Origin of the sequence: Ferrimonas pelagia, from assembly GCF_039543565.1 — a bacterium.
Classification (GTDB): Bacteria; Pseudomonadota; Gammaproteobacteria; order Enterobacterales; family Shewanellaceae; genus Ferrimonas; species Ferrimonas pelagia.
The window spans coordinates 1-57,671 of record NZ_BAABJZ010000097.1 but is presented as its reverse complement, the minus strand read 5'-3'; the positions used below and the strand labels follow the sequence as shown (position 1 = coordinate 57,671).

50 protein-coding genes (1 of these 50 running past the window's edge) are annotated in these 57,671 nt (G+C 56.6%); 25 read left to right on the top strand and 25 right to left on the bottom strand.

The annotated features are described in order from the left end of the window. The 5 genes from ABEA08_RS16685 to ABEA08_RS16665 form a co-directional block, all read left to right on the top strand. A protein-coding gene (locus tag ABEA08_RS16685) for a LytS/YhcK type 5TM receptor domain-containing protein (protein WP_345336509.1) crosses the window boundary here: on the top strand, window positions 1–1,597 show its 3' portion. The gene continues 101 nt to the left of window position 1, outside the view; 1,597 of the gene's 1,698 nt are visible here — the last part of the coding sequence; its start codon lies off the left edge, out of view; it ends in the stop codon at window positions 1,595–1,597. After that, window positions 1,594–2,310, top strand: coding sequence for a two-component system response regulator BtsR (btsR, locus tag ABEA08_RS16680; RefSeq protein ID WP_345336508.1), 717 nt, complete (start codon window positions 1,594–1,596; stop codon window positions 2,308–2,310). Before ABEA08_RS16685 ends, btsR begins: the two co-directional genes overlap by 4 nt. Before the next feature lie 93 nt (window positions 2,311–2,403). Next, a complete protein-coding gene (locus ABEA08_RS16675) occupies window positions 2,404–2,694 on the top strand; it encodes an integration host factor subunit alpha (RefSeq protein WP_345336506.1) in 291 nt (96 codons plus the stop codon). A 244-nt stretch (window positions 2,695–2,938) separates the two neighbouring features. Further along, the gene (locus tag ABEA08_RS16670) at window positions 2,939–4,393 is read left to right on the top strand and encodes a carbon starvation CstA family protein (RefSeq protein ID WP_345336505.1); all 1,455 of its coding nucleotides are present in this window, start codon (window positions 2,939–2,941) and stop codon (window positions 4,391–4,393) included. Between the two features lie 808 nt (window positions 4,394–5,201). Beyond that, on the top strand, window positions 5,202–8,027 hold the full coding sequence (locus ABEA08_RS16665; RefSeq protein WP_345336504.1) for a TonB-dependent receptor: 2,826 nt from the start codon (window positions 5,202–5,204) through the stop codon (window positions 8,025–8,027). 84 nt (window positions 8,028–8,111) lie between these two features. On the opposite strand, the gene ABEA08_RS16660 is transcribed toward ABEA08_RS16665, so the two are convergent. The 8 genes from ABEA08_RS16660 to ABEA08_RS16625 all read right to left on the bottom strand — a co-directional run bounded on the left by ABEA08_RS16660 (window position 8,112) and on the right by ABEA08_RS16625 (window position 15,367). Next, window positions 8,112–9,038 carry a precorrin-2 dehydrogenase/sirohydrochlorin ferrochelatase family protein gene (locus ABEA08_RS16660; protein WP_345336503.1) on the bottom strand — a complete coding sequence of 309 codons (927 nt, stop codon included), beginning with the start codon at window positions 9,036–9,038 and terminating at the stop codon, window positions 8,112–8,114. After that, window positions 9,038–9,346 carry a putative signal transducing protein gene (locus ABEA08_RS16655; protein ID WP_345336502.1) on the bottom strand — a complete coding sequence of 103 codons (309 nt, stop codon included), beginning with the start codon at window positions 9,344–9,346 and terminating at the stop codon, window positions 9,038–9,040. The genes ABEA08_RS16660 and ABEA08_RS16655 overlap by 1 nt, the downstream gene beginning before the upstream one ends. 180 nt (window positions 9,347–9,526) lie before the next feature. After that, on the bottom strand, window positions 9,527–10,471 hold the full coding sequence (gene secF, locus ABEA08_RS16650; protein WP_345336501.1) for a protein translocase subunit SecF: 945 nt from the start codon (window positions 10,469–10,471) through the stop codon (window positions 9,527–9,529). 12 nt (window positions 10,472–10,483) lie between these two features. Continuing rightward, window positions 10,484–12,328, bottom strand: a complete 1,845-nt coding sequence (secD, locus tag ABEA08_RS16645; protein ID WP_345336500.1) for a protein translocase subunit SecD — start codon at window positions 12,326–12,328, stop codon at window positions 10,484–10,486. A gap of 62 nt (window positions 12,329–12,390) precedes the next feature. Further along, the gene (gene yajC / locus ABEA08_RS16640; RefSeq protein WP_345336499.1) at window positions 12,391–12,717 is read right to left on the bottom strand and encodes a preprotein translocase subunit YajC; all 327 of its coding nucleotides are present in this window, start codon (window positions 12,715–12,717) and stop codon (window positions 12,391–12,393) included. Window positions 12,718–12,744: 27 nt separating this feature from the next. After that, on the bottom strand, window positions 12,745–13,869 hold the full coding sequence (tgt, locus tag ABEA08_RS16635; protein ID WP_345336498.1) for a tRNA guanosine(34) transglycosylase Tgt: 1,125 nt from the start codon (window positions 13,867–13,869) through the stop codon (window positions 12,745–12,747). Window positions 13,870–14,023: 154 nt separating this feature from the next. Next, window positions 14,024–15,091: a tRNA preQ1(34) S-adenosylmethionine ribosyltransferase-isomerase QueA gene (gene queA / locus ABEA08_RS16630; protein WP_345336497.1), complete on the bottom strand. Its 1,068-nt coding sequence runs from the start codon at window positions 15,089–15,091 to the stop codon at window positions 14,024–14,026. Between the two features lie 102 nt (window positions 15,092–15,193). After that, window positions 15,194–15,367 carry a hypothetical protein gene (locus ABEA08_RS16625; RefSeq protein ID WP_345336496.1) on the bottom strand — a complete coding sequence of 58 codons (174 nt, stop codon included), beginning with the start codon at window positions 15,365–15,367 and terminating at the stop codon, window positions 15,194–15,196. Between the two features lie 101 nt (window positions 15,368–15,468). Between ABEA08_RS16625 and ABEA08_RS16620 the strand changes: the two genes are divergently transcribed. Beyond that, window positions 15,469–16,059: an acyl carrier protein phosphodiesterase gene (locus ABEA08_RS16620; protein ID WP_345336495.1), complete on the top strand. Its 591-nt coding sequence runs from the start codon at window positions 15,469–15,471 to the stop codon at window positions 16,057–16,059. Window positions 16,060–16,144: 85 nt separating this feature from the next. On the opposite strand, the gene ABEA08_RS16615 is transcribed toward ABEA08_RS16620, so the two are convergent. The 6 genes from ABEA08_RS16615 to ABEA08_RS16590 all read right to left on the bottom strand — a co-directional run bounded on the left by ABEA08_RS16615 (window position 16,145) and on the right by ABEA08_RS16590 (window position 29,133). After that, window positions 16,145–19,285 carry an efflux RND transporter permease subunit gene (locus tag ABEA08_RS16615; protein ID WP_345336494.1) on the bottom strand — a complete coding sequence of 1,047 codons (3,141 nt, stop codon included), beginning with the start codon at window positions 19,283–19,285 and terminating at the stop codon, window positions 16,145–16,147. Between the two features lie 2 nt (window positions 19,286–19,287). Then, a complete protein-coding gene (locus ABEA08_RS16610) occupies window positions 19,288–20,388 on the bottom strand; it encodes an efflux RND transporter periplasmic adaptor subunit (RefSeq protein WP_345336493.1) in 1,101 nt (366 codons plus the stop codon). Between the two features lie 633 nt (window positions 20,389–21,021). Continuing rightward, entirely contained in the window at window positions 21,022–22,611 is a 1,590-nt protein-coding gene (locus tag ABEA08_RS16605) for an isocitrate lyase (protein ID WP_345336492.1), read from the bottom strand. Window positions 22,612–22,623: 12 nt separating this feature from the next. Next, the gene (aceB, locus tag ABEA08_RS16600) at window positions 22,624–24,258 is read right to left on the bottom strand and encodes a malate synthase A (RefSeq protein WP_345336491.1); all 1,635 of its coding nucleotides are present in this window, start codon (window positions 24,256–24,258) and stop codon (window positions 22,624–22,626) included. 603 nt (window positions 24,259–24,861) lie between these two features. Further along, complete coding sequence (locus ABEA08_RS16595) at window positions 24,862–27,990, bottom strand: efflux RND transporter permease subunit (protein ID WP_345336490.1); 3,129 nt, start codon at window positions 27,988–27,990, stop codon at window positions 24,862–24,864. A gap of 9 nt (window positions 27,991–27,999) precedes the next feature. Further along, complete coding sequence (locus tag ABEA08_RS16590; protein WP_345336489.1) at window positions 28,000–29,133, bottom strand: efflux RND transporter periplasmic adaptor subunit; 1,134 nt, start codon at window positions 29,131–29,133, stop codon at window positions 28,000–28,002. Window positions 29,134–29,283: 150 nt separating this feature from the next. On the opposite strand from ABEA08_RS16590, the gene ppk2 reads away from it, so the two are divergent. Then, window positions 29,284–30,057 carry a polyphosphate kinase 2 gene (gene ppk2 / locus ABEA08_RS16585; RefSeq protein WP_345336488.1) on the top strand — a complete coding sequence of 258 codons (774 nt, stop codon included), beginning with the start codon at window positions 29,284–29,286 and terminating at the stop codon, window positions 30,055–30,057. 102 nt (window positions 30,058–30,159) lie between these two features. Then, window positions 30,160–30,771, top strand: a complete 612-nt coding sequence (locus tag ABEA08_RS16580; protein ID WP_345336542.1) for a pseudouridine synthase — start codon at window positions 30,160–30,162, stop codon at window positions 30,769–30,771. A gap of 145 nt (window positions 30,772–30,916) precedes the next feature. On the opposite strand, the gene ABEA08_RS16575 is transcribed toward ABEA08_RS16580, so the two are convergent. Continuing rightward, on the bottom strand, window positions 30,917–31,363 hold the full coding sequence (locus ABEA08_RS16575; RefSeq protein ID WP_345336487.1) for a GNAT family N-acetyltransferase: 447 nt from the start codon (window positions 31,361–31,363) through the stop codon (window positions 30,917–30,919). Window positions 31,364–31,523: 160 nt separating this feature from the next. Between ABEA08_RS16575 and ABEA08_RS16570 the strand changes: the two genes are divergently transcribed. From ABEA08_RS16570 to ABEA08_RS16555, 4 genes are all read left to right on the top strand, one after another. Then, window positions 31,524–32,243, top strand: a complete 720-nt coding sequence (locus tag ABEA08_RS16570) for a spondin domain-containing protein (protein ID WP_345336486.1) — start codon at window positions 31,524–31,526, stop codon at window positions 32,241–32,243. Between the two features lie 10 nt (window positions 32,244–32,253). Then, window positions 32,254–32,967, top strand: a complete 714-nt coding sequence (locus ABEA08_RS16565) for a spondin domain-containing protein (protein WP_345336485.1) — start codon at window positions 32,254–32,256, stop codon at window positions 32,965–32,967. 92 nt (window positions 32,968–33,059) lie between these two features. After that, window positions 33,060–33,752: a response regulator transcription factor gene (locus ABEA08_RS16560; protein WP_345336484.1), complete on the top strand. Its 693-nt coding sequence runs from the start codon at window positions 33,060–33,062 to the stop codon at window positions 33,750–33,752. Window positions 33,753–33,776: 24 nt separating this feature from the next. Continuing rightward, a complete protein-coding gene (locus tag ABEA08_RS16555; RefSeq protein WP_345336483.1) occupies window positions 33,777–35,261 on the top strand; it encodes a sensor histidine kinase in 1,485 nt (494 codons plus the stop codon). 33 nt (window positions 35,262–35,294) lie between these two features. Here the strand turns inward: ABEA08_RS16555 and ABEA08_RS16550 are convergent, their stop codons facing one another. Beyond that, complete coding sequence (locus ABEA08_RS16550; protein ID WP_345336482.1) at window positions 35,295–35,948, bottom strand: 2OG-Fe(II) oxygenase; 654 nt, start codon at window positions 35,946–35,948, stop codon at window positions 35,295–35,297. A gap of 139 nt (window positions 35,949–36,087) precedes the next feature. On the opposite strand from ABEA08_RS16550, the gene ABEA08_RS16545 reads away from it, so the two are divergent. The 4 genes from ABEA08_RS16545 to ABEA08_RS16530 all read left to right on the top strand — a co-directional run bounded on the left by ABEA08_RS16545 (window position 36,088) and on the right by ABEA08_RS16530 (window position 41,044). Next, window positions 36,088–37,029 (top strand): LysR family transcriptional regulator, encoded by a 942-nt coding sequence (locus tag ABEA08_RS16545; RefSeq protein WP_345336481.1) that lies wholly within the window; start codon window positions 36,088–36,090, stop codon window positions 37,027–37,029. Between the two features lie 509 nt (window positions 37,030–37,538). Further along, window positions 37,539–39,287 (top strand): aryl-sulfate sulfotransferase, encoded by a 1,749-nt coding sequence (locus ABEA08_RS16540; protein ID WP_345336480.1) that lies wholly within the window; start codon window positions 37,539–37,541, stop codon window positions 39,285–39,287. 179 nt (window positions 39,288–39,466) lie between these two features. Further along, window positions 39,467–40,135, top strand: a complete 669-nt coding sequence (locus tag ABEA08_RS16535; protein WP_345336479.1) for a TetR/AcrR family transcriptional regulator — start codon at window positions 39,467–39,469, stop codon at window positions 40,133–40,135. 540 nt (window positions 40,136–40,675) lie between these two features. Further along, a complete protein-coding gene (locus ABEA08_RS16530) occupies window positions 40,676–41,044 on the top strand; it encodes a hypothetical protein (protein WP_345336478.1) in 369 nt (122 codons plus the stop codon). Here the strand turns inward: ABEA08_RS16530 and ABEA08_RS16525 are convergent. Continuing rightward, the gene (locus tag ABEA08_RS16525; RefSeq protein ID WP_345336477.1) at window positions 41,007–41,264 is read right to left on the bottom strand and encodes a DUF3081 family protein; all 258 of its coding nucleotides are present in this window, start codon (window positions 41,262–41,264) and stop codon (window positions 41,007–41,009) included. The genes ABEA08_RS16530 and ABEA08_RS16525 overlap by 38 nt on opposite strands. Before the next feature lie 259 nt (window positions 41,265–41,523). Between ABEA08_RS16525 and ABEA08_RS16520 the strand changes: the two genes are divergently transcribed. Genes ABEA08_RS16520 through ABEA08_RS16510 form a run of 3 tightly spaced genes read left to right on the top strand, consistent with a single transcriptional unit; the run spans window position 41,524 to window position 44,500 of the window. Beyond that, on the top strand, window positions 41,524–42,381 hold the full coding sequence (locus ABEA08_RS16520) for a putative selenate ABC transporter substrate-binding protein (RefSeq protein ID WP_345336476.1): 858 nt from the start codon (window positions 41,524–41,526) through the stop codon (window positions 42,379–42,381). Between the two features lie 5 nt (window positions 42,382–42,386). After that, complete coding sequence (locus tag ABEA08_RS16515; protein ID WP_345336475.1) at window positions 42,387–43,073, top strand: ATP-binding cassette domain-containing protein; 687 nt, start codon at window positions 42,387–42,389, stop codon at window positions 43,071–43,073. Then, a complete protein-coding gene (locus ABEA08_RS16510) occupies window positions 43,067–44,500 on the top strand; it encodes a PhnE/PtxC family ABC transporter permease (protein ID WP_345336474.1) in 1,434 nt (477 codons plus the stop codon). Before ABEA08_RS16515 ends, ABEA08_RS16510 begins: the two co-directional genes overlap by 7 nt. A gap of 102 nt (window positions 44,501–44,602) precedes the next feature. Here ABEA08_RS16510 and ABEA08_RS16505 read toward each other — a convergent pair whose 3' ends face one another. Both ABEA08_RS16505 and acuI read right to left on the bottom strand, forming a co-directional pair. Next, window positions 44,603–45,085 carry a CBS domain-containing protein gene (locus ABEA08_RS16505; RefSeq protein ID WP_345336473.1) on the bottom strand — a complete coding sequence of 161 codons (483 nt, stop codon included), beginning with the start codon at window positions 45,083–45,085 and terminating at the stop codon, window positions 44,603–44,605. Window positions 45,086–45,253: 168 nt separating this feature from the next. After that, window positions 45,254–46,234, bottom strand: a complete 981-nt coding sequence (gene acuI, locus ABEA08_RS16500) for an acrylyl-CoA reductase (NADPH) (RefSeq protein WP_345336472.1) — start codon at window positions 46,232–46,234, stop codon at window positions 45,254–45,256. A 219-nt stretch (window positions 46,235–46,453) separates the two neighbouring features. Between acuI and ABEA08_RS16495 the strand changes: the two genes are divergently transcribed. The 4 genes from ABEA08_RS16495 to rimI all read left to right on the top strand — a co-directional run bounded on the left by ABEA08_RS16495 (window position 46,454) and on the right by rimI (window position 48,971). Further along, window positions 46,454–46,672, top strand: coding sequence for a hypothetical protein (locus ABEA08_RS16495; protein ID WP_345336471.1), 219 nt, complete (start codon window positions 46,454–46,456; stop codon window positions 46,670–46,672). Then, a complete protein-coding gene (locus ABEA08_RS16490) occupies window positions 46,669–47,880 on the top strand; it encodes an MFS transporter (RefSeq protein ID WP_345336470.1) in 1,212 nt (403 codons plus the stop codon). The genes ABEA08_RS16495 and ABEA08_RS16490 overlap by 4 nt, the downstream gene beginning before the upstream one ends. A 94-nt stretch (window positions 47,881–47,974) precedes the next feature. Then, a complete protein-coding gene (locus tag ABEA08_RS16485; RefSeq protein ID WP_345336469.1) occupies window positions 47,975–48,385 on the top strand; it encodes a DUF3429 domain-containing protein in 411 nt (136 codons plus the stop codon). 106 nt (window positions 48,386–48,491) lie between these two features. Continuing rightward, the gene (rimI, locus tag ABEA08_RS16480; RefSeq protein WP_345336468.1) at window positions 48,492–48,971 is read left to right on the top strand and encodes a ribosomal protein S18-alanine N-acetyltransferase; all 480 of its coding nucleotides are present in this window, start codon (window positions 48,492–48,494) and stop codon (window positions 48,969–48,971) included. 78 nt (window positions 48,972–49,049) lie between these two features. Here the strand turns inward: rimI and kdsB are convergent, their stop codons facing one another. From kdsB to ABEA08_RS16455, 5 genes are all read right to left on the bottom strand, one after another. Further along, on the bottom strand, window positions 49,050–49,793 hold the full coding sequence (kdsB, locus tag ABEA08_RS16475) for a 3-deoxy-manno-octulosonate cytidylyltransferase (protein ID WP_345336467.1): 744 nt from the start codon (window positions 49,791–49,793) through the stop codon (window positions 49,050–49,052). Next, complete coding sequence (locus tag ABEA08_RS16470) at window positions 49,793–49,972, bottom strand: Trm112 family protein (protein ID WP_345336466.1); 180 nt, start codon at window positions 49,970–49,972, stop codon at window positions 49,793–49,795. The genes kdsB and ABEA08_RS16470 overlap by 1 nt, the downstream gene beginning before the upstream one ends. Continuing rightward, entirely contained in the window at window positions 49,956–50,948 is a 993-nt protein-coding gene (gene lpxK / locus ABEA08_RS16465) for a tetraacyldisaccharide 4'-kinase (protein ID WP_345336541.1), read from the bottom strand. The genes ABEA08_RS16470 and lpxK overlap by 17 nt, the downstream gene beginning before the upstream one ends. Before the next feature lie 5 nt (window positions 50,949–50,953). Beyond that, a complete protein-coding gene (gene msbA / locus ABEA08_RS16460; protein ID WP_345336465.1) occupies window positions 50,954–52,705 on the bottom strand; it encodes a lipid A export permease/ATP-binding protein MsbA in 1,752 nt (583 codons plus the stop codon). 128 nt (window positions 52,706–52,833) lie between these two features. Beyond that, entirely contained in the window at window positions 52,834–55,032 is a 2,199-nt protein-coding gene (locus ABEA08_RS16455; protein ID WP_345336464.1) for a DNA internalization-related competence protein ComEC/Rec2, read from the bottom strand. Window positions 55,033–55,058: 26 nt separating this feature from the next. Between ABEA08_RS16455 and ABEA08_RS16450 the strand changes: the two genes are divergently transcribed. Then, window positions 55,059–55,589, top strand: coding sequence for a DUF2062 domain-containing protein (locus ABEA08_RS16450; protein ID WP_345336463.1), 531 nt, complete (start codon window positions 55,059–55,061; stop codon window positions 55,587–55,589). 44 nt (window positions 55,590–55,633) lie between these two features. Continuing rightward, a complete protein-coding gene (locus tag ABEA08_RS16445) occupies window positions 55,634–56,296 on the top strand; it encodes a DUF6498-containing protein (RefSeq protein WP_345336462.1) in 663 nt (220 codons plus the stop codon). A 457-nt stretch (window positions 56,297–56,753) separates the two neighbouring features. Here the strand turns inward: ABEA08_RS16445 and ppiC are convergent, their stop codons facing one another. Beyond that, window positions 56,754–57,035 carry a peptidylprolyl isomerase PpiC gene (gene ppiC / locus ABEA08_RS16440; RefSeq protein ID WP_345336461.1) on the bottom strand — a complete coding sequence of 94 codons (282 nt, stop codon included), beginning with the start codon at window positions 57,033–57,035 and terminating at the stop codon, window positions 56,754–56,756. Window positions 57,036–57,671: the final 636 nt, after the last annotated feature.

Below are 57,671 nucleotides of genomic sequence, written 5' to 3'. Positions count from 1 at the left end.
TTTACGCCCGATGGTGGATCTCGCGGTGCACTTGCCCCATAAACTGATCCTCTACGTGACCTTCTCCCTGTTTTGCATCATGGGGACCTACTTTGGTGAGCAAACCCACGGTGCGATCGCCAATACTCGGGCGATGGGCGCGATCCTATCCGGCCTGCTCGGCGGTCCGGTTACCGGCTTTCTGGTCGGTCTGACCGGCGGTTTACACCGCTACAGCCTGGGGGGGTTTACCGATCTGGCTTGTGCGATCTCCACCACCTCAGAAGGCCTGTTTGCCGGCTTGATGCACCTGCGCCTGCGCCGCTCCAGTCAGCTGGAGGAGCTGTTTAATCCACTGCGTGTGTTTGTCATTGCCCTGATTGCTGAAATGATGCAGATGATGATCATCTTGCTGGTTGCCCGCCCGTTTGGCGAAGCCTGGGCCCTGGTTCAAACCATCGCGCTGCCGATGATGCTGGTCAACTCGCTCGGTGCCGCCTTGTTTATGAGTATGATCCGCGATCAACGCACCATGGCAGAAAAGCTCTCCACCGCGCACTCGGCCAAGGCCCTTAAGATCGCTGAGCGTACGGTCGGGATCCTGGCCGGCGGTTTCAATCAGGAAAACACCGCGCGGATCGCCCGGATCATCTATCAAGAGACCAATGTCAGTGCGGTGGCGATCACCGACAAAGACAAGCTGCTGGCCTTTATCGGTACCGGGGATGATCACCACATCCCCGGTACACCGATCTCCTCAAGCTTAACGTTGGATGCGATCCACCAGAACCGTGTGGTGTTTGCCGATGGCGTCGCCCAGCATTATCAATGTTCGCTGTCGAATAACTGCCAACTGGGCTCCAGCCTCATCGTCCCGCTCCGAGGCGATAACGAGGTCATCGGCACGGTCAAGCTGTACGAAAAGAAGCAACGGATCTTCCTCAACCTCAATCAGACATTGGGTGAAGGGATCGCCCGCGTGCTTTCCAACCAGATCCTGCACGGCCGCTACGTTGAGCAAAAAAGTCTGCTCACTCAAGCCGAACTGAAGCTACTGCACGCCCAAGTCAGCCCCCACTTCCTGTTTAACGCACTCAACACCTTAGCCGCGATCACCCGGCGCACGCCGGATAAGGCAAGACCCTTGATCCAGGATCTGGCCGCCTTCCTGCGCGCCAACCTCAAACGCGGCACCGGTGAGATCACCCTCCGCGAAGAGTTGGAGCACATCCAGCACTACCTCACCATTGAGTTGGCCCGCTTCGGCGATCAACTGCAGGTGGAGATCCAGGTGCCAGAGCAATACCAACACATCAGTTTGCCGACCTTCACGTTGCAACCTCTGGTGGAAAACGCCATTAAGCACGGTACCTCAACCCTGCTTGAACAAGGCAAGATCCGGATCTGGGCCGAGTCCGATAACGATGATCTGCTGCTCACCGTCGAGGACAACGCCGGCGCTTTCCCTGCCGAACCCAAAGAGTCCGATGGCCTCGGCCTCAACATCGTCAACCGACGGATCAAAAGCATCTACGGCGAAGAGTTCGGCCTGACAACCCATTGCATTCCAGACCAACAGACCCGAGTCCAAGTTCGATTACCAAGGAACCCCGAATGACCATACGCACCCTGATCATTGACGACGAGCTGTTGGCTCGGGATGAACTGGCGAGCCTACTTGAGCCCTTTGATGACATCGAGATCCTGGGTGAAGCCGCCAACGCCATCGAAGGCATGGCGATGATCAATCAATTCCAGCCGGATCTGGTCTTTGTCGATATCCAGATGCCCAAGATCACCGGCATAGAGATGTTGTCCATGTTGGATCCCGAGCGTATGCCCTACATGGTATTTGTCACCGCATACGACGAGCACGCGGTCACCGCATTTGAGAAGAATGCCTTTGACTATTTGCTCAAGCCGGTCGCGCCAGAGCGTCTCAGCAAGACCTTGGAGCGAGTGCGCGTGGCTCGAACGCCACCCAGCATTGAACCGCTGATCGCAGAGCCACTGCGCCACCTGCCCTGCATGCGCGGTAAGACCCTCAAGGTGATCCCCATCAGCGAGGTCGAATATGTCTTTTCCGATCTCTCTGGGGTTCATGTTGCCACCGCAACCGGCAGTTTTTTTACTCAATTGACCCTTAAGACCCTGGAGCAGCGCAGCGACCTGATGCGCTGCCACCGCCAATACCTGATCCAGGCCCACGCGATCGCCGAGATCCAACTTCAAGAAGGCGGCGGAGGCGAGATCCTAACCCATGCTGGCCAGGCCGTTCCGGTCAGTCGACGGTATATGAAAGCCATAAAACAGCGATTCGGATTCCAATAAGTAGGTTTTTTAGTCACATCCGCTATCGCCGACTACACTTTATTCGAACCCTTTTGGGAACGCATCAGTTCATAGGTAACGAGAGGTAGTGGCATGTCTTTAACCAAGGCCGATTTGACCAACCATTTGGTCAACCACCGTCAACTAAAGGTGGCGGAAGCGAGGGAGTTGGTAGACACCTTTTTCGAGGAGATCCGCGGATCGCTGGAACAAGGAGAAGACGTTAAGCTAAGCGGGTTTGGCGTCTTTCATTTACGCGACAAAAACGCCAGGCCTGGTCGAAACCCCAAAACCGGTGAAGAACATGAGATCAGTGCACGCCGTGTCGTCACCTTTTCCGCCGGGGGCAAGCTCAAAGGCCGAGTCGCCACATTAAAGGCGTGAACAAACAACTACTTTAACGGGGGCGAGCCAATCGCTCGCCCCCATCGCCCATGACCGTCCACACCCGCTTACAAACTTAATATCACCTCTTATCGATTTAGACTGCCGCTCACGTCTCATTGAAAACCGCTAACGGGTGCTATCGACCGCTTAGTCCCGTCAAGCTACCGTTCAGTAAACTTCTTCAGCATCCTATTCCCAGACCCGTAAAATTCGCCCCGTTGATTGTCTGAGGAACACTATCATGCTTTGGTTTATATTCTGCGTCGCGTTATTGGTCGGCGGTTACTTTTTCTATGGTGCCTTCGTTGAGAAGGTTTTTGGCATTAATGAAAACCGCCAGACCCCGGCCTTTACCAAGGCAGACGGTGTTGACTATGTGGCCATGCCAAAACACAAAGTCTACCTGGTACAGCTATTGAACATCGCCGGTGTCGGACCTATTTTCGGCCCGATCATGGGTGCCTTGTATGGCCCAGCGGCCATGCTGTGGATCATCGTTGGTTGTATCTTTGCCGGTGCCGTACACGACTACTTCTCCGGCATGTTGTCCGTGCGTAACGGTGGCGCCTCCGTACCGACCATCGTTGGTAAGTACCTGGGTAAACCTGCCAAACACTTCATGAACTTGTTTGCTATCGTGCTGTTGCTGCTGGTGGGTGTGGTATTCGTCTCTGCTCCAGCGGGTATGCTGACCAGCCTGATCAACGAGCAAACCGATCTGACCGTGACCCTGAGCACCATGGTAGGGATCATCTTCACCTACTACGTGATCGCCACCATTGTTCCGGTTGATAAGATCATCGGTCGCTTCTACCCATTCTTCGGTGCCCTGCTGATCTTCATGTCCGTTGGCCTGGTATCCGCACTGATCATCTCCAGCGAGCACACTCTGATGGGTGGCTACGAAGTCGCTGACATGTTCACTAACCTGAACCCGAACGACATGCCGCTGTGGCCTGCGCTGTTCATCACCATCGCTTGTGGTGCTATCTCTGGCTTCCACGCCACTCAGTCTCCGCTGATGGCCCGCTGCATGGAAAACGAAAAGAATGGCCGCTTCGTCTTCTACGGCGCCATGATCGGTGAAGGTATCATCGCTCTGATCTGGTGTGCACTGGCCCTGTCCTTCTTCGGTAGCATGGATTCGTTGGCCGCAGCCGCCGCCAACGGTGGTCCAGGTGCCGTAGTCTACGAAACCTCCTTCGGTTTGCTAGGCGTGTTCGGTGGCATCATCGCCTTCCTGGGTGTGGTTATCCTGCCGATCACCTCTGGTGATACTGCGTTCCGCTCCAGCCGTTTGATCCTGGCTGAATACTTCAACCTGGAACAGGTACAGATCAAGAACCGCCTGCTGATCGCTGCGCCCCTGTTCACCGTCGGTGCCATCCTGACCCAAGTTGATTTCGCTGTTATCTGGCGCTACTTCGGCTTCGCTAACCAGCTGACCGCTGCGATGATGTTGTGGACCGCAACCGCCTACTTGGCCCGTGCGGGCAAGCTGCACTGGATCACCTGTGTTCCGGCGATGTTCATGACCTCTGTTGTTGTAACCTACATCCTCAATGACAGCGGCCTAGGCTTCGGTCTGCCGATGCAGATCTCCACCGCCTGTGGTATCGTTACCGCCGCCGTTGTTGCCTTTGTGGTTGTCGGTGTGTTGGGCAAGCAAGCCCTGCCAGAAGACGCGAAAGCCTAAGAAATAGAACTATTTCACGTCTGATACCAACGGGACCTTCGGGTCCCGTTTTTGTTGCCGTTCAGAAAAGCATCCGCCCATCCAAACGCCATTCACAGGCGACCCTAACCCGACTCTCTGCTCGCCGCTGTGCCCATTATCGGCACCACCAACGCACCTGGTGCGCTCCCACAATCAAACCCGAACCGCTGCAACCGCCTCAGTCTGCGACATCGGGCTCCGCAAGCCCAACGACGACGCGCTCAGACGGCGTGACCTTGCCATGTCCAAGTCTTCGCTCCAGCAACACCGCTCGAGCCTTGGGCACAATGACGCCTCTATCGCCAATGTGTAAGGCATTGTAAGCAAATGCAAAGAAACCACACTTACACCACACAACCTAGCAAAAACAGTCAAATCCTCTGCAATTTGCCACTCAATGGTCCATTCTCCCAACGTGCTCAAATTGCACACACCCCTCTCGTTCACAAGTAACATTCACCGCTCCTATTGGTAAATTTGTGTTACCCATACAAAGCAATTAAAAACAAAAACTTAACCTGAGCCCAGCTCATAACACTTATTCCCATCTCGAGCGGCTAGATCCCCCCCAAAAAAGCCCTTACCGTGAGCACCTCTTTCAACAATCGGCCATAGAAGCCGTACTTGAGAGCCTCGCTGCCGAAGCCGGTAGGCAAACGTTCAGACAACGTCAACGTCCGCTCTGGCGAAGCCGCGAGAATAAATATCGTCGTGTTCAAAACGCAGTAAGTTGAGCCAAGGAGTCGGCACTAGACCGAACCCGGGCAAACATGGAAGAGGTTGATAGATGAATAACGCAATGCCCCGCTTAACCCCCGTCGCCGCCGGTATCGCACTCCTTCTTGCCGGCAATGCCATGGCAGAGGAACAGACAGTCGCAATACAAGATGATGTAGAAGTGATCCGCGTGTCGGGAACCCGTGCTTCTCTGAGTGAAGCGCTGAATGAGAAACGCTTTAATGATGCCGTCGTCGATGTGATCGCCGCCGAAGACATCGGCGTTATGCCCGACGCGGACATCGGCGACTCCCTCGAACGCGTATCCGGTGTTGAGGTTGAGCGTGGCGAAGACGGCACCGCCAACCAGATCAATATTCGGGGCTTGCCCGGTCACTTTACAAAAACCCTGTTTAACGGCCGCACCATCACTACAGCGATGAATGCGAATCGCAATTTCTCTTATAACATGATGCCTTCGGCATTTGTCTCTCAGGTCTCGGTACAAAAAAGCACGTCCGCCGATCTGGAAGAGGGTGGGATCGCCGGTACAGTCGACCTCCGTACACACAGAGCACTGGATCGTGCGGATGCGACAACCCGAGTTATCTTGAAAGGCACTCAACCCGGCAATAGCGACGAGTGGGGTCCGGACTTAAGCTTCATCCACACGAATAAGTTTGCCGACGACACAATTGGGCTGTCCTTCGGCGCTAACTACCTAGAAGAAAATAATGCTGCCCAATTCACTTCGTCGGCTAACATGGGGTCCGCCCATCTTAACTCTGACGACGGCCTGGTGTTTGCCCCTAACCAGATCCGAGCAGAACTCAAAGACAATCAGCGTGAGCGCGCTGCCGCATTCGTAAACCTAGAGTGGCGCCCCAGCGACAACCTGTCCCTGTTTGCCGAGTCCTTCTATACCCAATATCATACCGAAGAGAACCGACAACGACTGACCTTTGAGACGCGTAACAAGCCCCTTAACGGCATTCACGATAGTGTTGACTACTGCTTTGATGTCGAGGGGCAAGGCGAGCGCTGTGATACATATCTAACTAATTTTTCAATCGGTAACACCGCTGCGCTGGTCGACAGCACGCCCATTCAGCGCGACGATGAAGTCTGGTTAAACACCTTCGAAGCCCAATATCGTACGGGCGACTGGACCATTGATGCCGGAGTCACCTTCTCACGCTCAAATCAGGTTTGGGACAGTGTCTTACTCAATGCCCGCACCAACAACAACTTTGATATGACCTTTGACGGTACCGATGGGCCATGGCGTTTCTATTTCGACGATGTACGTGGCTTCGACGGAACTGCGGCCGACTATTTGATTGACGGCAACAATTACACCATGGGCAGGGCTCTCAATGGCAACAACGCCCTTAATGCGGCACAGGTAAGCACTGAAACAGAACGTAACGCCAACGCCTTTGATCTGGACTTCACCCACGATACCTTTAAAGAGTTCGGAGCCTTTAGTCTCAATAAAGTGCGCTTTGGTTTTGCTTATGCCGAAGAGGAATCGTTGCGAGTCAACTACAGTAGCGACGGGCAATTAACCAATGCTCAATTACAAGAGTTCACCGACCAGTATTCCGATAACTACATCCCTGGTTTTAACACCGCAATACCTAAGAGCGGGAGTTGGTTTAGCAACTATGGCTCCAACGGCATGATGCTGCCATTCATGACCCCGGATGTGGATCACTTCTTCGATAACTTCTCCATGTCAGACCTGAGAAATTACTTAAGCGATAATGATCGACTCAAGGAAAAGGTTAACAACCTGTACGAAGACACATTCTCTAGCTACTTCCGAGCCGACTTTGGTATCGGTTACGATTTAACCGGTAACATCGGCGTGCGATATACCCGTACAAAGCAAACCCAAGAGGGCGTAATAACCGACTGGCAACAAGGTCTGCGCTATAATGCCGAGCTGGATAAACTCGAGCTTAAAGATGAAAATCTTGAAAATATCGTCTCACGCAGTAACACCTACGACTATTGGTTACCCAGCCTAAACCTGAATTACGCCTTGCGTGACGACATGCGTCTTCGCTTTGGTTTAGGCCGAACCATGTCTCGCCCCAACAAAGATGATTTGGAGTTGAGTACTACCCTTAACGGGAATTTGGAGACCGGAACGCATACTATCGCCACTCAGGATCCAGACCTACAGCCATTCACCTCCGACAACATCGATCTGAGCTGGGAGTGGTACTACTCGGCAGAGTCTATGCTGGCTGTGGCTTACTTCCGCAAAGAGATCGATGGCTTGGTGAGAACCGTTGATTTTTATGGTGCAGGCAACTCACTCGACATCGACTGGGGCGGGTACGAGCCACAAGATGTCGAAATCAACCTGGCGCTGAAGACCAATGCCGATACCGTCAACCTGCAAGGCTTTGAGATCAATTATCAGACGCCATTTGATTTTCTGCCCGGCCGCCTGTCCAATACTGGTATGAAGAGTAACTACACCTATATTGATAATTCCAACCCCGAAATTGTGCGTGCTTCAGCCCGTCACAATACCAACTGGACGCTCTACTACAGTGAACGCAAGTTCGATGCCCGCGCTTCCTGGAGCTATCGTTCTGGCTATTTACAGGATGAGCAAGAGCGCTCATATTTCGAAGATGGCAACGCGGCAGGCAACAACCCGCACGCCTATTACTACCCGGCTAGCTATGTAGAGAGTCAAACTCGATTGACCCTCAGCACCTCTTACCGGCCAATAAACAACCTGCGTCTGACTTTGGCGATGAGTAACGTCACCGACCAAGGCCAAAACACCTACACTGATATTGCTGGTGTGCAAGTCGCCCGTAGCTTTAAAGACAACGGCCGTCGCATCAATGCCGGCGTGATCTTTAGCTTCTGATAGAAGGCCTTTTCTTTAACCAAAGAAAACCTAAGCGGTGCCCTCGGGCACCGCTTTTTATCACCAGCAAAACCGTAAAATGGCTTAGCGTAACTGCTTGCACTGCCCTGTACTAAATCGCACCGCCGCGCTACACAACAAGACGCTTAACCACGTCCGCTCAGCCCTTGGTTGCAACACCAAGAGCAACCGCTCACCTTGCGCTAACCAGGCTTGCACCCGCCCCACATCAGCCTGAGTCACCCAGTGGACACTGGCATCGCGACGACACAAATTCAGCAGTTGCTCGTCCGCATCGACGCTCAGCAATATCCGATCCAACTGCTGCAACGGTGCCATCGCATCGATGGGCAATAAACCCGGCTGCTGCGCCGGATCGATCAGATAAAGCGTACCGGAGTGCTTCGAGCTGCCCTCTGCGCTCGTCAGGATGGCCTCGCTGTCACTGCGCCAACCCAAGCCATTGGCCTTAAGGAACCGCTCCCACACCGCTCGGGGCTCGGAGCTATGCCGCTGAACCCGTTTACGCTGGCGACCGATGAATCGGGCCAATTGACCCATGCTGCTCGGTAAACTCGTTTCCAGCCAGGCCCGCAGCATCCGCACCATCACCGGCGCCGTCCCTTCGCTGCCGATGGCAACCACGACGGGACTGCGATCAACCAACGCGGGTGTGATCACGCTGCAGGCCTCGGGATCATCAACCACATTGACCCAGATCTGCATCTCCTGGGCCTGGTGCGCCAATTGCCGGTTGAGCGCGGCATCGTCCGTCGCCGCGATCACCCCTTGCTGCCCCGCCATCATCACAGGCTGATACGCGCTGCAAATATGCTGCACCCGACCTTCCGCAACCAGGCGCTCTATGCTCGCCACCAGCTCAGGCGCAACCACCGTCAATTGAGCTTGGGTTCGCGCCCACAACGCCAATTTACGGGCCGCAACCTCACCGCCGCCCACCACCAAAACGGAAAGGCTCTGGGTATCGTGAAACAAAGGAAAATAACGCATCAGGCTTCCGGCTCCGCCCCACAACGCCAGCAGATCTCAAAGTGACCATCATTCTGCTCACCACAATCGCTGCAAGGCCAAGGGGCCAGGCTTTGTTGATAGCGGCGCAACACCTGCAGCGCCTTGTCACGCTGCTGCTGCTCCACCAACAAGCGGATCTCCTGACTCTCCATCGGTAACTCACCGGCGGCGCCGCCCAGAGCCTCCCCTAACGTTCGAACTAAGATCCCATCGTGCTCCAATGCTCCTTTAACCGCATTGGCTTCCAGCACATTGGCTGCTCGGTACAACTCAACAAAACTATCCATGCCGGACCATCCTCCTCGTCTCCATGGATAATGCAGATCAACGTCAATCTGCCACTTCCCTGAGGGTACGACAGCGCTCACGAAGAGCAAGCGTTATCGCCCCATCCCCTCACATTTTTGCTTCCTGAAGATAACCAAAAGCCACCCCGAAGGGTGGCTTATCAAGTCAATTTCCAGCGCTTAAGGCATCAAGGGATCTTGATCCGCGCCCTCTTTCTCGATCACCACGGGCATCATATGCTCTTTGGTGATCCCCAAGCGAATGGAGGTATAGCTGGCCACGTAAATGGAGGAGTAGGTCCCGACCGCAATCCCCAGCAGCAACGCTGTCGCGAAACCGTGGATCATGGTGCCACCAAGAATGAACAGCGAGATCACCACAAACAAGGTGGTCCCGGTCGTAATGATGGTTCGGCTCATGGTCTGGGTCACTGAGGTGTTCACCACGTGCTCAGGCGTGCCCTTGCGCATCTTGATGAAGTTCTCACGCACCCGGTCAAATACCACGATGGTATCGTTGAGCGAGTAGCCCACCACCGCCAGTACCGCTGCCAGTACGGTCAAATCGAACTCCAACTGGAAGAAGGAGAACACACCCAGGGTCAGCACAACATCGTGCACCAACGCGGCGACAGAGCCCACAGCCAGACGCCACTCGAAGCGAAACGCCACATACATCAGGATGCAGATCACCGCAGCGATAACCGCCAGTCCACCCTGCTCCTGCAGCTCTTGACCGACCTGCGGGCCAACAAACTCAACACGCTTAACGACAGAACCATCAGAAACGGCTTTAGCAGCCGCTTCAACGCTGGCCACCAATTCATTGCCAGAGCCTTCACGAGGCGGCACACGAACCAGAATGTCGCGGGCGCTACCGAACTGCTGTACCACCGCACCGTCAATGCCTTCGGCTTCCAATGCTTGACGCACTTCACTCGGTGAGGTCGCCGCATCGTAGCCGATCTCAACGACGGTACCGCCGGTGAAATCCAAGCCCCAGTTCATGCCCTTAATGCCCAAGCTGGCGAATGAGGCCAACATCAACACGACCGACAGGACACTGACAAACTTGGCGTGTTTGAGGAAATCGACGGTGCCTTTGAGGTTTAAAATTTGAAACATCGTAATGGCCCCTTAAATATCCAATTTCTTCAGACGTTTACCGCCCCACAGTGCGTTAACTACCGCACGGGAAGCAACAATCGCTGTGAACATGGAGGTCGCGATACCGATCATCAGTGTCACCGCAAAACCCTTCACCGGACCAGTGCCGACAGAGAACAGGATCAGTGCCGTGATCATGGTCGTGATGTTGGCATCGGCAATGGTGGAGAACGCATTGGCGTAGCCTTCGTGGATGGCTTGCTGAATGCTACGACCGGCGCGGAGCTCTTCACGGATCCGCTCGAAGATCAGCACGTTGCCATCCACCGCCATACCAACGGTCAAGACGATACCGGCAATGCCTGGCATGGTCAGAGTGGCGCCCGGGATCATCGACATCACGCCCACGATCAGCACCAAGTTGCCCACCAACGCACCCACGGCGATCACGCCGAACTTGCGGTAATAGATGGCCATAAAGATCACCACCGCCAACATACCCCACATCAACGCGGACTTACCGTTGTCGATGTTCTCCTGACCCAAAGAAGGGCCAATGGTACGTTCTTGCACGATGGTGATCGGTGCGATCAGAGCACCGGCACGCAACAACAGCGCCAGGTTTTGCGCTTCTGCTGGGCTCTCCTGACCGGTAATACGGAAGTTACGGCCCAGGCGCGCCTGAATGGTCGCAACGCTGATCACCTCTTCGTTTTTATCAAACTTGAGGCTGCCATCGGCGTTACGCTCACCGGTGGAGCTGTACTCGATAAAGACGGTCGCCATGCCTTTGCCGATCGCGTCCTTGGTAAAGTCCGCCATCTTGTTGCCGCCGGCGCCGTCGAGGCTGATGTTCACCTGAGCACGACCGTTTTCATCGAAACCGGACTGCGCCCCGGTGATATGATCACCGGTTAGGATCACCTGCTGCTGCAGCAACACGGGACGGCCATCTTTGTCTTCGTACAGCTTGGTACCGGCAGGCACCAGACCACGCAGCGCAGCATTAATGTCTGCCCCCTCAGCCACCATACGGAACTCCAAGGTCGCGGTAGCGCCCAGGATCTCTTTGGCGCGCGCAGTATCCTGAACACCCGGCAGCTCAACGGTGATCCGCTCAGCCCCCTGACGCTGAACCACCGGCTCAGCCACACCCAGCTCATTCACACGGTTACGCAGAATGGTGATGTTTTGGTTCAGGGCGTAATCTTTGATCTCTTTGAGGTACTCAGGCGTCAGATCAGCAGAAAAGCTCAAGCTGTCGCGGTTGGAGAACTCCAGATTCGGGTACTTTTGCGCCAGGAACTGGCGCGCCTTACTGGCCACATCTTCATCGCGAAAACGCACTTCTACGCCGTGCGGCGCAATACGAACGCCGGAGTAACGCAGACGCTCTTCACGCAGGTCGGAGCGGAAGTCGGTGACGATCTGATCCTGCTGCTTGCGGATCGCCTCGTTCATGTCTACTTCCATCAGGAAGTTCACACCACCGCGCAGATCCAAGCCCAGCTTCATCGGATTACCACCGATGGCCGCCAACCAGCTCGGCTGAGCCGGTGCTAGGTTGATCGCAACAATAAAGTCGTTACCCAGCGCCTGTGCAACCACTTCCTGAGCACGACCCTGCTCTTCGGTATTACTAAAACGTGCTTCGATCAGGCCGTCGGCCATCACCACACTTTTGCTCTGTAAGCCGGCTTCCTCAAGGGAGCTGCGCACCTGATCCATGGTGGACGTAGTCAAGGTGGCATTCCGGCTAGCAGAGATCTGCAGCGCCGGATCTTCCCCGTAAAGGTTTGGCAAGGCGTAGAGCGCACCGATAGCGACGATAAACATCACCATCAGGTTTTTCCACATCGGGTATTTATTCAACACGCCGCTGTCCCCTAAAACGAAATTGGAACAAAGCCGCCGTTATCTTCGGCGGCTTTCAATAATTACAGCGACTGAATGGAGCCTTTCGGCAGCACTGCACTGATGAAATCTTTCTTGATGGTCACTTCGGTCTGGTCATTCAGAGCGATCACCACGTAATCGTTGTCTTCCTTAACCTTGGCGATCTTGCCGACCAAGCCGCCGGAGGTCAGCACTTCGTCGCCCTTAGACAGGGACTCAACCAGGCTCTTGTGCTCTTTCACACGCTTGTTCTGTGGGCGCAGGATCATGAAGTAGAAGATCAGGCCGAAAACCGCCAGCATAATCATCATCTCAATACCGCCACCCTGTTGTGGAGCGGAGCTGGCGTAGGCGTTTGCAATAAACATAGGGAACTCTCTTTACTTATTTATTAATCAATCGTTTAAAGGCGGTACTTCGCGACCTTGTTTGGCGTAGAACTCTGCCACAAAGTCGTCTAGGTTACCCTGCTCAATAGCACCCCGCAAACCTTCCATCACCCGTTGGTAGTAGCGCAGGTTATGGACGGTGTTAAGACGGGCACCCAAAATTTCGTTGCACTTATCCAGATGGTACAGATAGGAGCGGGAATAATTCTTACAGGTATAGCAATCACACTCGGCATCCAGCGGCGCGGTATCCTCGCGGTGCTTGGCGTTGCGGATCTTGACCACACCCGTGCTGGTAAACAGATGGCCATTACGGGCGTTACGGGTTGGCATCACGCAATCGAACATATCGACACCGCGGCGCACCCCTTCCACCAGATCTTCCGGCTTCCCCACCCCCATCAGGTAGCGTGGTTTGTCTTCCGGGATCTTCGGACAGATATGCTCTAAGATGCGATGCATGTCCTCTTTCGGCTCACCGACCGCCAAACCACCCACGGCATAGCCGTCGAAGCCGATGTTCATCAGGCCTTCCAGCGACTCATCGCGCAGATGCTCGTAGACACCGCCCTGAATGATCCCGAATAAGCTGTTCTTGTTACCCAAGCGATCAAACTCATCGCGGGAGCGCTGCGCCCAACGCATCGACATGCGCATGGAATCGCCCGCTTCCTGCTCGGTGGCTGGATACGGCGTACATTCGTCGAAGATCATCACGATGTCCGAACCCAGCGAGTTCTGGATCTGCATCGATTTTTCCGGATCAAGGAAGATCTTGTCGCCATTGATCGGATGACGGAAATGCACGCCCGCTTCGGTGATCTTACGAATATGGCCCAAAGAGAACACTTGGAAGCCGCCGGAATCGGTCAGGATCGGCTTGTGCCAATTCATAAAGTCATGCAGATCGCCATGCTTCTCCATCACTTCGGTGCCCGGACGCAGCCACAAATGGAAGGTATTGCCCAGACAGATCTCCGCTCCGGTGGCTTCCACCTCTTCCGGCGTCATCCCTTTGACGGTGCCATAGGTGCCCACAGGCATAAATGCCGGGGTTTCAACGGTACCGCGTTCGAAGGTCAAGCGACCACGACGGGCGCGGCCATCGGTAGTTTTCAATTCAAATTTCATAAAGGCCCTCTAACCAGAGAAACAGTCTGGTGATGGTGAAGTCTAGCGCTGTGCGCCAGCATTACAGAAGAAGATGGGGACAGCCGCTCGCCGCTTCAAGCGGCAAACGGCAAAAGTGCGGAATATGGTTACTTTTTTCCGACTGAATGACGAATTATTTGCCAGTATCCTGGCGCGTCACGAACATGGCATCACCGTAACTGAAGAAACGGTATCGATTTTCAACGGCATGACGGTAGGCATTCATGGTGTGTGTTTGACCGGCAAACGCCGACACCAGCATGATCAACGTGGATTCCGGCAGGTGGAAATTGGTCACCATCGCATCCACCAACAAGAACTGTTTGCCGGGGTACATAAAGATGGTGGTCTCCGCCGCATACGGCGCCAGCTCCTCCCCTTTTTCCTGGGCAGCTAACGCCGCAGATTCGAGCGAACGGACCGAGGTGGTCCCCACCGCGATCACGCGACCACCGCGAGCACGGGTGCGTTTGATCGCTTCCACCACGTCACTGCCCACTTCGGCAAACTCCGAGTGCATGTGATGATCTTCCACCTTGTCCACCCGCACCGGCTGAAAGGTGCCAGCTCCCACATGTAGGGTCACAAAGGCGGTTTCCACCCCCTTTTGTCTCAGCGCCGTCAACATCGCATCGTCAAAGTGCAAACCCGCGGTTGGCGCGGCCACGGCGCCTGGGCGTTGGTTATAGACGGTCTGATAGCGTTCGCGATCGGTTGATTCGTCGGGACGATCGATATAGGGCGGCAGCGGCATATGGCCAATGCGATCCAAAATCGACAATACGGGTTCGTCGCTGCCGTGTTCACCGGCACTAAAATCCAGCTCAAACAGGGCATCATGTCGCGCAGTCATCACTGCGACCACGCCGTCGTCGAAATGCAGTTGGGTTCCGGGTTTGGGCGACTTAGAGCTACGCACGTGAGCCAAAACTCGATGACTGTCCAGCACCCGCTCAACCAGCGCTTCGATCTTACCACCACTGGCCTTGGCACCATGTAACCGCGCCGGGATCACCCGCGTGTTGTTGAACACCATCAGATCGCCCGGTTGCACCAACGCCAACAGATCCGGAAATTGGCCGTCATGCAACGCCCCGGTATCGCCATCCAGATGCAGCAGGCGGGAAGCCCTACGCTCTGAGGTGGGATAACGGGCGATCAGCTCATCGGGGAGGTCAAATTGGAAATCGGCTACCTGCATTGTCTCTTCGCACTGTTTGGGCCCCCTTTCGGGGCGGGGGCGCTAGTCTATGAAGAGGCGGAGCGAGATTCAAGTCACGGGCGCTAAAGTCGCTAACGATGATCACTTTTGCTCGTCATCGGCGCGCACAGCCGGCTCATCGGCGTTGTCGTACTGGCGTAATACCTGACTCAACTGCTCAGGCACATCGTGGCTTTCCATTGGCATCAGATTAACACAGCTCCGTTCACGTTGCGCCTGCGACGAGCGGTGACTAAATAGCCATTTTATTGACATCAGCATCCATCCTTGGGGTATGTTTCTAACATGTAGCAAAATCAACGCCATCCTTGGAGTTGAACGAATAATAATCAGCTCCTTGTCAGAGGGCAAGTCAATTGAACTATCTTTCGCACCTCTATATTGCCCATCTTACTCAAACGGATCTCGCCGGGGCCGTCGCCGCCGACTTTGTTCGAGGTCCACTCACCGGCTGGCCAGAGCCCCTGAGAACCGGCATGGCACTGCATCGCTTGGTCGATCGTCAAATGGACAGTCATCCGCAGGTGTTATCGCTCAAGCGTCAATTTAACCAACGGCACCGACGCATGGCGGGGATCTTGCTGGACATGGCGTTTGACCATCAGCTGGCCAAGCATTGGTCGCACTACCACCCCACGCCGCTACCTCAATTCGCGGCCCATTGCTATCAAACCATGACGTCAAGCCCGGTGTTGCCTGACAGCTTTCGCCCCGTCTTAATCGCCATGCAGCAAACCGACTGGTTAAGCCAATATCAGCACCGTCAGGGGATCGATCGGGCGATCCGTGGAATAGCACAACGTCTGTCCCAGCCCGACAGGCTGTTGCACGCCCGCGATGAGATCTGGCGATTGAACCACGAGATCTACCACGCATTTACTCAGGTGCTGCCTGAGCTTGTGACCGACTGCCAACATCACCTGCGCCAACCACCGGCTCAGAGCTAGTCGGTCACCTGTCCACACAACGAAAAAGCCCGCTACCTGGCGGTAACGGGCTTGATAAATCAACCTATCGATTGAGTGACGTCGGTTACTTCACCTCTGCCGCCACTTCTTGCGAGGGTTTGTCCCCCTTCACACGCTCGCGCAAACGCTGGAACAACGCAAAGAAGCCGGGAATAAAGCAGGTACCGATCACCAGCACCATGGTCAAGCCACCCGCCAAGGTCCAACCCAACGACCACTGCGAGACCTCACCGGCGCCAGAGACGAAGATCAGCGGGATCATGCCGCAGATAAACGACCAGGAGGTCATGTTAACCGCACGGAAACGCAGCTTACCGGCTTCCACCGCAGCCTGCTCGATTGGCAGCCCTTCATCTTCCCGCTTGGCCCGAGCGAACTCGACGATCAAAATGGCGTTTTTCGCCGCCAGCGCGATAAGAAGAACCAGACCCATCTGGGCATACAGGTTCAGAGGCAGACCGGAGTACAGCAGCGCCAGCATGGCACCCAAGACTGCCATCGGCACGACCAAGATGATGGCGGTCGGCATGGTCCAGGACTCGTACTGTGCCACCATAAACAAGTATATAAACAGCAGAGCCAATGCAAACGCATAGACCGCCATATTACCCGCTTCCTGTTCCTGATACGCCATACCGGTCCATTCGTAGGCATAGCCATCCGGCAGCATCTGATCAGCCAGTCGCTCCATCGCGGCCATCGCCTCACCCGAACTGAAACCTGGTGCCGCTTGACCAGAGATGGTCGCGGCATTGTACAGGTTATAGCGCCAAGCCACGTCCGGTGCCAACGTCGGCTCCAGAGACACCAAGGTCGACAATGGGATCATCTCTCCCGTCGCGCTGCGTACATGGAAGCGACCCAAGTCCGACGTATCACGACGGAACTCAGCCTTCGCCTGCATATTCACCCGATAGGATTTACCGTATAGGGTCACATCGTTAACGCGCATGGCGCCGAGATTGGTCTGCAACGCCGCAAAGATATCTGTGATAGGAATGCCCAGCTGACGTGCCTTGTTGTAATCCACATCCACATAGTAGTGCGGCACATTGGCCCGGAAGAAGGAGAACACTCGGCTCAGCTCTGGCTGCTGGTTTGCCGCCATGAGGAAATCCTGCATCACGGTCGCCAGCTCGGTGCGCGGACGCCCCTGAGTGTCTTCCAGCATAAACTCGAAGCCGTTGCTGTTACCAATGCCCGGAATGGCCGGTGAGCCAAACGCCATCACTTGCGCATCGTTGTACTGCATCATGGCCCAGCCGTTCAGACGCATGGCGACGTCAGACAGCTTAGCGTCACGATCAGCCCAATCCTTCAAGCGGACGAACAGGGTCGCCCCGTTAGACTGCAGCGAGAACGATAACAGGCCAAAACCACGGGCCGCGCCAACAGACTCCACCTCAGGATAATTGAGGATAACCTGTTCCAGCTCGTTCACTACCTCATTGGTACGCGCCAACGATGCCCCATCCGGCAGCTGAACGTTGACGATCATCACACCCTTGTCTTCCTCAGGCACAAAGCCGGTTGGGGTATTGTTGAGCGCAACGGTCAAAGCGATGATGCCAACGGCGTACATGCCCAGCAGCAAACCGGATTTACGCACCAGTACCGCCGCGACTTTGCCATAGCGATCCGTCACATTATCAAAGAAGCGGTTAAAGGCCTGATACCAGCGTGGGCCCGCTTTGGTGCTTGGCTTAAGCAACATAGAGCACAGTGCTGGCGACAGCGTCAGTGCGTTGACAGTGGACAGACACACGGAGATCACGATAGTCACCGCGAACTGTGCATACATCTGACCAGTAATGCCTGGGAGCAAGGACACCGGAATAAAGACAGCCAGCAGTACCAACGTGGAGGTGATGATCGGGCCGGTTACTTCCTTCATCGCATTGATGGTCGCCTGCGCGCCCGTCCAAGACGGGTTTTCACGCATGTTACGCTCAACGTTTTCGATCACCAAAATGGCATCATCCACCACAATACCAATGGCGAGGATCAAACCAAACAAGGTAACGGTGTTAATGGTAAAGCCCATCGCCAGCATCGCGGCAAAGGTACCGATCAGTGAGACCGGAATGGCCACCAAAGGCACCGCAGTGGCACGAATCGAGCCCAGGAACAGATACGTCACCAAGACAACCAACAAAATGGCCTGGATCAGGGTCTCAATAACGGATGCGATGGACTCTTCCACGAACACCGTGGTGTCGTACACCACGTCGTAAGCCATGTCTTCAGGGAAGTTGGCTTCAATGTCCGCCAACAGCTCTTTCACCAATGCCCCGGTCGCCAGGGCGTTGGCATCGGGTTGCAGGGACAAAGAGAGCATGGAGGCCAGCTGACCGTTTCGAGTCGCGCTAAAGTCATACAGCTCCTTGCCCAACTCCACTTCAGCAACGTCCTTGAGCAACAGGGTACTGCCCTGATTGTCAGCGCGGACAATGACGTGCTCAAACTCTTCCACGTCTTTCAAGCGACCACGGGTCACCAGCGGAACCGTCATGGCCGGCTGATCAAGATCCGGCGCGCCACCTAGGCGGCCGGCTGGCATCACGATGTTTTGCTCGGCAAGAGCGCCATAGACATCACTGGTGGTCAAGCCGTAACGCGCCATACGTTCGGGATCCAGCCAAACTCGAATGGAGTAACGTGCGCCGCCCATCAGCGACACGTCCGAGATCCCCGGCACACGCTTGAGCTGCTCCTCCACGTTAAGGCCAACATAGTTGGTCAGGAAGATGTCATCGTAGGTGTTGCCCGGCGAGTAAAAGGCCATCGCCATCAATAGATCTGGCGATTTTTTTGACACCTTTACGCCACGCTCACGCACGTCCGCCGGCAAACGCGGCAGCGCCTCGTTCACCCGGTTTTGTACCTGTACCGTAGCCATATCGGGATCGGTACCGATATCAAACGTAACCTCGAGGAAGTAACCGCCATCGTTGGCCGCACGCGAACGCATGTAGAGCATGTTCTCTACGCCGTTCACCGCTTCCTCGATCGGCTGCGCCAACGTTTGCTCAACGACCTCAGCGTTGGAGCCCGGGTACATGGCCGCAACCTGCACCACCGGCGGTGTGATCTGCGGGAATTCGTTGACCGGCATGGTACGCATGGCGATCATCCCCACCAGCACCAAGACTAGCGCGATCACAATCGCAAATTTAGGCCTGTGAATAAAGAACTTAGAGATCATCGTTATTCACCTGCAACCTGAACTTGGGCACCGGCTCGGGCACGGTGCAAGCCAGCAGTCACAATGCGCTCACCCTCTTTCAGGTTGCCGAGCACCACAATTTCCTGGCCCAAACGTTCACCCAGCTCAACGTTACGACGCTCGATGGTATTACCCTCGCCAACCACCATCACAAAGCTGCCTTGCTGATCCGTCTGAACCGCTGCGTTCGGGATAACCAAGCCGTTGAGCGGCTGCACCGGACGTACCTGAACCTGTACGAACTGACCAGCTATCAGTGTTCTGTCCGAGTTTTCGAAATCAGCGTGAAGCGCCAGAGTGCCGGTCGCCAGATCGATGCGGTTGTCGAAAAAGCTGAGAGAGCCTCGCTGGTCATACATGACGCCTTGACCCAGATCCAACGCGATCTCCATCCCCTCTCCCTCAGCAAATCCCTGACTCAGCCAGAACATCCGCTCACGCTCTGAAATACGGAAACTGGTCCGAACTGGATCCAACTGCACCAAGTTAATCAACGCACCGGATTGAGGGCTCACGAGATCCCCCACGCTGGCGGTTGCCGCACCAACCTGACCGCCGATCGGCGCAATCACGGTGGTGTGAGACAGGTTCAGCTCGGCGCTATCCAGTGCCGCTTGCGCCTGCTGGACCCGCGCATCCGCCATGGCAAGGGTCGCGGTCAGATTATCGATGTCCGCCTGACTGACACTGCCTTTGCCCGACAGCTCTTTATTACGCTTGAGGTTAACCGCTGCAATATCGCGAGATGCCTTAGCTTCCGCCAAAGTTCCCTGCGCTGCCGCCAACGCCGCACGATAAGGGCGAGGATCGATCTCAAACAGCGGCGTGCCGGCTTCCACTACCTCGCCATCAGCTACCATGCGTTTGGTCAGATAACCGGTTACCTGAGCGCTGATCTGAATATCTTCAATGGCCTCGATACGACCAGAGAAACGCTTGACTGGTTGGTACTGCTGCAGACTCGCCGCAGAGACTTCCACCGTGGGGACAGGCATGGCAGGCGCTTCGCTGGCCTGCTGGCAACCCGTCAAGACGACGGCTGCAAGGGCTGCTGCTACGGGCAACTTACGGATGTTTTTCATGAAGCGAAGATCCCTGATGACAAAACGCACGCAAAGTGCATGCAAACTGATTTTTTCGGGATTCTACGCGCCACAACCTGAACAGCAGCCCAACAAAACACGAGCTATGTCGCACAAAAACAAATAAAAGTCTTATTGTAACAACGGGTGAACGGGCGCCTAACAATCACCCCCATTAGAGGCACATTAAGCTCACACAGTTGCGCATCGAACTGCGAACAATGTCATATCTTCGCGCTCACCCTACATGACACCACCCCAAACAACGTCGGTTGCTCGAGAAGAAACGAGATATGGCTGTCTGACTCCCGTCACAAAACCTAAATCAATCGCAATGCACGTTTCGTTATCACGCCAAACAGAGACGCATTATTCGCAAACTATTGAAGTTATTTTTTTAGGAGCTCACTTCTAACTCGTACATCGTCGTCACGTCCCCCACAAAAAAAGCAACGGAAGCGACGAGCCTCTGCACCTTTCTCAAGCACGGTGTCTGCCGTTCTCTTTGCCAATGGCGCGAAGGCAGGCACGCTAAATATCAACAACTCCAAAGAACAAAACAAAAAAAGGGCAACCCTAAGGTCGCCCCAAAAGTCATGCCACAACAAGACACAACGGGATAGGAACCCTCAACTAGAACTGGTTCATGGTGTTGTCTTTACCTGACGCCTTCAGTGCCGCATCGCCAGAGAACGCCTCTTTATGATCATCCCCCAGATCGGAACCGGCCATGTTCTGATGTTTCACACAGGCGATCCCTTCGCGGATCTCCTTGCGCTGCACGTTCGCGACATAGCCCAGCATGCCCTCATCACCGAAGTAAGCCTTGGCTAAGTTGTCGGTCGACAGAGCGGCGGTGTGGTAGGTCGGCAAGGTGATCAAGTGATGGAAGATCCCCGCCTCTTTGGCCGCATCCGCCTGGAAAGTCCGGATCTTGTCATCGGCGGTGGTCGCCAGTGCCGACATGTCATACTTGATGTTCATCAAGTCGGCACGCTCATAAGCAGACACATCCTCACCAGCCGCTTGCATGGCATCAAATACCTGCTGACGGAAATTCAATGTCCAGTTAAATGACGGGCTGTTGTTGTACACCAGCTTGGCACTGGGTACCACTTCGCGAATGCGATTAACCATCCCGGCGATCTGACCCACATGGGGCTTTTCGGTCTCGATCCACAACAGATCGGCGCCATTTTGCATCGAGGTGATGCAATCGAGCACCACACGATCCTCGCCGGATCCCGGCTTAAACTGGAACAGATTGGATGGCAGGCGCTTAGGCCGCACCAACTTACCATCTTGATTAATCAGTACATCGCCGTTGCTCATTTCAGCGAGGCTCACCTCTTCCACATCCAGGAAGCGGTTGTATTGATCGCCCAGATCGCCCGGCACCTTGGTCACTGCCAATTGCTTAGTCAAGCCTGCACCCAGTGAATCGGTTCGCGCGACAATGACGCCATCGTCGATACCCAGCTCAAGGAAGGCATAACGTACGGCGCGGATCTTGGCCAAGAAATCCTCATGAGGGACCGTTACCTTGCCATCCTGATGACCGCACTGCTTCTCATCCGACACCTGATTTTCGATCTGAATGCAGCAAGCACCGGCCTCGATCATCTGCTTAGCCATCAGATAGGTCGCTTCCTCGTTGCCGAAGCCTGCATCGATGTCGGCAATGATGGGCACAACGTGGGTCTGGAAGTTATCGATCTGGGACTGGATCTTAGCTGCATTGGCCTGATCGGCCTGCTCCCGTGCCGCATCCAACTGACGAAATAGGCCACCCAGCTCACGGGCGTCCGCCTGGCGCAGGAAGGTGTACAGCTCCTCGATCAAACCGGCCACCGCGGTTTTCTCGTGCATCGACTGATCCGGCAAGGGCCCAAACTCACTGCGCAGCGCCGCCACCATCCAACCGGATAGGTACAGGTATTTTCCCTTGGTCTCGGTCAAATGCTTCTTGATGGCGATCATCTTCTGCTGACCAATAAACCCATGCCAGCAACCCAGTGACTGGGTGTAGTTGGCAGGATCGGCATCGTAGGCCGCCATATCCGCCCGCATGATCCCCGCCGTATAGCGCGCGATATCAATACCGGTCTTGAAACGATTTTGCGCCTTCATCCGCGCCACCGTTTCTGCATTCACACCCCAAGTCTGACCTTGGCTTTCAATCAAATTTGCGGCCGAATCCATATCGGTTTTGTAACTAGACATATCGGTACTCCTTTAAGCTTGGTTTTCCTTGAGGGACGGTTCGATCAGGATCTGGTAACCCGGCAGGGTCAAAAAGTCGGTGAGCTGCTCAGCACAGGTCAGTGAGCGAAACAACTCAGCTGCTTCGGCAAATCGGCCAGCGTCAAAGCGCTCAGCCCCCAACTCGCCGCGAACCGTTTCCAATTCCTGCACCAGCATCTGCTCAAACAATGCCTTGGTCACAAGTTGGCCGTTGTCCAATACGGTGCCATGACGGATCCATTGCCAGATCGAGGCCCGCGAGATCTCCGCCGTCGCCGCATCCTCCATCAAACCGTAGATGGGCACGCAGCCGTTACCGCCGATCCACGCCTCCATATACTGAACGGCAATACGGATATTGGCCCGCATGCCCTGCTCCGTCGCTTGTCCATCGCAGGGTTCCAGCAACTGCTCCGCGGTGATCGGCGCATCATCCGAGCGGGTCTCCGACAGTTGGTTCGGAGTCGAGCCGATGAAGCGATCCATCACCGCCATGGCTGTATCGGCCAGCCCAGGGTGTGCGATCCAAGTGCCATCGTGACCATTCCTAGCCTCCAACTCCTTATCCTTCTGCACTTTTTGCAGCACCAATGCCTGCGTTTCCGGGTCTTTCGACGGAATAAAGGCCGCCATGCCCCCCATCGCCAACGCCCCGCGGCGATGACAGGTTTTGATCAACAAACGTGAATAGGCATTGAGAAACGGCTTATCCATGGTCACTGCCTGGCGATCTGGCAGTACCCGATCGGGATAATTACGCAGCGTTTTGATGTAGCTAAAGATGTAATCCCAGCGACCGCAATTGAGCCCGACGATGTTATTGCGCAGCTCATAGAGGATCTCATCCATCTCAAACACCGCAGGCAGGGTCTCAATCAAGCAGGTCACCTTGATGGTACCCGCTGGCAGCTTGAAGCGCTGCTCGGTAAAGGCGAACACCTGAGCCCACCACCGCGCTTCCTGATGACTTTGCAGCTTGGGAATATAAAAGTAGGGACCGCTGCCCTTGCTGAGCAGCACCTCATAGTTGTGATAGAAGTACAGAGCAAAATCCACCAGAGCGCCGGGAACCGCCGTTCCAGCCATGGCCAGATGGCGTTCATCCAGATGCAGTCCACGGACCCGGCAGATCAGCACCGCTGGATCGTCCCGCAGGGTATAAGCTTTGCCCGTTTCCGGATGGACAAAATCGATCTCGCCCCGCACGGCATCGGCAAGGTTGACCTGACCGGCGATCACCTTATCCCAGGCGGGCGCTAACGAATCCTCGAAATCCGCCATAAACACCTTTACGTCGGCGTTGAGCGCGTTGATCACCATCTTGCGCTCAACTGGCCCGGTGATCTCAACTCGACGGTCCTGCAGATCAGCGGGGATCCCCAAGATCTGCCAGTCAGACTGACGGATCGCTGCCGTCTCGGCCAAAAATCCCGGCATGGCACCGGCGTCAATCTGCGCCTGACGCTGTTGCCGCTGTGACATCAATTCTGCCCGCGGCCCACCAAAGCGCTGCACCAGCTCCGTCAGAAACCGGAGCGCCTCAGGCGTAAGGATCCGCTGCGAGCCCGGTTGCTGTGGGCCCAACACCACGATGTCCTGTCCCTGCGCTGTACTGTGTTGGCTCATCTATGCCCCCGCAACTTTCATATGTAATTTTTGAACTTTCAAAACAGACAAGTCGCAATTGCCGGATACGATAAAGAAACCGATCCGACTGCTCATTAAAGCTGAAGCATGGCCATAGAAAAATCAAGACAGATCACACTGGATATTTACAAATATGCCACAAATCACTGCTAAATAAGGCTTTAGTGGTGACACAATGATTGGAACAATCGATTAAAACAGCTGTTTAACTTTGACCCAAAAGATCTACCAAACATCCATTTACCTGAAAGTAAATAAGGTAAGTAAATTACCTAATGTTTAGACTTTGGCCTAACATTGCCATACGCATTCAGTCACTTCTCCGCTTAAGCGTAGCCGCGTTCCGTTTAGAACTGACGCCAAGGTGAAATAAAATCACCCTTGCCATCAGCGAGATAGCTACGAAGGCAACCACCTTCGCTCCATACTGACGTTTCAACCTGACGCTTACGTTAACGAAAACAAAACCCAACGGACGTCCGCATCAGTCTGTAATTAGGCCAAGATCAGGAAGGAAACAACGACAAAGCCGGCACAGAGGCCGGCTTAATTGGTTCTTTGGCTAGATTGTCAGACCAAAGATCAGACCGCTCCATCGCCCGACGCTTGCCCTTTCACACGCTCCCGCAGATGCTGCAATACCACATAAAACACCGGTACCAGCATGGTGCCCACCACGGCTGCAGCGATCATGCCGCCAAACACGGCGTAACCCAACGAATTGCGGCTCTCTGCCCCGGCACCACTGGCCACCACCAGCGGAAAGACCCCAAGAATGAAGGAGAATGCGGTCATCAACACCGCGCGAAAACGCAGCTTGGCCGCTTCCAGCCCCGCCTCGACCGCCGTCATGCCGCTCTCCCGCTGCTGCTTAGCAAACTCCACGATCAGGATCGCGTTTTTCGACGCCAATCCTATCAGCAACACCAAACCGATCTGGGTATAGAGGTTGATCTCGCCGCCGACCAAGAAGACATAGATAAACGCCCCCAGAATGGCCACCGGCACCGCCAGCATCACCCCAAACGGGATGGTCCAGCTTTCATACTGGGCCACCAAGAACAGATAGGTGAACACCAGCGCCAGTGAGAAGATGATGGGCGCGAGATTGCCCGCCTGGATCTCCTGATAAGTCTGCCCAGTCCATTCAAACTGATAGCCCGCTGGCAGGGTCCGCTGGGCCAGCTCGGCCATGGCTGCGATCGCATCCCCGGAGCTATAACCCGGCGCAGGAATACCATTAATGGTGACCGAGCTATACAAGTTGTACTGACTCACCACTTCCGGCCCGAGGATGGGGTTCACCGTCACCAGAGTCGACAGCGGCACCATCTCGCCGGTTGCCGTGCGCACATAGAAGCGGTTGATGTCCCGCTCCGAGTTACGAAACTCCGATTCGGCCTGCACCATCACCCGGAACACCTTCCCGAAGCGGTTAAAATCGTTGACGTAGTTGCCGCCAAGCATGGTCTGCAAGGTAGCGAAGATCTCCGTCAGTGGAATGCCCAGCGCCTTGGCCTTATCCCGGTCCACATCGACAAACATCTGCGGTACGTCGGCGCGGAAATTGGAAAACGCCGCGGCGATGGACGGTTGCTGATTGGCCTCAATGATCAAGCCGCGCATCACCGCCGCCAGCTCCGCCGGGCTGCGCCCCATGGTGTCCTGCAGCACAAACTCAAAGCCGCCGACGCTGCCCACCCCGGGCAAGGGCGGCAAGGCAAAGGCCATCGCGTTGACCTGTGGGTTGGTGGCGTACTTGGCCTGCAACCGCTGCAAGATCGCCTTATCATTCAGCTCCGGCGAGTCCCGTTCCTCCCAGCTGTCCAGCGACACGATCATCAGACCGCCGTTTGAGGAGACGGAGCCGGACAGCACCGAGAAGCCGGACGCGTGGATCACATGGGCCACGCCCGGCTCTTCTAACGTCAACGCCACCAGATCTTTCATCACCGCTTCGGTTCGATTGAGCGAGGCGCCATCCGGCAGTTGCAGATCCACCAAAAAGCTCTTCTTATCTTCCGAGGGCACAAAGCCACTGGGCAACGCCTTGGCCAGCATGCCGGTGGCCACCAACGCCAACACAAACAGCCCCATCACCATGACCGAACGGCGGATCATCATCGCCACCAGTGAGGTATAGCTGCCGGTCAGCTTGTTAAAGTAGCGGTTGAACGTACCATGAAAGCCGCTGTCGTGCTGCTTGGGCGGCTTAAGCAAGGACGCGCACAAGGCCGGAGACAGGGTCAAGGCATTAATGGAGGAGATCAGCACCGCAATGCAGATGGTCACCGAGAACTGGGCGTACATCTGGCCGGTAATGCCCGGCATCACCGCCGTCGGGCCGAACACCGCCAGCAGCACCAAGGTGGTGGCGATCACCGGCCCGGTCACCTCCTTCATCGCCTCCGCCGTCGCGGTCTTGGGATCAAGCCCCTTCTCTTCCATCAACCGGGTGACGTTCTCCACCACCACAATGGCGTCATCCACCACGATGCCGATGGCCAAGATCAACGCAAACAGCGAGATGGTATTGATGGTCATGCCAAAGAGCAGCAAAAACAGGAAGGTCCCCACCAGAGAGACCGGAATGGCGATGGCCGGTACCAAGGTCGATCGCACGTCCTGCAAGAACACGTAAACCACCAGGATCACCAGCGCGATGGAGATAAACAGGGTCTGTACCACCTCCTTGATGGAGACCGAGACAAACTCGGTGGTGTCATACAGCACGTCGTAGGTCAGATCGTCCGGAAAGTTACCCGCCAACCGCGCCATCTCGGCGCGAATGCCTGCCGACACCTCCAACGCATTGGCGTCCGGACTCTGATACACCGCCATAATGGCGCTGGGCTGATTGTCTAACCGGCCCTGTGCATCGTAGGTCTGACTGCCCAGCTCCACCCGGCCCACGTCGCCCACGGTCACCTTGGAGCCATCGGCATTGGAGCGGATCACCACCGCCGCATACTGCTCCGGCCGAGCCAGCCGCCCTTGAGTTTGCAACGTGTATTGAAACTGCTGATTGGGATCCACCGGCGCCGCGCCGATCCGCCCCGCCGCCACCTGAATGTTTTGCTCTTTCAGCGCATTCACCACATCCGAGCTGGTCACACTCAAGCTGGCCATTAGATCCGGATTGAGCCAAATACGCATGGCGTAATCCAGTCCACCGATGATCTGCACCTCCGACACCCCAGACACCCGCGCCAGCGTGTCCTTGATGTTGAGGCCCGCGTAGTTGGTCTGAAACAGCGCATCGAAGGTGCCATTGGGCGAGAACAGATTAACCACCATCAAGAAATTGGGGCTCTTCTTCTTCACCTTAACGCCACGTTGAGTCACTTCCACCGGCAAACGGGGCAGCGCCTGTTGCACCCGGTTTTGCACGTTGACCTGGGCCATATCGGCATCGACCCCGACTGAGAAGGTCACCGTCAGGCTGTAGGAGCCGTCGTTGGCGGACTTGGACTCCATGTAGATCATGTCCTCGACGCCATTCACTTCCGCTTCGATCACCTGACCTATGGTGTCCTTCACCACCTCGGCGCTCGCGCCGGCATAGCTGGTGCTGACCGCGATCTGCGGCGGTGACACATCGGGGAATTCCGCGACCGGCAAAATGGGGATAGAGAGGAGTCCCATCAAGGACAGGACAATGGAGATAACGAACGCAAACTTGGGCCGGTTGATAAAAAACTGACTGATCATGACCGCCTCCTAGCGCTGGGTATCAGGCTGAAACGGCTTGCTCTCTTGCTCGACCGGATTGACCACCGCCCCAGGACGGATCTTCTGCAATCCCTCCACCACGATGCGATCGCCCTCCTTGAGTCCCGCGATCACCGCCCAATTCACCTCAAAGCGTTCACCCAGCTCGACCACCCGCTTATTCACCGTATTGCCCTCCCCTAACAGCATCACGTAGCGGCCCTGTTGGTCCTCCTGCACCGCCGCTTGAGGGATCAATAGCGCTGCCTCATCATCCGGCGCGCTGATCTCCAAGTTGACGTACATGCCCGGTACCACCAGATCTTGCGGGTTATCGAACCGCACCCGCAGATTAATGGTGCCCGTCGCCGCGTCCACCCGGTTATCGACGTAATCAATGACACCGGTCTGATCGAAACGCTGCCCATCCGGCAGGATCATCGCCACCGGCAACATACCGATCTCCGCTTGGGGATCGGCCATCGCGATGCGCCGTGCGGCGGTCATCTGCCGCTCAGAAGCCTGGAATAGTACATAGATGGGATCGGCCTGCACCAGCGTCGCTAAGTCGGTCTGCGGCGTCACCAGATCACCGGTGGACACCAAAGCCGACGAGATCCGCCCGGCAATGGGCGCTTTGACCTCGGTATAGGACAGACGCAGCTGGGCCGAATCCAAACCCGATCGCGCCTGCACCACTTGCGCCTCAGCCTGAAGCTTGCGTGAGGTCAGCTCATCCATGTCATTATCGGAGATCATGCCATCCGGATGTAAGCGCTTACCCCGCTGCCAATTGAGTACCGCCGCATCCCGCGCCGCCGTCGCCTGTTTCAGCACCGCATTGGCCTGCGCCACCTCCGCCTCAAACGAGGCGGGATCGATGGTAAACAGCAGCATATCCTCAGTCACTTGCTGGCCTTCGGTAAAGTGTCGATCCAGCAGTTGACCGGAGATCTGCGGCTGCAGATTCACATCCTCAAACGCCTGCGTTCGTCCGACAAACTCCGCCCTTGAACGCACCTGTTCGCTGCTCACCGACATCACTTGTACGCTCGGAGGCGGTGCCGCGCTTTGCTGTGGTGCGTCGCTACACCCGGCCAAAACCAACAAGCTCAACACCCACCCTGTCAAACGCATCTCCATAACCATCTCCGTTGGCAATTTGGAACCACTATCAACAAGCGTAACACACGAAACAGCAATATCTTTTTTACCGAACAACAACGATTTTGCGACCCGTATTCAATACACTAAGCTGCAACGGCACGAAAAACGGATTTAGGATAAAGAGCGATGGACAAGCGCAGCTACGAAAAAGAACTCAAACGCCTACAAACGGAACTTGTGGCCCTGCAAGAATGGATCAAACAGGAAGGGCTTAAGGTCGTGGTGCTGTTTGAAGGCCGCGATGCTGCCGGCAAGGGCGGCGCCATCAAGCGCATCACCGAGAAGCTGAACCCCAGACACTGCAAAGTCGCCGCCTTGCCGGCGCCGTCCGACCGAGAAAAGACCCAATGGTATTTCCAGCGATACGTCGCCCATCTGCCCTGTGCCGGCGAGATGGTGCTGTTTGATCGCAGCTGGTACAACCGCGCTGGCGTCGAGCACGTCATGGGATTTTGCACCGAGCCTGAGTACAACGACTTTCTGCGCGCCTGCCCGGAGTTTGAGCGCATGTTGATCCGCTCCGGCATTACCCTGATCAAATACTGGTTCTCGGTCTCCGACGAAGTGCAAGAGCAACGTTTCCTCGAGCGCCTTAGCGATCCGCTTAAGCGCTGGAAATTCAGCCCGATGGATCTTGAATCGCGCTCACGCTGGCAACTCTACTCGCAGGCCAAAGACCGGATGTTCGATCACACCGATACCCGTCACAGCCCCTGGTTTGTCATCGACGGCAATGACAAAAAGAAAGCCCGGCTCAACTGCATACGCCACCTACTTACGCAGATCTCCTATCAGAAGATCGACTATCCGGAGATCAACCTGCCGCCGCTGGATAGCCGTGGCTACGTCCGTCCTCCGGAAGAGGAGCAAAACCGAGTCAAGGACGCCTATTCCGACTAGCGCCACAGATCATAACGGGAAGTTCGGCCATCACTTGGGATCGCCGAACTTCCCGCTATAATGCGCAGCACTTTTTCAGCCAATGCCAGCGACGCCCACGCCATGTCCCAAGCTCAATCCGTCAAAAACGAAGCGACACCGCTAGTCCACCGCCACTTTAAGATCTACAAACCCTACACCTGCCTCAGTCAGTTCAAGCCGGAAAATCGCCGCACTAAGATGGTTCTGGGCGATCTGACCGACTTCCCAGCCGGCACCATGGCCATCGGCCGGCTGGATAAGGACTCCGAAGGGCTGCTGCTGCTGACCACCGACGGCAAAGTCAGCGAGCGGGTGCGCAGCAAAAGCGTAGAAAAAGAGTATTGGGTGCAATTGGATGGTGACATCGATGCGGTCGCCATGGCCAAACTTCAAAACGGCGTCGAGATCGGCGTGGACGGTGGCAAATACCTGACCCTGCCCTGCAAGGCATACAAGATCGAGGGCGAACCGGATCTCCCCGCGCCGGCGCGCAAGCCGCGGGATCTGCGCCACGGCCCGCTCAGTTGGGCCTCCATCACCATCAGCGAAGGCAAAAACCGACAAATTCGCAAGATGACCGCCGCCGTCGGCTTCCCCACCTTACGCCTGGTTCGGGTGCGGATCGGCGATATTCGCATCGATGCGATGCAACCGGGTGACGTGATTGAGCTGGAACATGCGCCCCATAACTAGGACGACTCTCGGTGAGTGTGGGTGGCCGACCGCCATAGTCACTCGTTGTGCTTTGCCTTGGTAACGCAGCATGACCCACTTATTTTTGCGTTCAAATACCAAGCGATAAGCGAAGCAACCGCTTTGGCTCCCGCCTCCCCGCCCTTCAGAGCAGCAAAACCAGCCGCAGCATATCTTGATGCTGAATGCCATGTTCAAAGATAGGCTCGTCGTAATTGTTGAGAAAGTGGTCTTTAACAACCGAGTCCACCCGAAAGCCCAGCCGCTGATAGAAAGTCAATTGGTAGCCAAAGGTGCCGGTGCCCAGCTCAATTCTTACCATCCCTTGCTGGGCTAACTGATCGATCACATAGCGCAGCAATTCAGTACCGATCCCCTGCCCCTGCCGCTCAGGCAACACAGCAACATTCATCAGCTCGACCACGCCCTCGCCCTTAGGCTGCAGCACGCAGGCGGCTAACACCGTCTCTCCCTGCCGCGCCACAAACGCCCGGCCATTAGCCAGATAGCGCCGCACCGCCGCTTCACAGGGATCCGCCTCCAGCAGCAAAGGCATTGGGAGTCGCTCAGGGGCCCATTCACACAGTCTCATCTTGTCAATTTCCAATAGAAGGAGTGCAGGATTGGATCCTATCACTCACCCTGTCACCGGCCACTGCCCATCGTGATACTTTCTTGATAATTGCGTGATCAGCGCTGGATACTCACTTCCTACACTGGCTTCGACCTCTCAATAAATCGGAGCTTTCAGCATGTTCATCAAAACCTTAACCAAAGGCATCACGATCTCAACCCTGCTGGTGGGTGTCGCCGCCCCCCACGCCATGGCCCAAACCCTGCAGCTGACGGTGACCAACCTGACTCAAGGGATCTACTTTACCCCCATTCTCGCCACCGCCCATGACAGCCAATACCACCTGTTTCAAAGTGGCATGGTCGCCAGCCCCGAGCTACAAGCCATGGCCGAAGGCGGGGACATCGCCGGTTTAGCCACCATTGCCGACAGCATTCAGGCCATCAGTGCCGCCAATCCGGCCGGTGGCCTGCTGCAGCCCGCGACCAGCACCAGTGCCACCCTGGAGAACGTCGAAGCGGGCAGCGTGCTGTCGCTCACCGCCATGATCTTACCCTCCAACGACGGCTTCGTCGGCCTCGACAGCTGGCCCATCCCGACCGAGCCCGGCACCTATACCCTCCACCTCAACGCCTACGACGCGGGCACCGAAGCCAATGATGAAGTGCTGGTTGCCGGCGCAGGTGGCGCGCCGGGCACCCCCGGTATGCCCGGCATTCCCGGTGATTTTGCTGGCATGAACGCCAGCGGCGTCACCAGCGAGGAGCCGACCCAAGTGGTGCACATCCACCGCGGAAACCTAGGTGATACCAACAGTGAGGGCGGCGTCAGTGACGTCGACAGCCGCATTCACCGTTGGCTCAATCCGGTTGCCCGTTTGACCGTGGTTGTCGAATAAGGAGCACGTCATGAAACTCACCTCTTTGGTTTTACCCGTTGGCGCCGCCCTGCTGTTGGCCGGTTGTCCCGGCGACAACGACAATGATCCCGTAGTGATCATCACCCCGCCGCCCGCCATGATGGCGTTTGAGATCAGCGTCACCAACCTCACTAGTGCCCAGCCGATGTCGCCGGTCGCCGCGTATCTGCACGATGGCAGCGTCAATGGCTGGCGCTTCGGCATGCCCGCCAGTGTCGCACTGGAGGAGCTGGCCGAGGGCGGCGATGGCAACGCCTGGCTGACGATGGCCCAGGACAATGGCGCCTACAGTCAGGCCAGTGGCGACGGGATCTTGATGCCCGGCGCCCAGCAGACCGTCAACATCGAAATGCTGGCCACCCAGGGACTGCACCTAACGCTGGCGACCATGCTGGTCAACACCAACGACGCCTTTGCCGGCGTGGACGGTCGAACACTGGCGGATCTGGCGGTCAATCAGTCCTTCACCATGACGCTTCCGGTATATGACGCGGGCACCGAGGCCAACTCCGAGCTGGCGGCCACCATACCCGGCCCAGCTGGCGGCGGCGCCGGTTTCGACAGCAACCGCGACGATGTGGATTATGTCGCCCGCCACGGTGGCGTTGTCAGCCTGGATGACGGTTACGCGCAATCGGCACTGCTCTCACTGCATCGTTTTGATGCACCAGTGGCGAGACTGTCTGTAACACGAACCCGTTAATGCCGGTCTGAAAGAGACACCGTGATCTGTGGTGGCCCACGATGGGTCCCCACAGGGTGTCCCTCTCTCCCCGACAATACCGGAGTGCCTACATGGCCCAGCTTCTGATCATTGAAGATGAAGTGGATATCAACGCCCTGGTGGCGATGAACTTGGAAACCCTGAATCATCAGGTCACCCGTTGTCTCGACGGCACGCGGGGCTATCAACTGGCCCAGCAGCAGAGGTTTGATCTGATCGTACTGGATCTGATGCTGCCGGGCATGGACGGGCTGACCCTGTGTCAGCAATTGCGTCAACAGGGCTGCCATACCCCGATTCTGATGCTGACCGCCCGCAATAGCGAAGCGGACCGCGTGGTCGGGCTGGAAACCGGCGCCGACGACTACTTGACTAAGCCCTTCTCAGTGCGCGAGCTACAGGCCCGGGTCAAAGCCCAGTTGCGCCGGGCCGGACTGGCCAAACAGCAACACGAGCCAGAGCCGATCTCGGTCGGCCCGTTAACGCTGGATCCCAACCGACGCCGGGTCACCCTCAGCGGCAGCGCCGTAGAGCTGACCGGCACCGAGTTCGATCTGATCTGGTTTCTGGCCCAACATCCGGGCCGGGTCTACCGTCGGGATGAACTGCTCGATGCGGTGTGGGGCTACCACCACGGCGGCTATCAGCACACGGTGAACTCCCACATCAACCGGCTGCGGGCCAAACTGGAGCGGGATCCGGCTCAGCCCGATCTGGTCCTGACCGTTTGGGGCGTTGGCTACAAATTTAATGATCAGCTCTAGCGGCTGGCACTCAAGGAACACACCATGATCGCATTCAATTCACTGTTTGCCCGCCTTGCCTGGGTGCTACTGGGCGTGTTCCTGCTGCTCGGCCTACTACTGTTGACCCTCAGCCGCCAGATGGACGATCAAGTGGAGGATGAGATCACCCAGCGGCTGCATTTTGCCCTGGCAGAGCACATCGTCCATGAGGGACCGCTGTTTCAAGGCGACACACCAGATCCCGTCGCCGTCGAGCGGGCCTTTCATAACATGATGATCCTGGGCAAAGGTTTCGAGTTCTACCTGCTCAGTCCCGATGGACGGCTGCTCAACTACTCCGCCCCGGCGGAAAAAATCCAGCGTCTGCAGATCCCCATTGACGCCATCCGGCAATATCTGTCCGCCAGCGCCGACCTACCGCTGCGCGGGCCGGATCCCCGCTCGGTCGATCGCAATAAGATCTTCTCCGTCGCCCCCATCTACGCCCAATCCCCTGACGCTCAGCCCGGCGAGCAACTGCAGGGTTATCTGTACATCATCATCAATGGCGAGATCTACGATTCGGTCGCCGCGCAAACCGCCGACGGCGAGTGGTGGGAGCTCAGTGGCCTGATGGCTGTGGCCGCGACGCTGTTTTTGCTGCTCACCACCCTAGGCCTGTTCGCCTGGATGATCCGCCCGCTGCGCCGCCTCGCTCGCGAGATAGACACCCTGGAGCAGCAGGGCTTTACCGGCCAATTGCGCCTCGCCGACGGCGGCCCCGATGAGATCCAGCGCCTCAGCCGCGCCTTCAATGCCCTGTCCCAACGCCTGCAGAGCCAATATCAGAAAGTGAAAAGCGTCGATGAGATGCGTCGCGAGCTGCTGGCCCACGTCAGCCACGATCTGCGCACCCCGCTCGCCGCCTTGCAGGGCTACCTGGAAACCTACCTGCTGCAACACAAACAGCAGGGCGGCGCCGATCCCCGCTACATCGAGATCGCCCATCAAAACGCCGAGAAGATCCACAAAATGGTCGATCAACTGATGGAGCTGGCCCGGCTGGAGAGCGATCAGGTGCCGATGCAACTGGAGAGCGTCAACATCGCCGAGCTGGTGCAAGACGTGCTGCAAAAATACCGCCCCGCCGCCGAAAACAAGCAAGTGCTGCTGGATGTGCAGCCGAAGGATCCCAGTTTGCAGATCAACGCCGACATCGAAAAGCTGGAGCGGGTGTTCACCAACTTGATCGACAACGCCCTGCGCCACTGCCAAGCCGGCGACACCATCACCGTGCGCCTGTCCCCGACAGAGCAACACCTGCGCGTCACCGTCAGCGACAGCGGCATAGGTATTCCCGCCTCCGATCTGCCCCATATATTCGATCCCCACTACAAAGCGGCCAACAGCGTGCGCGGCGACAGTGCCCACTCCGGCCTCGGCCTGGCCATCACCCGTAAGCTACTGGCCCTGCACCAAAGTGAGATCCAGGTTTCCAGTCAGGTGCAACAAGGCACGGAATTTCGTTTCGAGCTGAACTGGGCTTGAGTAGCTTTGTTTGACCAGAGACGGCCACGCGACTCACTCGTTCAGTCGGAACCAACCAGCGACACTCAATCTTGGGCGCGTCGCCGGTAACACCTCGTGCGGAAAGCGGTCGCTAAGGAAAACGACCAAGGTACCCAAAGCCGGCAGAACAGAAGCCACCGATACCCCCAGTGCCACAGGCGACTCAGACCGATTATCGGGATAGATCAGCAGTTCACCCCCGTGCTGCTTCAGCCAATCATGATTAAGGTAAGTCAGCAGCGTGACGACACGATTAGATCGCCCACGAAACGCATCAAGATGTGTCTGGTAAAACTGACCCGGCTGGTAGCGGGCAAAGTGGCTTTCAAAAGAGAACAGCCCCAGATACAGGTGGCGATTCAGGTGCAGACGAAGACGTTCTGCCCATTCCAGCCAAAGGCGGGCCGTGTGAGACTGTGCTTCAATCCAGGCGATCTCATCTCGGCGCACGCCCGTATTGACCTGAGATTGTACCCCACGGCCGATGGCCGCGTTGCGAAAGCCATCGGCTTCCATCGTGGCCAGACAGCACATCAAAGCATCGCTGATCAACACAGGTAAGGCGGCAGGTAAAACGGCATAACCACTTTGGCTCAATGATCGGCAGATCTCATCGAACAGCCCCTCCTCAATCAACAAAGGCGGACAGGTAGGAAGCAGAGGCATTCGGTACTCAACGGGGTGATCCAGACCACCAGTGTGCGCGCCTATCAACAATCTACCTATGAAAAGATCCCTTGATTGACTGTGACACGTCCTTCTCCGCTGTCATACTTCGATATAGAGTCCCCTAAAATGAGTCGTTATGGAGCTGGATGAGATCTACCGCCGCGATCTAAACCTGCTGATCGCGCTCAAGGTATTATTGGAAGAGGGCAGCGTCAGCGGCGCCGCGAAACGACTGAATATGAGCCAGTCAGCAATGAGCCGGGTGCTGGGCCGGCTGCGTGAGCTGCTGGACGATCCGCTGTTTATCCGTCAAGGGCAAAAACTGGTGCCGACCGAGCGGGCACTCGGCCTCGATCAGGATCTGCAACAGCCGCTGGAAGCGCTGCGCATGCTACTGGCCCCACAGGATTTCCAGCCCAAAGCCTGCGAGCAACGCTTTGTGATCGCCGCCACCGACTACGCGGTGCAAACCATCCTGCCTTACGCCTTACCGGAGCTGTACCGACAAGCCCCGGCCATCGAGCTGGAGTTTGCCCCGGTGCAACACGAACATCTGTTGGATCAACTCACCAGCGGCGGCTGTGACATGGCGATCTGCCGCACCGACGGTGACATCGCACCGCTGCACTCGGCCCATCTCGGCCAAGTCGGCGTGTTCTGTCTGCTCTCCAAATCCCACCCTCTGGCCGACAAGCCCCTGACCATCAACGACTATCTCAACTACCCCCATGCCATGATCGCCATCAGCGACGGCGTCAAAGCGCTGATCGATGCAGGGCTCCGCGGCCACCCCGCGCCGAAACAGGTGCTTCGAGCCTATCACCTGGAAACCGCGCTGGCGGTGGTCGACACCATGCCGCTGATCATCACCGTCCCCGCCGATCTGGCCTATCTGGTCGCCGAGAAACACGATCTGGTGATCCGCTCCCTGCCCTTTGAGCTCAAGCCCTTCGACTACTCCTTGCTGTGGCATCCGCGCTGCGAACACTCCGCCCCCCAGCGTTGGCTGCGGGATCTGCTCAAGCAGGAATGCGGCCGATTGATCGATCAGCGCATCCAAGACATGGGGTTGGGCTAAATGACAACCATGGTTCGTCCAAGCGTACAAACGCTCCTTCGGCCCCGTCCGCAGAAAAGCTTGGCTCAATAACTCAAACAAGATAGAAAACTACTTTTCATCCACTCAAGTTCAATACGCCTCTTTGCCCGTGCTTAGCATGGGCAGAGCCGCATACCACTTTTCTACACTAAGACCGTCAAAAGCAAAAACGTGCCGCCAAGAAGTGTCTTTCCCTATGGGCGGTGAAGAGATAAGACTGCACCTTAAATCAAACCAAGTGAAAATCGAATTACTTTACCGCAAGAAGCTTCGCGGTTGAGACTCCGCGTGAAAACAACAAAAGCTAAACGAAAAACATTCCCCAATCATCCTGTTTTTTTAGACGTCATTCCATCAAGTACAACTAATACTAACTAGCCACACAGCCAGTACAGTTAGTACACCACTTTGTGACCAGTGACCATATAACTCCCTTCGAGACACTTAATCTTAATAACGGATAAGCCAATCACTTGGGATGAATGATGATGAGTCGTAAAAACACATTAATGGCGATGGCCATTACAACTGCACTATTGAGTGGCACAGCTATAGCAGAAAACGGCATTAAAGCTACCGTAAAGGGATTGCCAAGCCAAGGCGAACTGGGAATGGTTTATATCAACCCTTATAATATCGCTCCCCTGACTGCTGTGATTGATCTAGGCGGCAAGCGCCTAGCGTCAGCAAAAGTAACAGTGAAAGGCAAAGGCAAAAAAGGGGTCGACATTAACTATGACGTCGAAAGAAAAAGCTTGCTAACCCATAATGGGATCCCTGTGTTTGGTCTCTATGCCAATCACATGAACATCGTCGAAGTCAGCTACAAGCTCTCTACCGGAGAAAACAAAAAAGAGACGTATAAAATTCTGACCCAACCGATAATGACAGTTGCCATGGACCGAATGGAACGCACATTCCCGGAAATGGAAGTGAAAAAGGTTGCGAAAGGCTTTGAAGACCGCCTTTATCTTGTCAATGGTAACCACCGCGGGCCGGATTCCCGTTCTCTGACCTGGACAAACGGTGGTGCCGGTGAGTGGAATGCGATGCCCTCTTATCACTATGTGACGGATACACAAGGTGAGGTACGCTGGTATCTGAGCCCATTCCATTTCAATGGCGATGAAGACATCTCAATGAAGGGTGTCATGATGGGCTATCATCAGGTTGAAAATGGTGAATTGATTGTCGCCAAAGGCCAGAGCTATCTCAGAATGGATCTGCTCGGCCGTAAAGTATTTGAGCGTCGTCTGCCTCGCGGTTATATCGACCACAGCCATGAAATCGTACAAACACCTCACGACACCTACCTCATTCGTGTTGCGAAGAAAAATTACCTTCGCCCCGATGGACAGCGAGTGAATACCGTCCGCGACCATATTATTGAGGTCGATGAATATGGCAACGTAGTCGAAGAGTGGGATATGAATTCAATCCTGAATCCCAATCGGAGCTCGCTTATCACCGTACTGGATTCATCAGCTGTCTGCCTAAACATTGATGAGAATGCACAGGGAGAGATGGTAGAAATTGAACCAGACGCCCCCTTTGGGGATATTGCAGGCATCGCACCGGGACGAAATTGGGCGCATATCAACTCAATTGCATATGACCCCTCCGATGACAGCCTTATTCTTTCGCTCCGCCACCAAGGCACAGTCAAGATCGGTCGTGACAAAGAGGTGAAATGGATCCTAGCAGGCAACCTGGGATGGGGCGATCTCGAGTCCAAGGTATTGACTCCCATTGACAACAAAGGACGTAAGTTGGACTGCCACGAGGGCAAGTGCAAAGATACCGATTTTGATTGGCCTTGGACTCAACACACGTCTTGGCTAACCGATCGCGGCACTCTCGTATCATTCGACAATGGCGACGGACGAGGCTTTGAGCAACCAGCCTTGCCGAATATGAAATACAGCCGTGGGGTTGAGTACGTCATTGATGAAGACAACCTGACTGTTAAGCAAGTGTGGGAATACGGCAAAGAGCGAGGCTGGGACTGGTACAGTCCAGTAACCTCATCAATCCGTTATATGGCAGATAAAGAGACCATGATGATGTTCTCTGGTTCCGCTGGGTTATTTAAGAGACCTGAGGTCTCTCACCCTTGGATCACCGAGGTATCAGCTGACGATAAACGTGACGTAAAAGTGGAGATCAAAATCCATAACGTTGCCCCCACCCTGCCATTTTATCGAGCGCAGGTCATCAATCCAGATCTAGCCTTCTAATCTAGGTTGATTGAACAACACTTAGGCTATCCTTTATGGGTAGCCTAAGTGTAATGGCCAGCAAATACGCTTTCTGAATTATGTTTTAGCAATAATTCACACCGTCACCAACGCACCTAGACTTTATACAACAAGAATGTTTTGCTTCCGCCTAGGGTACTAACAGGCAAGGCAAAAGAGTGCGTAAGATTACCAGCGAGAGAATTCTGCAGGCAGCAATTGTTGATATCAAAAAGAATGGTATCGTCAATTTTTCACTCCCCGGACTGGCAGATAAAGCACACGTATCAAAGTCCACAATCTATGACTGTTTTCCAACCAAAGATGACATCATGCTTGCCGTGTTTAGAGCCGATTTATTGCGTCGCCTTGATTCCATGCTAGAGATAGAGCACTGCCCTGACCTTAACGTTGTTGATAAAATCATATGCTGCTACAGCTTTGTCTTATACCTACACCGCCATACTGGCAATAATCATGGCTTAATGTTCTTAGCGACCAATCCCACCATGTGGAGGCGAGCAAACCCTAACTTGATATCCGACGTTGACCACTTACTGCAGCGTATATTTCGTTTTCCGGAACGATTGATTGAAAGGATAGCCGTTGAAAACAATGAAACACTGAAACCATCATCTCGAACAAAATTACTAATGAACCTGCAGGCCATAGAGCGCGGCTATCTCGTCAACACACTCAATTACGCACTCCAACCCATCTACGTATCTGCCCCACTCGAGCAATATATAGAGGTACTTATCCGAGAGCTACGCACCACCCTTCGTAGCCCCTTACCTCAATACAGCATTGACCGCGTGACTGACTACTTGGAGAAAAACGCTCTGTAATATAAGGAAACAACATATATAAGTTCACAATCCGTACCGTACAAATCTCTATCTCTAGTACATAAGCAGAGATTCAATGCATAACAGAAACAAGTCTACAATAGAAATTTCAACACCCACCAATCGACTGTCCATTTGACAAGTCTCGACTCGATTCAATTGGGACCAACGAAAACCCATGTTGATAATACTGTTACTAAATAATGGCATATACTGCTCAACAGATAACCACCATGCACATGCAAAATTTTATTACGCTGTCTCACCCAGCGTATAAACTCCCAAGTTGCCGCATTAGCATATCAACATCTAAATGACTGATGCCGAACAAAACCCATCGACGACTCACGCAGATCTGGCGTCGAGGGTTACCGCAGCAAAAGTGTGACCGGCTGATCACTCGACGCATTCAAGACATGGGGCTGGCGTTGCCAGATACGTCAAATAACTTACTAATGGCTGCAATTTCGTGAGGCGTGCCGCAGGAATCAAGTCACCATGCGGCTAGAGTTAAGCCTGATCCTACCTACGGAAGATGCAATGGAACGCTTTCCCCTACTGCAGCGCGTACTAAAGCTCTGCCCCTACCACCAGATCGGGCAAATCATCAACCTGCTGCGCCGTGAAGGCCGACTGCCGGACAGTGCAAAACCCGGGGCATTTATCGCTTTAATGGGATTATGCTGCCCCTTATTTTGGGGTGCACTCTGGTTGGGGGTCAGTCGTAATGAACTGCTGTTTCATGCCAGCCACTCCGCTTTGGTCTGCTTGCTCGGCCTGTTTCTTATGGGCCAAGCCGTTCTTCGCAGCAGCCAACAAAAGCAAAACAGCCCGGAAAGATCTCCAACTCAACGCCTACCGAAAGACGCTGTCAGTAACGCTGATCGATCAGATCCAACCGCTCGATAAATGCGTCCATCGCCCGACCATCTTCCGAGTGGATCTGATAACGATTATGGAAGTGCAGATGCAACGAGGTTTGCGGATCGCTCACGGTCACCGTGTAACCGTCAAAATGTGGCCTAACCTTCAGCCCGTCCAACTCGTAATTGTCTGCTCCCTTACGGCCAAATCGAGTGGCTTTGTCGCACACCCGCAAAGCCTTGCGAACATCTAACCGGTTTTTCATCTGCTACATCCTCGATGACGACATACGTATTGTTCGAGTATCGGCATACTGGCAGCAAAATGATTGATCCTGATCAGCTTTTATAGAGACCGTGCACACAATACTGCCCAACACATGACGGACCGCCGCTATTCCCTCACAAACTGAAAAAAATATTACCAACCAGCACCATTTATCTCACTGCAGGATATAACCTGACCTGACAAAGACGCACGAACCCCTTAAACTGGCGCCACTTTATTCTCCGTGAGACTCAATCATGTTGCGACGCGCCCTCTCCAGTTGCCTACTGTCCCTGATCATGATCAGCGGCGTACAAGCCCAAACGCTGTTCTTTACCGCCATTCCGGATCAAGACGAAACCCAGCTGCGCACCCGCTTTGAGCAGGTTGGTACCTACCTCAGCGCCGAGCTGGGCGTCGAGGTCAAATACATCCCGGTCAAATCCTACTCGGCGGCGGTGACCGCGTTTCGCAACGATCAGGTTCACTTAGCCTGGTTCGGGGGCCTCTCCGGGGTCCAGGCCCGTCAGCTGGTACCGGGCTCCCGCGCCATTGCCCAGGGCGCGGTGGATCCCAACTTCAAGAGCTACCTGATCGCCCATGCGGATACCCAGTTGGGCCCGCAAACCGAGCTGGATAAAACCGTTCTGGGGGGCATGACCTTCACTTACGGCTCCAAAGGCTCCACCTCCGGCCGTTTGATGCCACAGTTCTTTATCGAACAGTCGATGGGGAAGGCCGAGCAGGTATTCAGCCGCGTCGGTTTCTCCGGCGATCATAGCCGCACCATTACCCAAGTTGAAGCCGGCGTTTATCAACTGGGCGCCGTCAACTACAAGGTGTGGAACCGCGCCGTGGCCGAAGGCAGTGTCGACTTAAACAAAGTCAGCAAGATCTGGGAAACCCCGGGCTACCCAGATTACCACTGGACCGTTCGCGGCGACGTCGACGCCCGTTTCGGCGCTGGCTTCACCGATAAACTGCAGCAGGCGCTGCTGGATCTGGACGATCCGGTGATCCTCGCCGCTTTCCCACGGGAAAAGTTCATCGAAGCCGATAACGACGATTTCACCCCGGTCGCCGATGTCGCCCGCGAGCTAGGCTTGCTGCGTTGATCTCAGTGACCAACGCCCCCCCAAAAACACCGGCTAAGCCGGTGTTTTCATTAAGCCAGCAGCGCCTCAAGCAAAGCGGCCGAGTGGTGCTGTCCATCGATCGGCTCGAGATCCTACCCGGGGAAAAAGTCGCCTTGCTGGGCCACTCTGGGGTAGGCAAATCCACCCTGTTGGATGTGCTCTATGCACAATGTCCCAAAGATGTAGCCTGGTGTCCGCAGCAGCTGGGACTGATTGAACCGCTGTCGGTGTATCACAACGTCTATGCTGGCCGGCTGAGTCGCTATCCGCTGTGGTACAACCTGGCCAACCTGCTGCGCCCTTGGCCGGGACGCCAGCATGAAGTGACCGAGCTCTTAACCCCCCTTCGGCTGACGGAAAAGCTCACCAGCAAGATCCATCAGCTCTCCGGTGGCCAGCGTCAGCGCACTGCCCTGGCTCGCGCGCTCTATCAACAGCGTCCCACCTTTTTAGGCGATGAACCCACCACGGGGGTCGATCCAGTGCAAAGCCTGACGCTACTGGCTCATGTGCTCAACGCCCATACCACCGCTGTGGTCGCCCTGCACGATGCCGAACTAGCGCTGGCCTGTTGCACCCGCATCATCGGCCTCAAAGCCGGCTCAATCCTGTTTGATAAACCCAGCCAGCAAGTCAGCAGCACCGATCTGGAACGCCTCTACCAGTGTTAGCCCACCTCGATAGCCACCGCTTTGCCCTGGCCCTGCTCATTCTGGGACTCATCGCCATCATTGGCGGTGACTGGACGACGCTGAACACCGACTACGCCGCCGAGATGCAGCGCCTGCTGCAGGGCATGTTGTGGCCGGATCTGTTCGCCACCGAGTTTCTGCTCAATGCGCTGGGCACCACCATCACCATTGCGGTGCTGGGCATTGCCCTCGGGGCTGCGCTCGGCGCTGCGATGGTGCCGCTGTATCGCTTTGCCCTAGTACGCGTCGGCTGCACCGCCGTGCGGGCCGTGCATGAGATCTTCTGGGCACTGTTGTTTTTGCAGGTGTTCGGCCTCTCCACCGTCACCGCCCTACTGGCCCTGGCACTGCCCTACGCCGCCACCTTTGCCCGGGTTTTCTCCGACATCTTAAGCCAAGCGCCCCGCTCGGTTGCTCGCGCCCTGCCGCTCGACACGCCGCGCCTGCTGGCCCTGCTCTACGCCAAGGTCCTGCCGGTCTGGCCGCAGTTGGTGAGCTACACCCGTTATCGCTTCGAGTGTGCCCTGCGCGCCTCCGCCGTGCTGGGTTTTGTCGGCCTGCCAACCCTGGGCTTTCATCTGGAAACCGCCTTTCGCCAAGGGTATTACGCCCAAGGTGGCGCCCTGCTGTGGCTGTTCTTTGCCTTGATCGGCACACAGAAGTGGTGGCTGCGTGGCTGGAGCTGGCCCCTGCTGGCACTGCTCGGATTGGTGTGGCTACCCTGGCAGGTGCATTTTGAGCCAGCGTGGGCGAAGCGCTTCTTGCTCGATGAGATCTGGCCGCAACTGCAGTACACAGATCATTCACTCTGGCTTTGGCTGGAGCAGATCTGGGCGCAGGCTGGGCCCGGTATTTGGGGCACCTTGATGGTGGCGTTTATGGCGCTGCTGCTCAGTGCGCTGCTGTGTAGCATCAGCTGGCCCATAGCCACCCGCCGCTTGTTTCCCCGCTCGGTTTGGTTGGGTCGCGCCGCGCTGCTGGTGGGCCGCTCCATGCCGGAGCTGCTATTGGCCTTTATCCTGCTGATGATCTTCGGCCCATCGATGCTGCCCGCCGCCCTGGCACTGGCGATCCACAATGGCAGTCTGATCGCCCATCTGCTGGCCCAGCGGGCCGATGATCTGCCGCTGCGCCGAGACACCGGCACCGACCCCTCCAGCTGGGCCTATGAATATGTGCCCCGGCTGGCGCCGGGTATGCGAGATCTACTAACCTACCGGTTTGAGATCATGGTGCGGGAAACCGCCATGCTCGGTATGCTCGGCGTAGCCAGTTTGGGTTTTTACGTAGACAGTGCGTTCGAGCTGTTTCAGTTTGATGTCGCCTTCGCGCTGATCGTGATCACCGCGCTGATCAACATCCTCATCGCGGGGCTATGCACGCGCCTATTCAGCCAACGTGATTGACACCCGCCAGCACAGCATCGAGAGCGAGCACCTTCGCGGCGGACGTTCCACTGCGAGATCCGCAGCCAGAGGGCACGATTGGGCTTGAACGCGACGCCGTGCTCAATCCGTCGCGCTCAACTCGATCACTTGAACCAACGCCCCGTCGTCCTGTGCCGACGCTTCGTTGCGCTGAAGGGGGCCACATTGCAATAAGGCCGGCAGCAGATCGCGCCAACTGACGATCCCGCACAAGCCACCATCCGGCTCCACCACTGGGATGCAGGAGATCTTGTGATGGTGAAACAGAGCAACGGCGTGGGCCACCGTAGCGGATCGCTCAAGGGTAATGGCGGGCCGTGACATGATCTGATGCACCCGCTTGTCCAGCGTCGCACGGTCGCGCCGACTCTCTGCCGCCGTCCCCAGATATGGACTCATCGCCTTAAACAGATCCCGATCCGACAACACCCCGGCCAGCTTGCCCTCGTCCAACACCACAAGATGATGAAATCGGGTATGGTCAAAGATCTCCTTCACCAGATGTAATCGGTCGTCCATCTCCACCGTCACCACAGGATGGCTCATCAACTCGGCTAATCGCATCCGCGCTCCCTGCCTTTCAACCCAGACTGCCTATCCTCAGTAATACGCCCTTACCCCTTAACTTAACAAGCTTTTTTAGCCGAAAAATTGGTCGGACATGTATAAAAAAGGCCAGCACTCGGCTGACCTCTTTTGCACCTTGCCATCGACAAATGGCCTGACGTTAGCTTAGAGCGTGATCACCACACGGCCGGTTACCTGGCCTTGGGTAATGGCTTCGGCATACTCGGGTACCTGCTCCAGCGTGATCTCACTGCACGCCTGCTCGTAGAAGCTGGCGGGCAAGAGCTCAACCAAGCGCTGCCACGCACGCTGACGCTTCTCAAACGGACACATCACCGAATCGACCCCCAACAACTTCACGTTGCGCAGGATAAACGGCATCACCGTGGTGGGCAGATCAAACCCGCCCGCCAGGCCACACGCCGCCACGGCGCCGTCATACTGGGTTTGTGCCAGCACATTGGCCAGCATGGCGCTACCGACGGTATCCACCGCACCGGCCCAGCGCTGCTTATCCAGCGGACGACCCAGCTCAGCCAACTCACTGCGCTCAACGATACGACTGGCCCCCAAGGCTTTAAGCATCTCGCCGTTTTCGGCGCTGCGACCCGTCACGGCAGCCACGGTGTAGCCCAATTGTGCCAGCAGCGTCACCGCCACCGAGCCCACGCCACCGGAAGCGCCGGTCACCAACACTTCGCCCTGATCCGGCGTCACTCCGGCTTCTTGCAGCGCCTGCACACACAACATGGCGGTCAAACCGGCGGTGCCGATCATCATCGCCTGCTTACCGGTCAAACCGGCGGCGAGCGGTACCAAATGATCAGCTTGCAGCCGCGCCTGCTGCGCCATGCCGCCCCAATGATTCTCGCCCACGCCCCAGCCGGTCAACACCACGTCGTCACCCGGTTGATAACGGCTGTCATCGGACTGTGCCACCTTTCCGACCAGATCGATCCCCGGCACCATCGGGAAGTTGCGAATGATCTTGCCCTTGCCGGTGATCGCCAGACCATCTTTGTAGTTCAGCGAAGAGTGATCCACGTCGATCAGCACCTCGCCCTCGGGCAGTTGGCTGGCATCGATCTGCTCGATGGACGCAATGGTCTTCTTCTCTTCTTGGTTAAGGATCAGGGCCTTGAACATGGGCTTCACTCCAAATGAACGCAATTATCTTGCTACGCAGTCTAGCTCCTCCTTGGTCATGAGCACAGTGAAAGATTGTCATTAAACGCATGATCTACGTGCATAACCCGCTCCGCTGGATCTATGCGTGCAGTGCATGGCATCTTTGAACAATCCTCACTTGGCACCTACCCGACAACTGGGTACCCTTGCGCCTCTTTTTCTGACGAGACGTCCGCCGTGTTCTCACAATCCTTGCCGGCTCAGCTACTGCGTTGGGCTGCCCTACTGATCCTGAGCCTGATCCTGGTCCACCACTGCCAGCCCCTGTTGGACGTATTGGCCCAGGACGCGGTGAATGCCGGTTGCCACAGCATGGACAACCACGACGGACACGACATGGCCGATCCCGATATGACCGATCACACCTCTCACCACACTATGGGACACCATCAATGAGCATTTTCCGTTTTCCGCTGCTGGTTTGGATGGGCATTACCATCCTGGTGGTGAGCCTGGGCATTCGCCAATCTTTTGGGATCTTCATGATGCCCATTAGCGACACCTTCAATACCGGCCGTGAGTTCTTTAGCCTGGCCATTGCCCTGCAAAACCTGTTGTTTGGTGCCTTTCAGCCCTTTGTCGGCATGGCCGCCGACCGCTACGGCGCCCGCCGAGTGATCAGCCTCGGGGCGATCGCCTACGCCGCTGGCCTGTACCTGACCTCCATCGCCGCCGCGCCAGAGTGGATGTACCTGTCACTCGGCGCCTTGGTCGGGCTAGGTCTGTCCTGTACCAGCTACGTCATCGTACTCGGTGCCGTCGCCAAAGCCGTACCGCCCCAGCACACCGCCAAGGCGTTCGGCCTGACCACCGCCGCCGGCTCCTTCGGCATGTTTGCCGTCATTCCCGGCGCGCAAAGCCTGCTCAGCCACTACGACTGGCAAACCGCTTTTATGGTGTTTGCCCTGCTGTGTGCGCTGATGATCGCCTTCGCCGCCTTTATCCGCACCGCCAAGGCCGACCAGGCCGCAGCACAGCACGCCGTGCCGGAGCAAACCTTGAGCGAAGCACTGCGCGAAGCCTTTGCCCACAAAGGCTACTGGCTGATCCACGCCGGTTTCTTTGTCTGCGGTTTTCACGTGATGTTCATCGCCACCCATCTGCCCAGCTATCTGGCCGATAAGGGCATGCCCGGCTCTGCTGCGGCACTGGCGCTGGCTTACGTCGGGATCTTCAATATCTTCGGCTCCTACTTCTGGGGCCTGATGGGCGACCGCTTTGACAAGCGCCACGTCATGGCGGTGCTCTATCTGCTGCGCGCGGTCGTGATCGGCGCCTTCGTGGTGTTGCCGGTCAATGAGCATACCGCCACCCTGTTTGGCGCCGCCATCGGCTTCTGCTGGCTCGGCACCGTGCCGCTGACCTCCGGCCTGGTGCGCCAGATCTTCGGCGCCCGCTACCTGTCGACCCTATACGGTCTGGTGTTCTTTACCCACCAGGTGGGCAGCTTCCTCGGTGCCTGGGCCGGTGGCCGGATCTACGACTACACCGGCAGCTATGAGCCGATCTGGTGGGCCACCGTGCTGTTTGCCACGATTGCCGCACTGTTGCATCTGCCCATCAACGCCAAGCCGGTGCCGAGGTTGCAAGGCGCCATGGCCTGATCCCACTGCGCCCGTACGCCACCTCTGCGCCGGGCGTAACTACCCCGCTCCTCCGACTACACTGCAAGCATGTGGCTCTCTTCTAGGTAACCCGATGCACACCCACGCCAAACTGCTTAGCTGTCTCGGCCTGCTGCCCTTTGTCGGCTTTGCGCTGGCCAGTTACCTCGCCGTGCTGCCCGCCGACACCGCCACCACCGCATTTCTGCTCTACAGCGCCTTGATACTGTCGTTTCTTGGCGGCGTGCACTGGTCTCAAGCCGTCCTCAGCAAACCCAATGTGATGCAAGCCTACGTCGCGATGCTGCCCAGCCTCATCGGTTGGTGCGCGCTCCTGCTGTTGCCGGAAAGTGCCGCGCTTTGGCTGCTCTGCGCGGCCTATTTGTTCATCTTGCTGTACGACATGCACACCTTGGACATGCCCGATGGCTATCTCAGCCTGCGCATCGCCCTCACCACCTTGGTGGTGCTGTGCCATCTGTTGCTGCTGCTCCCACGCCCCTGAGCCTGAGCAAGAGCACTCGCCAGTCCGTGGCAAAACTCGTACAATCAGCGCCTCCTTGGCGCCGCCCCTGTGGTAAGCGCCGTCCGTAATCATAAATGGCCAACCGATGAACATGGATCCCACTCACGCCTCGCAGCCGCCCGCCGCGATCAGTCCCCTTTCGATACTGGATGTCAGCGCCATGTTCCGCATTGAACAACTAGCGCATTCCCATCCTTGGAGCCAAAAACTGATGGCCAGCAACTTTGGCGGGCTCTATCGCGATCTCGGCCTCTGGCAAGGCGACCAACTTCTGGGCTATGTCATTGTCCGCGTGGTCGCCGGTGAAGCGGAGCTGATCAACATCGCGGTGGATCCGGCCCACCATGGCCAAGGGTTTGGCCGCCAACTGATGCAGGCGATGATGGCTCTGGCACAGCAGGAGCAGTGGGAGCAGATCCTGCTGGAGGTCCGCGCCTCCAACGCCCCAGCCCAGCATCTGTATCGCACGTTTGGCTTCGACGAGATCGATCGCCGTAAGGGCTACTACCCCAGCGCCGAAGGGCGGGAAGACGCCTTGATCATGCGGTGTTTCTGCCCAGCCTGAGCACGCTTGGGGGCAAAAAAACAAAAAACGGCGCATCCGAGGATGCGCCGTTTTGCCCACTCAAGCGAACAGGTGGCCTTAATCGATGAGAGCGCGGCGAACCCGCTCGAGATCGTCCGGCGTATCGACCCCGGCTTCCGGCGTTTCATGGGCTTCAGCCACATGAATTTTCTCGCCCTGATAGAGCACGCGCAGTTGCTCCAGACACTCGATGGTTTCCAGTGGGCTGACCGGCCAAGAGACGTAACGGCGGATAAAGCCGGCACGGTAACCGTAGATCCCCACATGGCGCAGCGCCCCGGGAGCGACCCCCAGCTGGGCGGCAAACCCGTCCCGATCCCACGGGATCGCGGCACGTGAGAAGTACAGCGCATGGCCGTCCTTATCACACACTACCTTGACCGCATTCGGATTGTGCATCTCCTCAGCATCGGTAATGGCCACGCCCAAGGTCGACATACCCGCCGGGCTTTGCGCCAGATTCTCCGCCACCTGACGAATATTGGCGGGTGGGATCAACGGCTCATCGCCCTGCACATTGACCACGATGGTGTCGTCGCTAAGCGACAGCAACTCAACCACTTCCGCCAGACGCTCGGTACCACTTTGATGATCCGCGGAGGTCATCACCACCTCAAACGACGCCGGTAACGCCTCCGCCACCCGGCTATCATCCGTGGCGATCACCACACGATCAGCACCGCTGGCCAGCGCACGCTCCGCCACATGCTGGATCATTGGCTTACCGGCAATATCCGCCAACGGCTTACCCGGCAAGCGAGTGGAGCCAAAACGCGCCGGGATCACCACAACAAATGACATCAGTCCTGGCTCTCCAATGTCGTGGCCCGATCTTCCAACAGGACCGGGATCCCCTCGGTGATCGGATACACCAGTCGATCCGCTTTACAGATCAGGCGTTGGCCGTCACGGTCATACTCCAGCTTGCCCTTACACACGGGACAGGCAATGATCTCCAGCAATTTATTGTCGAACGCCATCGAGCTTTTCCTTTAACTTGGCCATGAATTGGCTATCAAAATCTGGCCCCAAACTAGCAGTAACCGGTAGGTAATACCAGTTTGGGCGCGCAAAGCTACGGCACTTAACCGCATCTTTTTCCGTCATTAACAGGGCGTGGCCTGTAGGCGTGATCCGATCCAGCTGCGCCGCGTCGAAGGCTTGATGATCGGCAAAGCCGTGCTGTGCCACCACAGGGATCCCCAACTGCGCCAGCGTGGCGAAAAAACGCGGTGGATGACCGATCCCGGCCATCGCCACACAGGGGCCGTCTGGCGCCGCTTGAGCCCCGCTATCGACCCGACGCCATGCCTCTGGCGCCAATGTCATCAAAGCCTCGCCACTCTGCGCAGGGCCACCGTTATTGATGATCAGATCGCAGTGTTGCAGGCGCGCGACCGACTCGCGCAGCGGCCCCATCGGCAAGCGGTGGCCATTGCCAAAGCGGCGCTGACCGTCGATCACCGCCACCTCCAACGTGCGGCCCAAGCGGTAGTGCTGCATGCCATCGTCGCTGACGATGATGTCCACCTCGCCGCTGTCGATCAGGCGTTGCGCCGCTGCAACCCGATCCGGCCCCACCACCACAGGAACGCCGGTGCGCTGCGCCATCAACGCAGGTTCATCGCCGCACTCGCTGGCCGGCGTGTCGGCGCTCACCCACAAGGGGTAGCGCGTCGCCTTGCCGCCATAGCCACGGCTGATGATCCCCGGCCGGTAGCCTTGGCGCTGCAGCAGATCGATCAGGTAGAGCACGGTCGGCGTCTTGCCGTTGCCGCCCACACTGATGTTACCCACCACCACCACAGGGACGGCCAACACCGGCTGTCGCTTCAGCCCCAGCCGATACAGCGCGCGACGCACCGTGGTGATCAGGATAAACAAGGCCGTCAGCGGCAACAGCAGCCACAGGAGCGGGTGACCCTGTTGCCATGCCTGTTCAACGCGTCCTTGCAGCGCCATCACTCCTCTCCGAACTGCAGCTGATACAACTGGAAGTAGGCGCCCTGTTTGGCCAGCAATTCGGCGTGGCTGCCGCGCTCGACGATCTGACCCTGATCCATCACCACGATCTCATCCGCCGATTCAATGGTGGAGAGGCGGTGCGCGATCACCAATGAGGTGCGGCCCTGCTGCAGAGTCTCCAGCGCCGCCTGAATGGCGCGCTCGGACTCGGTATCCAGTGCCGAGGTGGCCTCATCCAAAATGAGGATCGGCGCATCGCGCAAAATCGCTCGGGCAATGGCGATCCGCTGGCGCTGACCGCCGGACAGCAACACGCCATCCTCACCCACCAAGGTATCCAGCCCGTCCGGCAGCTTTTCAACAAACTCCATCACATGGGCCGCCTTGGCCGCCGCCTCGATCTGCTCACGGCTGACGTTTTCTTCACAGGCATAAGCGATGTTGTTGGCAATGGAGTCGTTAAACAGCACGACTTGCTGGGACACTGTGGCGATCTGCTGCCGCAGGCTGGCCAGGGTCAGCTCAGAGATATCAACGCCATCCAAGCGGATCTTACCGCTGTCCAGCTCATAAAAGCGAGGCAGCAAGGTCGACAACGTGGTCTTGCCCGAGCCGGAGCGCCCGACCAGCGCCACACTCTTGCCGGCAGGCACTTCGAGATCAATGCCCTTAAGCACAGGTCCGTCCGAGTTGGGATAGCTGAACACCACGTTTTCCATGGTCAACTTACCCTGGCTGCTGCTTAGGGTCTGGGTGCCGGTATCCCGGGCATCCGGCTCATCCAGTACCGAGAACACGCTTTGGGCCGCAGCAATGCCGCGCTGGAACTCGGCATTCACCCGAGTCAGGCGCTTCAGCGGTGCCAGGAGCCCCATCATGGCGCTGATGATCACCACAAAAGAGCCTGGGGTCATGCTATGCAGTACGCTCTCGAAGCTGGCAGCAAAGAACACCGCAGCCAGGGCAAAGGAGCCGATCACCTGGATCGCCGGCTGGCTGATCGCCTGGGCGGCCGCCAGCTTCATATTCTGCTGCCGATTCTGGTTGTTCACCTTAGCAAAGCGCTCGGCTTCCAGGGCCTGGCCACCGAAGGCCAACACATTCTTATGACCCTTGAGCGTCTGCTCGGTGGCGCTGGTCACGCCACCCATGGCCGCCTGAATGTTTTTGGAGATATTGCGAAAGCGACGGCTGACAAAGGCGATCACCCAGGCCACCGGCGGCCCCACTAGGAAGATGATGGAGGAGAGCTGCCAGCTTTCCCAAAACATGATGGCCAGCATCGCCACCACGGTGAATCCATCACGCACCATAGTCACCAGGGCACCGGAGGAGGCACGGGAAACCTGTTCGGTGTCGTAGGTCACCTTGGAGATCAGCTCACCGCTGGGACGCGCATCGAAGAATGAGACCGGCAGACGCAGGTACTTTTCGAATACCGTCTGGCGCATGGCGCGGATCACATGCTGGCTAACCCAGGCCATGCAATAGGTAGAGACGAAGTTGGCGCTGCCTCGAAGCACAAACATGCCCACAATGAACACCGGCACCCAACGCAGAAACTCCGTATCGCCCGGCTGTAAGCCGTTATCGATGAAGGGCTTCAACATGTAGATCAGCGCCGCATCGATACCGCCATAAACCGCCATCGCCAGAACAGCGACAATGAAGGCTTGCTTGTAAGGCCGCACAAAGGGCCATAGACGCTTAAAGGTTGGCCATACCTGACCGGATTTGTTGTCGCTCATATCAGCCGATTATCAATTTCGAAGGGCAGCCATTCTACTCCGCCCACCTGGTGATACCAACGTTTAGGCCACAAAAGCCCATTTAGCACCACGTCATTGCCCAATATTGCACCAGCTCTGGCGATCGTTCAGTCTCGGTTATACCACCATGGGGCCAGAGCTTGGCGATAACCCAGCACGGAGACCGAACTTCCCAGATCGATCTGCAACTGCCCCGTCTGCCCGCTGATCCAGATCTCCGCGCCCTGCTGGCGATAACGCGCCAACACATCGGGGTGGGGGAAATTCCAGCGATTGTACCTACCGGCGGGAAACACCACCCGTTTGGGTTGCAACGCGTCAACCAGTGCCTGACTGCTTGAGGTTTTGGAGCCATGATGGGGCGCCAATAACAGATCGATCGGCCCCGCAGGCAGTTGCGCCAACAGCGACGCCTCACCCGCCTGCTCAATGTCACCGGGCAACAAGACACGCCGCTGGCCATCTTCGAGCAGCAACACACAAGAGCCGTCATTGCCCGCCAATGGCGCCTGAAACCAGCTCAGCGTCAGCCCCTGCCATTGGCTCGGCCCCTGCGTACATGGCGTGCCCTCGAAGCCGATCCGCTGCGCGATCGGGATCCTCCGCTGCAGCAGCGACGCCCCACCAGCATGGTCGTTGTCGCCATGGCTGATCACCAAATAATCGAGCCGGGTGATCCCACGCTCACGAAGCAGCGGCAGTAGCGCCACCTTGGCGTAGCTAAACCCGCCCGGCAACCGCGCACCGGTGTCGTACAACAGCGCCGCGCCCTGCCGCTGCACCAACACCGACAAGCCCTGACCCACATCGATCACATCCAAGCGCCAACGCGCCGGTTGCTGCCAGAGCAGGGCGAGCAGAGGCAGCAACAAGATCGCCGCTTGCCAGCGGGCGGCGCGCCACGGGGACCACCAGCACAACCCCGCAGCGAGCGTGGCGGCGGTCAGCGGCCACAGCCACATCAGCGGCAGATCACCGGCCCCCAGCGCAACGGCACTGGCCTGCATCGCGACCCAATCCACCGGCCATAATGCCCAGTCCGCCAGTTGCAGCACCTGCGCGGGTGCACCGGCAAAAAACAGCGCCGCCGCCAGCAAGCAAAGCGGCAGGATCAAAGCGCCAAACAGAGGCAACAGCAGCAGATTGGTCCAGATCCCATGCAGACTGAATTGACCAAACCAAACCCCCTGCAGCAAGGTGAGCAACAACGTCAGCGCGATCTGCACTTGAACAAACCATAAGATCTTATCGCGCCGCGTACTCGGCCCGGGCAGCCACCAACTGAGCAGCAGGATCACCGACACCGCACCAAATGACAGCCAATAGCCCGGCGTCATCGCCGCCAGCGGCTGAAATAGTAGGATCAACGCCGCCACCCGTAATAGGATCTCCCACGGCCGCGCCGCCCGGCTCACCCACAGCAACAGCAGCCCGAAGATCACCATCAAGGCCGCACGCACCGTCGGCAACGCAAAACCAGCCAGCGCCCCGTAACCCAGCACCGCCGCAGCCGCGAGCAACCAGACGGCAAATCGGCCACGGCCACGGGGATCGCGCCAGATCCGCGGCAGCAGCCAGCCGCCGCATGACATGACCAGACCGGCCACGATCGACAGATGCAAACCCGAGATCGCCAACAGATGGACCAAGCCCGCCTGACGCATCCGCTGCCAATCCCGCTCCGACACCGCGCGCGTATCCGCCAGCACCAGTGCCCGAAGCAGATCGCCACGGGACAACTCGGCGCTCGCCTGGGCCAGTTGTGTCAACAGATCGCCACGCCAATGGGGCGTCTCGTCGAGCAACTGACCGCGCCGAATATAGCCACTGGCCGACACACCCTCCGCCAGAAGATGCCGCCTTCGGTTAAATCCACCGAGATTTAAGCTACCGTCAGGATCCCGTAATTTAACTTCCAATTCATAACGTTGACCCAGTTTTAAAACGGGTCCGCTATACCAGGCAAGCTCTATCACTTTGTGTGAAATCAACGACATAGAATTATGCTCAATCTGCTCGACCCGCCAGCGGGTTCGCTGGTATAGTTCAGCGCCAGTAGGGACTTCAATCACTACTGCAACCAAACTGTGGATCCCGGGTGACAACGGCCGTTCAGGATCCACCAAGCGTTGAGCGTTGAGCTGCCCATAAGCAAGGCCCAAACCCAGACCCAAAAGAATGGGATACCGTTTCAGCAGCACAGCAACAGGGATCATTGCCAGACAAACCGGCAGTGGTAGCAGAACTGGCCAAACTACACTTAAAGACAGTGCTGTCACCCACCCAAATAAAATTCCATTTATCATCGGGATCAGGTTACGTCACGAGAACTATGCCAAAAAGAACAATGAAACGGATCATGCCGGATCCTGAGGCAGTCCGTCAGCATAAATATCTGAAGATATTTGGCCCCTGGATGCAAAGGGCCAATATCTGGCACCTCAACCGGCGCTCCGCCAGTGGCGCGCTGGCGATCGGCATGTTTACCGCTTGGCTGCCCATCCCTATGCAGATGGTGTTTGCCGCCCTACTTGCCATCATCGCTGGCGTCAACATGCCACTGGCCATTGCTACAGTATGGATCTCCAATCCACTGACCATGCCGATAATGTTTTACACCGCCTATCTGATGGGCACTTGGGTATTGGATCACGAGCGGCTGGTCTTTCACTTCGAGCTCAGCCTGCAATGGTTTCACGACAGCGTGAACACCATCGGCCCTCCATTCCTGCTGGGGTGCGTGCTGATGGGGCTGATCTGTGCCGCGCTCACCTATCTGGTGATCAACAGCCTATGGCGCTACTCCATTCTGTTTAGCTGGAAAAAACGCAAAGAGCGTCGCCGTTTTCCCCGCCCCCAGTAAGTGACGCGCTAAGCTAAAGAGACGCTTACTGTGGTGACTTAACTTTGATCCCCACCAAAACACTCTTTCCCGCCCTGCTGAGCCTACTGATCACCCTAGGCGTGATCATGCTCGAACAGTGGCGGGCGACCGATCTGATCTGGGGCCTATGGATCTGCTCACTGAGCATCGGCTACCTCGATATCCTGCTGATCCTATTTCGTCGCTCCCAAGCACCGCCACTGCCCAAGCGACTCAGCACCCTTGTGTTCTTTACCTTTCACTTCGGTTTCTTCCACTTCGTCCACGCGCAATTTCTGGCGCAGTTCTTTCCTCTGCCGGAGTTGGCGGTCGGCGCCAGCGAAGATCCCCGCCACCTGCTGAGCGTCACCCTTGGCCTCTACTGGCCACTGATCCTAACCAGCCTGATCAGCCAATACCCACAACTGCGCCAACCCATCAGCCAGCCCAAGCAAGCGATGACACGCCCCTATCAGAACGTGATCAGGATGCACCTGCTGATCTTGCTGTTTGCCGCGCTCGAGCAATTCGATCTCGCGCACTGGGCGCTCTACCCCATCATTGCCGTCTACTTTGTGCCGTGGCATGCATTCCGATCATCAGCCCCGCGCGCGGCAACCGGACAGCAAAGCATATCAAACCGCGGCAATGCTGCCTTACGACAAAACGGTGCCAAGCCTCAAGCCCGCGGCCGCACAAACAAATAAGGAAGCCGAAGCCTCCTTATCATCAAACAGCGCCTCCCCAGGCCCAAAAAACGTTAGGATCGATCCTTCGACCTGTTCGGCAACGGCGTATCGCCTATCACATACTTAGGCAGACAAACGCGATAGATGGGGCAACCTTGGCAGCCACGCAGCGCCGCCACTGGGCACAAAGGCGTCACGGGTTGCTTTTCTTGACCAGATTTGGATTTCATAACCACTCCCTACTGCGATCGTTGGTAACAGACCAACGCTCCTTCTCGCCTCTTATACCAACTCGGCAGCGACACATCCTTGATCTACCACAGGCCGCAGTTACTTGTGCCCCCAGCGCAAGCGAACGCCCTGACTCAATCCACGCAAAGTAGCGCCCTAAAACCTAGGATCAAAAAAGCGGCCATAAGGCCGCTTCAGGGAATGCTCTCGCCGTGGCTAGCGCTCAGCGCCAGCAAAGCCCCCATTATGTCCGATAGAGTACCTTGATGATGTGGTAGCCAAACTTGGTTTTGACTGGACCCAGCGGCTTTAGGATCTCGCCGGAGAACACTGCCTTATCAAACGGCCCCACCATGTCGCCTTTGCGAAACTCGCCCAGGCTGCCGCCTTTTTTACCGGATGGGCAGGTAGAGTACTTCTTCGCCAGATTCTGAAAGTTGGCGCCCTTCTCCAGCTGCAACAGCAGCTCTTTGGCCTTGGATTCGTGTTTCACCAAAATGTGCAATGCGGCAGCGGTCTTCGCCATGGGTCTCTCCCAAAATCAGAGTCAAAATTCAGGGCGCGGATAGTAGCACAAAAAGCCCAACACCATAGCATGCCACCAAGCCCAGTCGTGCCTATGGCACCCGCTGTGGGCTCGCCCAAGCCAGCACAATGAGACCGGTCGTACAGCTACGGCGAGCAGCGCCCAAACACGTCCCACGAGCCTAACGAGGTTGCACCGCTCGCGCTCAGTCAAAAGCAAGCGCGAGAAAAGCAGGCGCATGGCACTTTCGGCGCCAGCAGCGGCCGTTCGGCACTCAGCGCGTTTGCATTGAAGAACGCACTGTTTCTGACAGAAAGTGTGCTCTCAAACACTCAAAGCCTTGTTGATCATCAATCACTTAGGTGGGAAGATGACTTTAATTGTGCACGTATTGCCCAAAAGGTATTGAGCAATACGTGCAAAAAGGCAGACTAATACACTGTTGTACTTGCCGGGCAAGCCCGGGGAAGCTTTAAACACAAAGAATTCAGTTAGATAAATAACTTAACCTGGATGTTTATCCAGTATGATCTACAGTCTAGTTCATGACTGGATTAACACTAAAAAGCCTGTTCCAAGGCCACACCATCCAACAGCTTGGGCTTAAGTTGCCGCTGTATCAGCACAAGGCTTTTG

Coding starts and splice junctions, on each gene's coding strand:
- btsR (WP_345336508.1), top strand. CDS start 1,594: ATGACCATACGCACCCTGATCATTGACGACGAGCTGTTGGCTCGGGAT.
- ABEA08_RS16675 (WP_345336506.1), top strand. CDS start 2,404: ATGTCTTTAACCAAGGCCGATTTGACCAACCATTTGGTCAACCACCGT.
- ABEA08_RS16670 (WP_345336505.1), top strand. CDS start 2,939: ATGCTTTGGTTTATATTCTGCGTCGCGTTATTGGTCGGCGGTTACTTT.
- ABEA08_RS16665 (WP_345336504.1), top strand. CDS start 5,202: ATGAATAACGCAATGCCCCGCTTAACCCCCGTCGCCGCCGGTATCGCA.
- ABEA08_RS16660 (WP_345336503.1), bottom strand. CDS start 9,038: ATGCGTTATTTTCCTTTGTTTCACGATACCCAGAGCCTTTCCGTTTTG.
- ABEA08_RS16655 (WP_345336502.1), bottom strand. CDS start 9,346: ATGGATAGTTTTGTTGAGTTGTACCGAGCAGCCAATGTGCTGGAAGCC.
- secF (WP_345336501.1), bottom strand. CDS start 10,471: ATGTTTCAAATTTTAAACCTCAAAGGCACCGTCGATTTCCTCAAACAC.
- yajC (WP_345336499.1), bottom strand. CDS start 12,717: ATGTTTATTGCAAACGCCTACGCCAGCTCCGCTCCACAACAGGGTGGC.
- tgt (WP_345336498.1), bottom strand. CDS start 13,869: ATGAAATTTGAATTGAAAACTACCGATGGCCGCGCCCGTCGTGGTCGC.
- queA (WP_345336497.1), bottom strand. CDS start 15,091: ATGCAGGTAGCCGATTTCCAATTTGACCTCCCCGATGAGCTGATCGCC.
- ABEA08_RS16625 (WP_345336496.1), bottom strand. CDS start 15,367: ATGTCAATAAAATGGCTATTTAGTCACCGCTCGTCGCAGGCGCAACGT.
- ABEA08_RS16615 (WP_345336494.1), bottom strand. CDS start 19,285: ATGATCTCTAAGTTCTTTATTCACAGGCCTAAATTTGCGATTGTGATC.
- ABEA08_RS16610 (WP_345336493.1), bottom strand. CDS start 20,388: ATGAAAAACATCCGTAAGTTGCCCGTAGCAGCAGCCCTTGCAGCCGTC.
- ABEA08_RS16605 (WP_345336492.1), bottom strand. CDS start 22,611: ATGTCTAGTTACAAAACCGATATGGATTCGGCCGCAAATTTGATTGAA.
- aceB (WP_345336491.1), bottom strand. CDS start 24,258: ATGAGCCAACACAGTACAGCGCAGGGACAGGACATCGTGGTGTTGGGC.
- ABEA08_RS16595 (WP_345336490.1), bottom strand. CDS start 27,990: ATGATCAGTCAGTTTTTTATCAACCGGCCCAAGTTTGCGTTCGTTATC.
- ABEA08_RS16590 (WP_345336489.1), bottom strand. CDS start 29,133: ATGGAGATGCGTTTGACAGGGTGGGTGTTGAGCTTGTTGGTTTTGGCC.
- ppk2 (WP_345336488.1), top strand. CDS start 29,284: ATGGACAAGCGCAGCTACGAAAAAGAACTCAAACGCCTACAAACGGAA.
- ABEA08_RS16580 (WP_345336542.1), top strand. CDS start 30,160: ATGTCCCAAGCTCAATCCGTCAAAAACGAAGCGACACCGCTAGTCCAC.
- ABEA08_RS16575 (WP_345336487.1), bottom strand. CDS start 31,363: ATGAGACTGTGTGAATGGGCCCCTGAGCGACTCCCAATGCCTTTGCTG.
- ABEA08_RS16570 (WP_345336486.1), top strand. CDS start 31,524: ATGTTCATCAAAACCTTAACCAAAGGCATCACGATCTCAACCCTGCTG.
- ABEA08_RS16565 (WP_345336485.1), top strand. CDS start 32,254: ATGAAACTCACCTCTTTGGTTTTACCCGTTGGCGCCGCCCTGCTGTTG.
- ABEA08_RS16560 (WP_345336484.1), top strand. CDS start 33,060: ATGGCCCAGCTTCTGATCATTGAAGATGAAGTGGATATCAACGCCCTG.
- ABEA08_RS16555 (WP_345336483.1), top strand. CDS start 33,777: ATGATCGCATTCAATTCACTGTTTGCCCGCCTTGCCTGGGTGCTACTG.
- ABEA08_RS16550 (WP_345336482.1), bottom strand. CDS start 35,948: ATGCCTCTGCTTCCTACCTGTCCGCCTTTGTTGATTGAGGAGGGGCTG.
- ABEA08_RS16545 (WP_345336481.1), top strand. CDS start 36,088: ATGGAGCTGGATGAGATCTACCGCCGCGATCTAAACCTGCTGATCGCG.
- ABEA08_RS16540 (WP_345336480.1), top strand. CDS start 37,539: ATGAGTCGTAAAAACACATTAATGGCGATGGCCATTACAACTGCACTA.
- ABEA08_RS16530 (WP_345336478.1), top strand. CDS start 40,676: ATGGAACGCTTTCCCCTACTGCAGCGCGTACTAAAGCTCTGCCCCTAC.
- ABEA08_RS16525 (WP_345336477.1), bottom strand. CDS start 41,264: ATGAAAAACCGGTTAGATGTTCGCAAGGCTTTGCGGGTGTGCGACAAA.
- ABEA08_RS16520 (WP_345336476.1), top strand. CDS start 41,524: ATGTTGCGACGCGCCCTCTCCAGTTGCCTACTGTCCCTGATCATGATC.
- ABEA08_RS16505 (WP_345336473.1), bottom strand. CDS start 45,085: ATGCGATTAGCCGAGTTGATGAGCCATCCTGTGGTGACGGTGGAGATG.
- acuI (WP_345336472.1), bottom strand. CDS start 46,234: ATGTTCAAGGCCCTGATCCTTAACCAAGAAGAGAAGAAGACCATTGCG.
- ABEA08_RS16490 (WP_345336470.1), top strand. CDS start 46,669: ATGAGCATTTTCCGTTTTCCGCTGCTGGTTTGGATGGGCATTACCATC.
- ABEA08_RS16485 (WP_345336469.1), top strand. CDS start 47,975: ATGCACACCCACGCCAAACTGCTTAGCTGTCTCGGCCTGCTGCCCTTT.
- rimI (WP_345336468.1), top strand. CDS start 48,492: ATGAACATGGATCCCACTCACGCCTCGCAGCCGCCCGCCGCGATCAGT.
- kdsB (WP_345336467.1), bottom strand. CDS start 49,793: ATGTCATTTGTTGTGGTGATCCCGGCGCGTTTTGGCTCCACTCGCTTG.
- ABEA08_RS16470 (WP_345336466.1), bottom strand. CDS start 49,972: ATGGCGTTCGACAATAAATTGCTGGAGATCATTGCCTGTCCCGTGTGT.
- msbA (WP_345336465.1), bottom strand. CDS start 52,705: ATGAGCGACAACAAATCCGGTCAGGTATGGCCAACCTTTAAGCGTCTA.
- ABEA08_RS16455 (WP_345336464.1), bottom strand. CDS start 55,032: ATGATAAATGGAATTTTATTTGGGTGGGTGACAGCACTGTCTTTAAGT.
- ABEA08_RS16450 (WP_345336463.1), top strand. CDS start 55,059: ATGCCAAAAAGAACAATGAAACGGATCATGCCGGATCCTGAGGCAGTC.
- ppiC (WP_345336461.1), bottom strand. CDS start 57,035: ATGGCGAAGACCGCTGCCGCATTGCACATTTTGGTGAAACACGAATCC.